Genomic DNA, 57671 nt, shown 5'->3' with positions numbered 1-57671 from the left:
GGATCTCGCCAAAGTATGGCTGATGTGATCGTTAAGATCATCGCTGATCCAGAGTACTTGAAAAACGATTCTGTTGGTATTGCCGATGCTGCTACACAAGGTGAAGACAGACCTGTATATTAAATTAAAAGGATTTTCCTAAATAGATTGGGAGAATCTTTTTTTCATAAGTACTTAAAAGTGCCTATATCACAAAAAAGTACATACTATCCAAGTGGTTTAATTCGATTTATATTAATAACACGAATTAAATAACAAGGAGATTAATATGATTAATTCATTAAATGATCGCATTGAATTAAATAATGGAACAGCAATTCCTGGACTAGGTTTAGGTGTATTCCAAATTCCCGATGAGGAAACTGCTGATGTTGTGGCTAAAGGTATCAAACAAGGTTACCGTTTGATAGATACAGCCCAAGTATATGACAACGAAAAAGGTACTGGTGAAGGTATTCGTCGTGGTCTAACAGAAAATAATTTACAACGGGAAGATTTATTTATCACTTCTAAAATTTGGAATGATCATCTAACTTATGATGAGACGATCAGTTCCGCTAATGACAGCCTTCAAAAATTAGGTCTGGATTATCTTGATCTATATTTGATTCACTGGCCTGGAGATAATTCTTACAAAGATTCATATTTAGCATTGGAACAGTTATACAAAGAGGGTAAAATCAAAGCGATTGGTGTTAGCAATTTTCAAATTCATCATTTAGAGGAATTAGCTAAATTTGCCACGGTCACACCAGTATTGGATCAAGTTGAGTCACATCCCAAGTTGATTCAAACGGAACTTCGTGATTATGTAGCCAAACACGATATAAAAATTCAAGCCTGGTCACCACTAATGCAAGGTAAAATTTTAAAGAATGCAACATTACAGAATATTGCAGAAGAACGTGGTAAATCAGTTGCACAAGTGATTTTGCGCTGGGATATCCAAAGAAATGTTTTACTAGTTGTTAAGTCGGTCCATACAGAACGGATGCAGAGTAATGCTGATGTTTTTGATTTTAAATTAGACCAAGCAGAGATGGATCAAATTAATGCCATAAATGAAAATTTGCGTGTTGGCCCCAATCCGGATGAATTTGATTTCTAATTAGGAGGTATTTTTATGGATCTTCATTTAAAGGATAAAATAGCTTTAGTTACCGGCTCAACCAAGGGTATCGGTAAGGCAATTGCGATTGAGATGGCTCGTGAGGGAACTAATGTCATTATTAATGGAAGAAAGCAATCAGAAGTCGATACGGTTGTATCAGAAATTAAGCGTGATTTTCCTAAAACAACACCATCAGGGGTTGCGGCAGATTTGGCAAATGAAGTTGACCGTCAAAAGCTATTTACTCAAGTTCCAGAGATTGATATTTTAGTCAATAATATGGGTATTTTTAAACCCATGAATTATTACGATATTGATGATGAAACTTGGGAGAGATTCTTTCACGTCAACGTTTTAGCAGGTAATACATTAGCTAAATTCTATTTACCAAAAATGCTTGCGCAAGATTTCGGTCGTATCATCTTTATTGCAAGTGAGGAGGCCATAATGCCATCCGGTGAAATGCCTCAATATAGTATGACCAAGTCGATGAATCTATCTTTGGCCAAGAGTTTATCCAAAGTGACAGTTGCTAGTCACGTAACGGTCAATACTATCATGCCAGGTTCAACTTTGACTGAAGGTGTGCAGAAGATGCTTGATGATATGTATCAGAATAGCGATTTGCCTAAGGAAGTGTGGGAGAAAGACTTTATGAAGAATCACCGCTCTCGTTCACAAATTCAACGTTTGATCCGTCCAGAAGAGATTGGTCGATTCACAGCATTCGTAGCTAGTCCTGATTCATCATCGTTTTCAGGAGAAGCTTTACGAGTTGATGGTGGATTAGTTCCAACTATTTTTTAAACAAAAAAAAGCAGGCAACGGGATTCCGGTTGCCTGCTTTTTCAGTTAGAAAAGTACCAGTATCAGTACATATCAATAATATTTTTTAATTCCTTAAGATAGGCTAGTTTTAATTCATTAGGATAGTTGATTTTAACATTACTTCCAAGTGTAATTAAGTATTCAATCATATAATTGAATTCCTCCTGGTTGTATCCGCCATAGATCAATAACTTGCCATGCTCTTTTTTGAAATGCATATTAGGATAATTGTTCTTTTGAAATAGTTCTCTACCTAAAGGCGTCAATTCACATTGAAATTGTATATTGTGATAATTGTTTTCATAATCTTGTTTGAATTTTTTTAACTCTAAATGTGTATAGGACTTTTCCCAGCTATTACTTATTGAACAAGTCTCAAAACGATCGCAACGATAAGTGGCCCATCTTTTAGTGTTAACATCCAGGGCATCACAGAACCAAATTCCGTTGCGATAAAGTAAATTGAAAGCCTGTATCTTTGAATTATTGGATTCTTGTGTTATATCGATTATTTTTTCGTTAATGATAGATTGTAAAATAGTGTTTAAAAAATTTGGGGTCGTGATGGAAGGTACACGATAATAATTTATACTATCTTGTAATTTGGTTACGTAATCTTGTTGTGGCTTGGGCAAAGTGGCAAGCAATTTATCATAGATATGTTTATATGATTTTTGAAACGGGGTAGCCGATAATAGCGTCAATGCTTTGATGGCGAAGAATATGGCACTAATTTCCTCTAAATTAAAGATAATCGGTACTAGTAAGTCTTTCTTAATCAAATGATAGCCGCCATTTCGACCATTTTCGGTATAAAATGACAGCCCCATATTTTCTAATTCACTGATGTCACGCAATGCTGTCCGTTTTGAAATTTGAAATTCTGTTGTTAAATCATTGATTTGAAAGAAATTTTTATCACTTAGAAAAATTAATTCCTGGTTTAGTCGTTCAGCTTTATTCATAGTAAGTTATCTCCAATTTCTAAATGGTGCCATAAGTTGTCACCATTAAATTGTAAAATAGATTTATTGATTAGGAAAGAGGACCTTAACTATGAAAACTTTACTTATAAACGCTCAGCCAAATTTTAAAGATGGTAATCATTATTCGATGAAACTTCAAAAACAATTCCTACAGGAATTTAAGAATAAATTTCCAGACCAAAAAGTTGATTTGATTAATTTATATGATATGGAAATACCTCAATTGACTATAGATCAACTTTTGGGTATTTGGGAAAAGCAGTCTTCTCATATTTCTTTAAGTGAAGAGGAAAATCGAATTTTCAAAATTAATCAGAAATTGATTCATCAGTTCAAAGAACATCATCGTATTGTTGTCGTATCACCACTGCATAACTTTAATGTAACTTCAAAGATGAAGGATTACATTGATAATATTTTAGTTGCCCACGAAACATTTAAATATACAGCGAATGGATCAGTTGGTTTAATGACTGATAATTATAAGGCAATGTTATTACAAGCTAGTGGTTCGATTTATACAAATAACGATCGATATACGCCACTAGAGTTTTCGAGAATGTATCTACAACGTATGTTTGAAGATTTAATGGGATTCGATCAATTTTCGATTGTACGGATTCAAGGATTACAAACTAATGGCGTCGATATAGATCAAGCGGTACAGCAGGGGATGGATGATTTAAAAGATGAATTCCAAAAATTTTATGAGTAATCCTTATCGCCCAAAACTATTTTCGGGGTCCAATACCAGTGATTCGGATAGTAGTATTTCACTATATAAATCATAAATGTATTTAGATTCAATAACGTGCTTCAAAGCGGTTTCGTATAAGTATTCAATTTCTGTATTGAATGCTCCCATTAAGGCTCGTCGTTCCTGTAATGATTGTTCATCTGTAAAAATGGCTGCTTTTGATCCGGCAAATCTCCACTGATGAACAAATGATTTAAGACCGTTATCTTTAATTTGATCTCTAAGATCGTAGATCACGCTTTGTTTAACGATATTATCAATATCCATTTTCTGAACATGATCGATTCCTAATTGAACCATCTGGTTTCTAATTCTGTTGATCTTAGTTTTGGATTCTAAATCGAACGCGTCAGCTGGTAATATAAATTTAAATAGAATAGTAGGAACTATCATACTGATAAGGATGACGGTTGATTCTACTAAAATTATAAAGCTGAATATTTTAGAACCAGTACTGATACTTGCTCCGATGACTGAAAAAGCCATTGCCAGAGTTACTGAACCGTGAATACCGCCAAATGAGAAAACAACGGCTTCTTTAGCTGAAAATTTACTGACGATCAAACTATATAAGAATCTAATTATTAGCGAAGTAATGTAGACCAGCAAAGCAGTTAAGAGCCAATTTAGCGAACTGTTGGCACTTTGGTATTGTTGTTTAATTATTCGAATCAACGTTGTACCCAGTGAAATAAATACAAAGTTATTAAGAATTTCTGTTAAAAATTGTGACATTTGAATCCCGGCATGAAATTGTCGAGGCTCAGAAAATCTGCTTCGGCTGGCTTCATTATTAAAAATCAATCCAGCACTGACCACCGCAATGATACCTGAAACTTCAATTTTTTCAGCAATCAAATAAATAATGAAAGGCGTCATTAGGTATATTAAGTTTTGTGCGGTTACAGAATTAAAATTAGTTCTAATTAGAAATTGTCTGATGAACATGAATATTAACGACATAATTAATCCCAGAATAGTTCCACCGATTGCTGAGATCAAGAATGCAGAGATGTTTTGGCCTAGTGACAAGTGACCAGTATTAAACCAGATCAAAGCCGCTTGTAAAAGTACGATCCCTGTTGCGTCGTTGAATAGTGATTCCATTTTTAGTACCACATCAACGTGCGGTGGCATTGTTAACCCATCACTGACTGATCCCATTGCCGTCGCATCAGTAGGTGTACTTATTGCGATTATTATTAGAGCCATTGATAATGTGATGCCAGTGAGTGAATGTAGAATGGCCGTTCCTATGACAGCTGAAAGGATCGCTAAAACAATAGCCGTACTGAGGATGTTTTTAAATTTTTTTCGGACAAGGTATGTTTTGGTTTCTTGACCTTCGAAAAATAGTAGTGGTGCTATAATCAGCAGCATAAATATTTCGTCATTGAATTCCAAAATAAGACCGTTGGTAATAGGGATTAAACCCAAAATTGCCCCAATGATCAAACTGATATATGTATTAGATATTTTTTTGATAATTTTCGATAGTATGATGCTGAGAGCAACTGCTAATAATAAAATAATCGAAGATTGAATAAATCCCATAATTAATACACCCCAAATGTTATTTGACATTTATATTATATGATAAAAACAGCACTGAATTATAATATTCAGTGCTGTTTAGCTTATAGAAATAATTAATCAATATTTGTTTAAACTTATTTTGATAAAACGGTTGCATTACATAAAAGAATCGTTAAACTAAAGTCAGATAACTAAAATTTGGGATAGTTATTCGTTTAAACTGAGGACATTTAAATAAATTAGAAAATCGTGAGGGAGTATTTTTGCTTAAATGCAAAAAATATTTCTTCGCGATTTTTTTTATGAAGGAGTGTTTCAAATGGTAAAGTTTGAACAAATTAAAGGATTCGTATTTGACTTAGATGGAGTTATTGCTGATACTTCAGTCTATCATGCTAAAGCATGGCGTCAGTTGGCTGAAAAGTTAGGCGTTACTTGGACCGATGATTTGGCTGATCGTTTGAAGGGAATTAGTCGGATGGATTCACTTAATATGATTTTAAATGCCGGTGGAATTGAATCCAATTACACCGAGACTGAAAAGGAGTTGTTTGCGACGGAGAAGAATGCCAATTATTTAAAACTTCTAAAAAATATGGATTCAACTGAAATTCTTCCTGGAATTGTTGATTTTATAAGAGATCTAGAAGAGCACAATTATAAATTATCATTGGCATCAGCTTCCAAAAATTCACCCTTTGTCCTGAAACGATTGGGACTAGATATGTACTTTAAGAATAAGGTCGATCCGACAACTTTAAAACACGGTAAACCAGATCCTGAGATTTTTGCTCGTGGTGCCGAAGTATTAAATTTGAAACCAAGTGAATGCATCGGAATTGAAGATGCCAAAGCAGGAGTTCAATCAATTAATAGTGCTGGTGAGTTATCTATTGGGATCGGTAACGCTGAAATTCTTAGTGAAGCAGATATAAATTTTGCCAGTACTGGTGAATTAACTTTGGAAAATATTAAAAAGGCTCTTAATAGTCAGATTAACGTCGATTGAAAATGGTAAACTAAATTCGAACGATACATTTTGACTAGGGGATAAATTTGATGAAACTAGTAATAACGGATTTAGATAGCACATTTTTGGATAAAGATAAACATTATGACGTGGACCACTTTAATAGGATAAAATATGAGTTAAAAAAACGTGGAATCGAATTTGCGGCTTGTACGGGTAAACAAGCTGAAAAGGTCGAAGAAATCATGGGAACGGATCTTTGGATCGTCGGCGATGGCGGTGCTAGGATCAAACATAATGGAAAATTCTATTATAAGAACTTGATCCCAAATAAGTTGGGTCAGGAATTTATTGTCGCTTTAAAAAATTTAAACATTGATTTCAATATTGTTGCTTCTACTGAAGAACGTAGTTATATTGCCAATAATCGTACTAAACCTGAGATTGATCGAATTAAGAAGAGCTATCATTTAGTTACTGAGATTTCAGATTTTAAACAGATCACGCAGGATTTTACTAAGATATCTGTTTATGATGCCGAGGGCCATACTTTTGACTATTATAAAAAGCTGGATTCATTCAAAGATAGATTGTTTATCGTTGCTCCAGAACCCACATGGATCGATATTTCAAATTTAGGTGCACATAAAGGAAGCGGGATCGAGAAACTTCAGGAAATTCTTGGTTGTACTAAAGATGAAACGATTTGTTTTGGTGATGGATATAATGATTTAGAAATGTTCAATCAATCGGGTGTTAAATTTGCTATGGGTAATGCCTTTGATGATGTGAAGGATAAAGCTGACTTCGTTATTAAGACTAATAATCAAGATGGTGTTTTGCGCGCCCTTGACAAATTGCTGTTGATTTAAAAAACGACCGCAAATTTTTTAAATATAGACGGTGATGCAAAGTTTAAAAAAATAGTTTTCCCAGATAAAATATTTGATGATAATAGAGAAATAAAAAATGGAACTCAATTGAGTTCCATTTTTATTTTCTATTTAATTAATTCATTGATTCGATCAATTTCATCAGTTGAAAATTCAAGGTTATCTAATGCTTTTAGATTTTCGTCTAGATGATCATTGTTAGTAGTACCAATAATAACACTGGCAACCACTGGATCGCGTAATAACCAAGCAAGTGACATTTGACTTAGTGTTTGGTCGCGGTTCTTAGCAACATCGTTTAGTTTATTCAATTTAGCAACTAAAGCATCTGGACCGTCATCTAGCAATTCAGAGTTGGTGTGATGAATATTAAATTCATCTGTAATACCGTCAAGATAACGATCTGATAATAATCCTTCGCAGAGTGGTCCATAAGCAATTACTCCGGCACCGTTGTCTTTGAGAACTTTGGCAAGGCCGCTCTTTTCAACATGATTATTTAATAAGTTCATGCTCATTTGGTCTAATACAAATGGTGTACCCAATTTCTTGAACATAGCGATGGCTTGTTTCATTTCAGGAACCTCGTAGTTAGAAACACCAACATAGAGTGCTTTACCAGAACGAACAATGTCATCTAAGGCATGAACAGTTTCTTCAATAGGCGTTTTATCATCATAACGATGTGCATAATAAATATCTACATAGTCCAAATTCATTCTTTGAAGTGAATCGTTTATGCCTTGGATCAATGATTTTCTTGAAGTACCGATACCGTAAGGACCATCATGAATCTCATATCCAACCTTAGTGGAAATAACTAGTTCGTCACGATATGGTTGTAAATCATTTTTCATAATTTGACCAAAGAGTTCCTCAGAAGTACCAAAACCAGTTTTACCATCACCATAGTGATTAGCATTATCAAAGTGAAAGACACCCTTGTCAAAAGCGTGCAAGATAAGATCACGACGTTTGCTTAATGGGTCGGCGCTACCAAAGTTACGCCAGAGTCCTAGTGATATTGGTGGTAACATCAAACCAGTTTTACCGGCGTGACGAACGGAATTATTTTCATAACGATTTTCTGATGCTGAATACATTTTATCGACCCCCAAATTATATATACTATTAATATTAGGACACTGCAAACGGTTACGCAAGAATGAAGCCAGTGACTATTTAGAATCGACTAGATGAAAGTAAGTAAAATGTGCAGCTGATAGCCAAAAAATGATCGTAAATGACCATCCAAATATGCCATGTGGGCGATTATAAACTATAACTGGACTAATTGTAGCCCAGCCATATTTTGTGCCTACTACTACAAATGAACCGATCCATAAAATCCATAGTAGTATTAACAACAATCTTAATATTTTTCGCATTCGTATTGTATTTCCTTATATAAAATATATTTATGTTTAAAAGATTATCTCTAAAAAGTGCATAATACAATGAAGAACTGTATAAAAAAAGTCGGCCATTAAGTCGACTTTTTTTATTATTCAAAATATTTATTAGCAATCTTTTTGTAAATTTCAATGTATTGTAGATAATCATCCTCAAAGACGAACTCATTAACTTGGTGAGCACTTTCATTTCCGGGCCCAGCTACAATAACGTCTATATCAGGATTTGCTTTGATAAATTGTGAAGCATCAGTACCACCGGGGGCACCAACTGATAGTGCACCTTGCTCAAATGTTTCTTCATAACTTTGATGAGCTATCTTTAAGAAATCAGAAGTCATGTCTGTTTTTACAGGCCAGTTACTGCTCTTTTCTTCAAATTCTAAAGACATTCTAGGTGATTCGTTTAGCTTGGCAATAATTTCCTTTAAATCATCGATCAATTTATCATTGTTATATTCAGGAATAGTTCTGATTTTAACGTTCATTTCAGCAAAATCAGGAATAGTATTTTCTTGATCACCAGAATTCATAATTGTTACAGATGGACTAGTTTTGCCAAGAACATCATCACTATATGCAGTCAAAGTTGCAAAATATTCCTTTTGCTTATTGTAGAAGGTTATAAGGTTGTCCAAAGCATTGATACCAGCTTCTGGCATTGAACTGTGCGCAGCTTTACCACGAGATTTGATCTTGTAGTCAATTGATCCTTTATGAGCACAGAAAAATGCGTGGCGTCCGTATTCCGTTGGGTTAGGACTAGGTATCTGGATTAATCCGCTATGAGTCAACTTATCCATAACGGGTTTTGATGAAGTATTACTTGGTTCACCAACGATCAAAGCATTTAAGTGATCTGCATAACCAGCAGCTGATAGTTGTTTAGCACCAATTTCACCAATTTCTTCACCAACAGTAGCGATGAATTGGATATTTCCTTTAAAATCTTTATCCTCATTTAACTCTATCAAAGTAATGGCTAATCCAGCCAATCCAGACTTCATGTCTGAAGTACCTCGACCAAAGATTTTACCGTCAATATGCTTAGGATTAAAAGGACCGTAGTTCCATTCGTCTTCGTTGACGGGTGCAACTACATCTTCATGTCCAGTAAATCCTAAAACCTTATCTGCACCATTGTTAATAGAAGCAATCAGATTCATACGATTTTCAGAATTTTTAACAAGTTCTGTTTTAATGTCGTGTTTATCAAATAATTCCTTCAAGTAGTTAGCAACTATTTCCTCATTGCCGTTAACTGTTTTTAATTTTATTAGGTCATCTAAAATGGATAGTTTCTCTGATTTCTCCATTATGGCTCCTCCAAATTCAAGTTTAATGTATAATAGTAAGTATCGAACATCTATATTTTAGTATTAATCAAATAAAAAAGTAATAAAAGGTGAATAAAAATTGAATTTATTGATGAAAATTGATCGCTGGTTGGGAGCAATTTTAGTAATTGTTGCCGTATTGGGATATATCTTCCATTGGTTCACAGACCAATTACTATTGAGTGCATTAGCCGCCGGAGCATTATTAGTAATAATTTCCTTTACATCAGATAGGGGACGTGCCTCTAAAAATGGTGGAAATAAAAAAGACTAGAAGTCCTCAAGAAGGATTTCTAGTTTTTAGTTTCAAGATTAATTAACCTTTTTACGTCCTTCAGGAGTATAACGGCTAGATTTGTATCGTCTGTATAGATAGTAAATTCCAAAAACTACGGCAGCCACGATCAATAGCGGAATACCGATATAGAAGAATATTGCTACTGCAACAGCAACTATTAGGAACCATTTAAAGAATCTTAAGAATAAATCGAACATTTAGTTCTCCTTTTTATAAGTTTACAGATATATAATCATTTATATTCTTAATTAAGTCAAGTAAAACGAATTAAGAAACAAAATGATTGACTATTATGTTTGACCCTAGTATAGTAACCACTATCGCTACCTCTTAGAGATATAACTTTGTAAGAAGGAGGTGTGAATAATATGAAGTATAGAATTCTATTAAATACTAATGATCAATTATTCACAGCAATTGATGTTAAAAATAGCAATCACTTTGGCAACGGTACAACCATTGAAAAAGCTATTACTGATTTAAAAACTAAAGTTGCTTAACCAAGGACATTAAGAGAGTCCAAAAGGCTACTGACAAGAAAAAAACTTGTCGGTAGCCTTTTTTAGTTTACAGATAGATTGTACTTGGTCATATGTTTTTTATTTGGTACTAGAAAGTAGAATTTGTCATTTCCGTTTTCTTTGGGCTTGTCAAAATGGACATTTGCAATAGTACTTTGTCCCATCTTAAATTTGTTCATATTTAGTGCCTGATCGTTCTGATCCTTTACGACCATATTAGAATGATTGCTGTAAGTATGATGTTGATCTGCTATCCACATATTTTCAATAAAGAAGTAACTCTTGTGCATACCGTAATATCCGGGTCCGGTCTGTTTTATCCATAAGGTAACATCAATGTTCTTTTCTCTTATTGATGTATTCAAAACTTTGAATTCAACGTTCTTAGCTTTTATCAATTGATTTTTTGAAATTGTTACTTCTTGAGGATTATCGTAATCAGCGTTTACTTTTTGATATTGTAAGGTCAAAAAAACAAATGCAATGACTGAAAAAGTGGATAGTAGAGTGAATTTGAATGCCTTATTATATTGTCTCATTGACGGCTCCATTTCTGACAACGAATCTACGAGTGGAAATTTTTCTGATGAGCTCTTTGTCATGTGAAGTTACTAGGAAAGTAATATTTTTATTTTTAAGCTCTTTTATTTTCTTTATGAGGTTATCAATGCTTGTTTCATCAAGTGCATTAGTAGGTTCGTCCAAAATAATTAAAGGATTTTCACCCAACAGTGCCTGGGCAATACCGACTTTTTGTTTCATTCCTAAAGAAAATTTCTTAACCATTTGATGTACGTTATTTGATAAGCCTAATGATTCTAGTAATTCGATAATATCGTTATTTGAGATGTTCTCTTGTAACTGCGCTAAGAGATTCAAATTTTGAAATGCTGTCATGTTATCAATCAGACTAGGATTTTCAATCAATATTCCAGCCTTTATAGGGTACTTATCTTTAGTTAAAATCAGATTGTCATTAACTTTGATAGTTCCAGTAGTTTTAATTAGACCCAAAATGGCTTTTAAGAGAATCGTCTTACCAGATCCATTGATGCCTTCAAAAGTAGCTATGTCTCCTTGATTGATGGAAAGTGTGGCATTGTCGATCAGAATTCTATTTTTAACTTTTTTGCTGACAGATTGTAATGAGATAAGAATCATGTTGAACTCCTTTAAAAATCCTTTTTTGAGATTATTTTATTTAGAGTAAAAGTAAGTAAACCAATCAAAAATAACATAATGATAAATTTTGTAGCTAGATCAATCTGACTCTTTAAATTCGTAAAATAATAGAATAAAGAATCATCTGTCGTCTTTGCCAAATAGTAGTCTAGACAATTCATTCCGAAAGCAAGTAAGAAAGCAATAGTATTATTAGTTATCATAAGCAAATTCAGCTCTAACAATGATAATGTCAGCATCGCTAAATAAATATAAACGTATAGTAGTAATATCTGAAAATGTGTTCCAATGACAAAGTAACTGAGTCCTGAAATCCAGACCGTCGCTAATGACGGTATTGTCCAAAGCAACCAAATAATGAATTGACTGGAAATTACTCTGATGATCATGGCAATAGTGATAAATTTTCTACTTTGAGTTATCAATAAATCGTTTATTCTGAATTTTTCACCAGATAAATTTGAAACTAGTGCAACAAAAATCAAGCCAAAGCAGATTATAAAAGGGTTCAAAATCTTAGTTAGTATCGTGGACGGATTTTCCTGTGGATTTAAAGTAAGAAATTCCTGTATCGGCGCTATACCAATGATAATGGACAAGAAAGATAAAATTATTATTGAGCGGTTATGAGTAATAAGGATCAGTTGCTGTTTGAACAATTTACCAGACAATTTTTTTATTCCTTCCTATTATTAGTAGTAAGAAAGTCGTAAATGAAACGATTACAGTTGTCAAAATTACTATTCGAATATCAATCGGACTTGAAGCTGTCTCTTTTAGAAAGTCAAATGGAACATAACTTATTTGGTGAGGCAGCTTAATGAATAGATTTCCAATCAATAGAAAGGTTTGAAAAATCATACTTGAAAAGAGCATTAAAAATTTACTTTTGATCCAGAGTGATATTGAAGTTGTTAAAACGGAAAACAAACCACCCCAAAGTGAAGTGAATAATATGGACAAGAGACCATGTATTAGGGGATGACTGTAAAATAGATCAACGAACATTGTATTTTCATGGATGATCATCAAGTTTTCGTTGATCAAAAAATCGGGTCTGATATTTGGTAAAAATAAGAAATATGTCAAAAAATTTGTTAATAATGGTATTGCAACTACAAGAAAACCTCCAATAAGTGCGGCAAGTCCATAGCCCAATAACAATCTATTTAGTCCGATTCGTGTTTTTATTTGTAGAAGCAGACCAGAAGTAAGATCTTCTTTCAAGATGGTCGCAGCAGGTATGCTTGCCATTAATGGTAATAGAATGAAAAACATTATTGGCCCGAAAGTGAATGGGTCAATTGAAAGCCATCTCGTATATGGAGATTCGAGAAATATATTTCCGTATTTGACAATTGGTATAAGTCCTTGAATGATTTGTAGTCCGGATAATATTGCACCGATTATTAGTGAAATAAGAACTGACCTTTTAATAATTCTATGTTTGAGGTAGTTTGTTATTTGGTAATTTAGCTCCATAATTTTAGGATTTAATTTTAAATTCAAATGCAAGTTATCTTTAACAAAATGTATCATAGGAAAGATTCAATTCATAATTTAAATGATAATAAGATCAGATAGTAAAACTATATAATCACATATGTTCATTGTTCGTATAACTTTCGATTTTTAATAATGAAAGAGCTTTAAATAATTACCAAAACTGTATTATCGCGGTTCAAACCTCAATTTTAATGGTGTACACTTAATTGGTGAGCTTTAAATAATTATTTAGGGCTACAAATTTGATTCATAATATGAAAAAAATAGTTATCCCAGTTGGAATAACTATATTTTTTTGGTCTATGGAGGGAAGAATGAATTCGAAAGGGAAAAAGAATTATTGGTTGATAACCGTAGCCACGTGGCTAATTTTATTTGTAGCTTGGCAACTTGCCACTTCATTTAAAATGGTTCCAGAGATTTTGTTACCTAGTCCTGAAAAGGTTGTCTCAACGTTCGTTAAGTTGAGTGAATATGGATATAATGGTATACCTCTTTGGCAACACTTCTTAATAACCATGGCAAGGTTATTGAGTGCGGTTGTTCTAGCAATTGTAACAGCAATTCCGCTTGGGTTGATCAGTGGTAGGATCAAAGTCATTTACTCGATTTTTGATTCTATTATTCAATTTATCAGACCAATTCCACCTTTGGCTTATTATACAATTTTGATACTTTGGGTAGGTATTGGCGAGACATCTAAGGTAGTACTACTTTATTTAGCTGCCTTTGCTCCAATCTATTTGGCATGTATTTCAGGTGTAAACCGAGTTAAAGATGATTATATCAAGAGTGCTGAATCATTGGGTGCAAGTTCTAAGCAAGTATTCTTTCATGTTATTTTTCCATCTGCTTTACCTGATATATTTACGGGTATTAGGACTGCTGTCGGTATGGCTTATACAACCGTTGTTGCCGCGGAAATGGTTGCTGCCACATACGGAATTGGGTGGATGATCATCAATGCTTCAAAATATCTTAAGAGTGATGTAATGTTTGTCGGTATTATTATCTTAGGCATAACTGGGGTTGTCTTAGATCAAATTTTGAAGTTTATTGAAAGAAAAGTAGTTTTTTGGAGTGGTCAATAATGAAAAAAATTGTAAAATTTCTAATTGCTCTATTTATGATTTTTCTTTTAACTGGATGTTCTAACAATACGGATACAAAAAAGGCTTCAGAAGTTAGAATCGGTATTTTACAAGTCCCCAATGATGTTGCTGCGGCAAGACAATTGAAATACATTAGTAGTTATTTTGATAAAGAAAATATTAAAGTGAAATATATAATCTTTGATTCTGGAGTTGATGCTAATAAAGCTTTGATTTCTGGTGACATTGATTTTGCAACAATGGGAGATACCAATGCTGTTGTAGCATTGACTTCTAAGATAGATGCAAAATTGGTCTGGGTAAATGATGTTTTGGGGAATAACGAAGGTCTGGTCGTTAGGAACGGTAGTGGAATTAAAAATTTTGACGATTTGGCTGGTCAAAAAATTGCGACACCATTTGCATCGACATCTCATTACAGTTTAATGATGACTCTAAAAAAACATCACTTATTGAATAAAGTTTCATTGTTAGATATGGATACACAGGACATTGTTGCTGCTTGGAATCGGGGAGATATCTCGGCTGCGTACACTTGGCAACCCACGTTAACACCAATGTTGAAGAATGGACATTTCTTGATCACCAGTGAGGACCTGCGTGATCAAAATAGAATTACGGCGAATGTTACTTTAGTACGCGGAGGTTTTGAAAGAAGTCATCCCAAATTGGTTGCAGGTTTATTGAAACAATTAAATAAGACTCACGCAGAAATGCAAAGTGAGCCAGAGGTAACCATAAAAGCAGCATCAAAGCAGATGGACCTTGGATATTCTGAGGCTAAATCACAAATTGGTACATCTAAATGGTTGACAGCTAAGCAAATGGTAAATCAGAGATTTCTTAGTAAAACCTTTCCTGAACAACTTTATATAACTGGAAAATTCATGTCACAACAACAGACGATCGATCACGCACCAAGTAAAAAAGAGATTAACAAATTTATTGCGGATAAATACGTAAGTGAGCTGGGGGATGATTAGATGGAAAAAATTATTGAAGTTAAGGATTTAACACTTACATACGAAAATGATGATAAGCCCACTTTGAATTCCTTGAATCTTGATATAAATCGTGGCGAGATAATTACCGTAATTGGTAAATCGGGCTGCGGTAAGAGTACCTTATTGAATACTATTGCAGGTTATTTGGAACCAACATCTGGGAAAGTTCTATTAAACGGAGAACCTGTCACTGGTCCTAATTGGAAATTAGGAGTGGTATTTCAAAATAATGCACTATATCCATGGCTAAATGTGGCCGACAATATCGGATTTGGTCTCAAGATGAGACATTTTGATAAAGAAAAAATTGATGAACGAGTTAATACTCTATTGGATCAAGTTCAATTGACAGACAAAAAGAAAGATTATGTTTTTTCTCTATCTGGTGGAATGCGTCAAAGAGTGGCAATAGCAAGAGCTTTGGCAAATCAGCCACAATTGGTTATGTTTGACGAGTCGTTTGGAGCTCTGGATGAATTTACTAGAAATGATATTCATGATGTTATCTTAGACTTGTGGAAGTCGCTACATTTAACCTTTTTTATCATTACACATGATATTGATGAGGCAATTAAACTGGGTAATCGAATCGTTATCATGACACCTGATAAAAATTCTCAATTGAAAATTGTTCAGAATCCGTATTTCAATATAGATTCTAAAGATATCGATTCAGATTATATGAAATTTAAAAATGATATTTTAACGCAAATAGTATAAAAAAAACTCTGCCACAATTGGCAGAGTTTTTCTATTCTGGTTCATCGACAGCAAAATCACCAAATTCTGCATCAACAACTTTGGCTAAATCATGTGGTTCGATCAGTAATGATTGTCCAAGTTTTCCTGCAGACACAATGATCTTCTCGGAACGTTCAGCTTCATTATCAAAATAGATCGGATAATTATGCAACGAATGTATTCCAACGGGACTATTTGCTCCATGTTCAAAGCCACTAGTTTTGATCAGATCCTTTAGTGGCACCATCCCGACTTTCTTATTTCCAGAAATTTTTGCTAATTTTTTATAGCTAAGATGCTTATCCAAAGGGATCATTCCCACAAGTGGACCGGTTTTGTTCCCAGTTAAGACTAATGTTTTATAGATTTTGTAACCATCTTGCATACTTCCATCATGAACTAATTCTTGAGTATCGCCTTCGGCTTTAGTTGGGAAAGTCATAGCTTTGTACTCAACCTTTTCTTTATCAAGAATTTTTTCAACTAATGTTTTTGAAATCTTTTTATTCTTCTTACTCATTTTCCCCACCAGACTATAAATTACTTCTTTAATAATCATAACAAACAACAAAGCTTTTGAAAGTTTTTAAGTCTTTAATTAAAATAATAAGTAATTCTTTAATAATTTGTTATATAATAACAACGTTTAATAGTTGGAGGAGCGAAAAGAATGAGTTTTTTTAGACACAATAAGAAGGATAATGATCCTATCCAAAATGATTTCAGTAAGATATCTCAAGAAATCAATAAAAGCCCAGAAAAGTTATCAGAAGCACAGAAGTTATTTAAGGATAATGAATCTTTAAGAAAAGTCGCTGCTAAAGAAAAGCTTAATGAAAAAAGTTTAGATTAGATTCATCAAGAGTGATTCGATTATGAAAATAGTCTGATTATTTTTTTTAACGTAAGTAATATGTAGGAAAACAAAAAAATACAAATATTTTTGTAATATTTATAACTTATGGTATGCATAAGTAAAAATCTATGATATATTATAAAAAACAAAGATAAGAGGTGTTTTAAATGGGAAAAGCAATGGCAAAGAATCAACTATTGGAAACTAATGTATTTGTAGAAAGATTTTTGACTTATCGCGAGGTTTTCGTGGAATATTTCAAAACTATGAGTTTAATTGAACGAGGTGAAGCTTTGACACATGAAAACTATTCTCGTTTGACACACAATTACGTGACCAATGTAAAACGATTCAGTCTGCTTTGTAATTCATATATCACAAAGTATAAATTAGAAGACTCAAAAATCGATAAGACATTAAATAGTTACTTCATCGAGCTGATCAGTGGATTAGAGTGTATGGATGAAAAACAAAATATTCTAAATAGAGATCTTTCCACTAAAGCACAGCAGAAAATTAAGAACTGTGAACTAAACTTTATGGAAACTATTGGAAAATATATTAACTAAGACGTCAGAAACGTCTTTTTTTTATGCTCAATATTTAGTAACCTTAATAGTAATTATGGAGGAATTTTTATGATTTGGAAAAAAATAAGTGTTTCAATTCCTAACAACTTTGATCAGGAGATTATTTCTGATGTATTTATGAAAATAGGTGCTAATGGAACAGAATTGGTTGATGACGATGACCAGTCCGTTTGCACTAAGATAAATTCATATTTTGATGAAGATAGTTATAAACCTGAGTTAAAGAATGATTTAATAAGTGAAATTTCAAGATTATCAGACTTTGGTTTTGATGTTTCAAATATAACTGTTTCTGAAAGTGATGTTGATGACAATACTTGGGTCAATGAATGGAAACAATATTATCATCCGGTACACATTAGTCGTTATCTGACGGTTGTTCCTAACTGGGTTGACTACCAGCCTAAATTTTCGGATGAACATTTGATTGTTATGGATCCTGGCAAATCATTTGGTACAGGTACGCATCCTACAACATATTCCTGTATGCAGGCACTGGAAATGATCCTAGGCGATGCAGATTCATTATATGATGTTGGAACTGGTTCAGGAATTCTTTCGATTCAAGCAAGACAACTGGGTGTTTCAAAAATCAAGGCTTTTGATCTCGATCCAGAGGCTGTTGAAGCCGCTAAATTAAACTTACAGTTGAATGAGGGATGTCAGGATATTGAAGTATATGAAAATTCGTTATTAGACGGTGTGACTGGCAGAGTTGATGTAATTGTAGCTAATATATTGGCTGACGTTATTATGCAATTCATCCCAGATATAGATGAACATTTAAATTCTAATGGATTTGTCGTTTTATCAGGTATAATTAATGAAAAAGAGTCTTTGATCACTGCCGAAATGAAAAAGCATGGATTTACAGTACTAGAAGCTTTCCATTTAAAGGGCTGGTCAACACTGATTTGTAAAAGAGTAAAGGACGCTGAATTACAAGATGGAGCAATACTTCGTTAATCAAACATTTTCTACCGAAACAATTACAATAGAAGATACTGAAATTTTTAAGCATGTCGTAACTGTATTAAGACATAAAGTATCTGACCAAATTTATTTAGTTGATGAATTAAGAGATCTTTATTTAGCAACGATTGAAAAAATTGATAAAGATAATAAAACAATTGAATTCAAGCTTTTGAAAAGTAACAAACCTTCGACAGAAATGCCCGTTAAAGTTACAGTCGCTTGTTCATTGTCCAAGAAAGATAAGATTGAATGGATCACTCAAAAGGCTACAGAATTGGGCGCGACTGAGATCATATTCTTTAATTCGCAATATTCGATCATGCACTGGAAATCGAACGTAATCGAAAAGAAACTTGTGAGATTACAAGAGATAGCTAAAAATGCTGCTCAACAATCTAAGCGCCGTATAATTCCTCAAGTTAGTTATTTAAATGATTTAAAAAAATTGGCTGATAATGAATCGGAATTAAAATTCGTTGCCTATGAAGAATCAGCTAAGCAAGGTGAATCGAGTCTTTTGGTGCAAAATTTAGAGAAATCATCTGCGAAATCAGTGATAGGTGTTTTCGGACCAGAAGGTGGCTTTTCACCTGAAGAAGTTGAATTCTTACAAGACAAAGATTATTTGTCAGTTGGATTAGGCCCAAGGATAATGAGAGCCGAAACAGCACCATTGTACTTCCTATCAGTGCTATCATATAATTATGAATTATCGTCAAAATGAGGAATGAAAATTGAAAAATCTTTGGAAAAAAGTTGAAGAATCAAAAACAACTTATATTGCACTTATATCTATTGTTCTAGTATTTATCATGCCAATTCTGTTTAATCTATTTCATTTAGGAAAATCTAATCGGATCATCTGGTTATTTTTTGTGATCAATATTTTCTTCTCAGGATTTCTCGGTTGGTTTTGTCGCAAATATGCATTATCGTTTTATAATTTGATCATTTTTCCAGTAATATTTGTGATCAGTGTTTTTATAAAATATGGACGATATGGATACTTTTTAGCAGGAATCTATTTAATTTTAAGTATTTTAATTTATTTCTTATTTGATAAGGAAAATTGATTGTTTTTTTTTAATAAAGAAAGCATAATAATACGTAAAGAAAAGCACTCATTGAGTGCTTTTTATTGTAGAAGGGGTGGGACAAAATTTGAAAAAGCATATAGATTATACTCCTGACGAAGTCCTAGACATTTGTCGCAAATATATGAATGAAGAACATGTTGAATTTGTTAACAAATCGTATAAATTTGCGGCCTATGTTCATAAAGAGCAAAAAAGAGCTACTGGCGAGCCTTATATCATTCATCCAACTCAAGTAGCCCAGATTCTTGCTTCTTTACACATGGATCCATATACTGTGGCTGCTGGATATCTTCATGATGTTGTTGAAGATACTAATATCACACTTGGAGATGTTAACGAGTTATTTGGGGATCAAGTTGCTACTATCGTTGATGGAGTTACCAAGATAAGTAAGTACAAGTATCGCTCTCATCAGGAATTATTGGCTGAAAATCACCGTAAGATGCTTTTAGCGACTGCTAAGGATCTACGTGTCATTATGGTAAAACTCGCTGATAGATTACATAATATGCGTACGCTTAAGGCATTACGTCCCGATAAACAACGTCGAATTGCTACAGAAACGTTGGAAATTTACGCTCCACTTGCTGATAGATTAGGTATCAGTAAGATTAAATGGGAACTAGAGGATCTATCACTTCATTACATTAATCCTCAGCAATATTACCGTATCGTTCACTTGATGAATAGTAAGCGTGATCAAAGAGAGGCTTATATTGCGGAAGCAATTGACTATATAAAAACTAGCGTCGATGCTTTAGGTATCAAATATGATATCTACGGTCGTCCTAAACATATTTATTCTATATATAAGAAGATGCGTGATAAGCATAAGCAATTTTCTGAATTGTATGATCTTTTAGCAATTAGGATCGTGGTTGATTCAGTTAAAGATTGTTATGCTGTTTTAGGTTCGATTCACTCAAAGTGGAAGCCTATTCCAGGACGCTTCAAAGATTATATTGCTGTACCAAAGGCCAATGGTTATCAATCACTTCATACAACCATTATTGGACCCGGTGGTCAGCCGCTTGAAGTCCAAATCAGAACGTACAAGATGCATGAAGTCGCTGAATATGGTGTTGCTGCACACTGGGCTTATAAAGAAGGAAACTTTGAAGGTGTCCAGATTGATGAGAATGAGCAAAAAATCGATGTCTTTAGAGAAATTCTAGAGTTACAAGAGAATTCTGATAATGCGGCTGACTTTATGAAGTCCGTTAAAGGTGAAATTTTTAATGATCGTGTCTACGTCTTTACACCTCAAGGTGAAGTTGTCGAATTGCCAAAGGGCTCAACGACACTGGACTTTGCTTATCAAGTACATACTGAAGTTGGTAATCATTCAGTTGGTTCGAAAGTCAACGCCAGAATGGTTCCTTTAAATTATCAATTAAAGAATGGTGACATTGTCGAAATTTTGACTAGTACCAGCGCTAAACCAAGTCGAGATTGGGTAAATGTTGTTTATACATCAAGATCTAGAAACAAGATCAAGCGTTACTTCCGTGTTAAAGATCGTCAAGAAAATATTGATATTGGTCGTGAATCGATCGAAGAAGAATTAAAGAATCGTTCACTATCTTCCAAAAAGTACCTTGATAAAAAGCATTTAGAAATAGCGATGGAAATCTTTAATTTTACTGATCCAGATGAATTGTTTAATGCTGTCGGTTATGGCGAATTGTCTGCTATCAATGTGGTCCATAAGTTACTCAGTGAAGATCCTGATAAGAAAAAGGAAGCTGAGAAAAAAGAACTTGAAGATTCATTGATAACTGATGATGCTGAAGAGAAAAAGCCACAGCAAAATGAAAGTACGCAAGTAAAGAAGACACAGGATAATCCTAATAACAGCATTTCAGTTCAAGGCATCGATAATCTTTTGATACGTTTAGCTAAGTGTTGCAGTCCTATTCCTGGGGATAAAATTGTTGGCTATATCACTAAGGGACGTGGATTGACAATTCATAGAGCTGATTGTCCAAATGTTCAGAGTGAAGAAGCTAAACGACGTTTCATCGAAGTCAGCTGGGATAATGTTACTCAAGATAAGCGTTATTCAGCTGAACTTGATATTTATGCTTTCAATCGTAATGGCTTGTTAAACGAAGTATTACAAGTTATCAATTCCACAACTAATTCATTGAATAATGTTAATGGACGTCTTGATAGAGAGAAAATGGCAGTTATTCATGTGAGTGTTGGAGTTAATAATAAAGAACATCTAGACAAAATAATTTCTAAACTGAATAATATTCCTGACGTTTATGAAATCAAAAGGACAATAGAATAATATGAAAGTAGTTATCCAACGAGCTTCAAAAGCAAAAGTTTCAGTTGATAATAAAGTTTTAGGTCAAATTGACCAAGGGCTTTGTTTATTGGTGGCTTTTGCGAATGAAGATACAACAGAAACATTGAATTACATGGCTCATAAAATTGCCAATATGAGAATTTTTACTGATGATGAAGGCAAAATGAACTTATCAGTTAAAGATGTCAAAGGTAGCATTTTATCGATATCACAATTTACACTCTATGCTGATACTAAGAAGGGTAATCGTCCTAGTTTCATTGGAGCGGGCGACTTTGAGTCATCTAGTCAAAAGTATGATCAGTTTAATCAAACGTTGAGAAGCTATGATTTAACTGTCGAAACTGGTGAATTTGGTGCAGATATGCAAGTTGCTCTGACTAATGACGGACCAGTAACAATAATAATGGAGCGATAAAATGACAAGTATAATTTGGGATTTTGACGGAACTTTAGCCAATAGTTATCCAGGGATGGTTGCGGCAACTCAAAAGGCCTTGGAAGAAAATTTCAAAATAAAACTTTCAAAAGATACTATTTATAGCGGGATCAAAGCAACATCTATCAGAAAATTTGTAGCAGGACTTTTGGAAAAGAATGAAGATACATCAATTGATGGTCTTGATACTTTCTATAAGACATATACATTACACGAGAATGAATTTCACGATCAGATACGATTAATGCCACATGCAAAAATAAGCTTGGATTATTGTAGGTCCCAAGGTTATCAGCAATTCATTGTTACTCATCGTGATAAGTCGATCTATGATATTGCTAAGAAATTAGAAATATCTGATTACTTTGATGAAATTGTCAGTGTTGCTGATGACCATACTAGAAAACCAGATCCTGATATGCTGAATTATTTGATGGGTAAATATAATTTGAGCGCACAGGATATGTTTGTTGTCGGTGATCGGAAAATAGATATAGATTTTGGGAAAAGTGTTTCCGCAAAAACTATTTTGTTGAGTGATGAAGAGGATAACTTTGATTCCGACTACAAAATCAGTAAATTAAATGAATTGAATGAAATTATTTAATAAGAGACGTATAAATAAGTGTGCGTCTTTTTTTGTTGAAGGGGGAATTATGAAATCTAATAGATTAATATGGACTTCTATTCCGCCTAATCGTGAGTACATTGGACATAGAGGATCAGCTCCACCTTCATATGAAATATTGTCATATTAGCTTAATTCTTAAAACGTTTTCAACTAGTCTATTTTTCAATAAGTTGTAAAATATTTAGTTGCACGTTATATATTTTATATTTCATTATCGGGGGATTTATTTATGGAGAGTTTAGAACCGAAGAAGTCCTTCATTAGTTGGCCTGTGCTGGCCCTAATGAGCTTCGTTACGGTAATTGGTTTTGATGACTTAACCTACAACTTCCAAAATCAAGGAATGGGTGTTATCACCTCATGGGTTATCATGCTATTTTTATATGTCATTCCATATTCACTTATGGTTGGACAACTAGGATCAGTCTTTAATCACGAAGGTGGTGGACTGACATCTTGGGTTCGCGGAACTAGTGGCGAATTTTTGGGATATTTTACAGCTTGGACATACTGGGCTGCATCAGTTCCTTATGTTGTTGATACAGCTAATTCAATCGTTGTTGGATTGGGTTGGGCTTGGAACGGAAATGGTAAACTCCAAGATACAATGTCTAATGGTTGGTTTGCTTTTTGGACTGTTGTAACTTTTATCGTCTTTATTTTCGTTCAATCGAGATTCAAGCATTCACTTGAGATCTTGAGTACTATCGGTGGTGTTGCAATGTTTGGGATGACAGTATTGTTTGTTATCATGACATTTGCTGCCTTGGCAATGGGCGGACATATCGCTACTCAACCAATGAATGTACATACAATCGTACCTAAGTTTGATTTACATTATTTAACTACATTAGGACTATTGATCTATGCTATGAATGGAGCTGAACTTATCGCACCATTCATTACTAAGATGCGTAAACCTAAGAGTGAATTCCCTAAAGCTATGATCATGTTAGCTGTTATGACAGCATTCTTAACTATTTTTGGATCATTTTCATTGGGTGTCTTCTTTAATGCTTATCATTTACCAAATGATTTGAAGATGAACGGTTCATACTATGCTTTCCAAGCTTTAGGTGAACAATTCCATATTGGTAATTCATTGATGTATATTTTCTCTTGGACAGAAGTATTCTATTTGGCTGCGTTATTGGCTGTCCTATTAGATGCTATGACAAGAATGTTAATTTCTGATACCGGTGCTAAATTTATGCCAAAAGTTCTTCGTAAGAAGAATAAGTCAGGTTTACCAGTAAATGGTTATCTACTAACTTGTGGTTTGAGTGCCTTTATCATGTTACTAGGTATTTTCTTACCAAGTATGAATGATATCTTTAACTGGCTATTGAATCTTAACGGAATCATTTCGCCAGGTGTTACATGTTGGATCTTCTTTGCCTTTATTAAGATCCGTATGGATAGTAAAAAATACCCATCAGATTATGTTTATATCAAAAATGATAAGATCGCCTTATCAGTTGGTTGGTGGTGCTTGATAATTACAGGTGTCGCTACAGTCTTTGGTATTGCACCTCAAGATGTGCCTTTAGCTTCAAGTACATGGTGGTATGAGTTGATCATTAACTTTGTTGCTATTATTGTTCTGATCGGCTTGGGAACGATTATGCCTTACGTAACACGTCGTGAGATGAGAAGTAAGACTGGTTCTGCATTCACACGTTTACAATGGACAGGAATTTTGGCTGCCTTGTTAGTCGTCATTGTTGGTGACTTATATCTAGGTGGTTCAAAGATGAATAATAATATCGCTATGGTCGCCGGACTAAGTATTATTGGTATTCTGATAATCGTCGCCATAGGTTGGCACGAACGTGATTTAATTTCAGAAGGTTAATCTAAAAGATTGGGAGAAATCCTGATCTTTTTTTGTTTTATTCAATCTAGTTTTAAAAACTAGATTGAACGATAATCAATATTATGATAAATTATATTAGTAATTACAAAGAGGTGCTTTTTAATGGACGAATTGCAAAAATGGTTAGATAATTTAGAAAAATTCAAATTACCTAGGTGGGCGGACCTTCCGGAACTCGATTTATATCGTGATCAGTTATTAACACTTATTGAAAAATATTTAAGTCCTATTTGGATCGAGGACGGACCAATAGTTACATCTTCGATGGTTAATAATTATGTAAAGAATGGTTTACTGCCACGTCCCATTAAAAAGAGATATACCAAAGAACATTTGGCATATCTGATTGCCATTACTTTTCTAAAACAAGTGGTTTCAATGAATGAGATCAAATCTGGTTTAGAGGTAATGACTAGTCTAAATGGTGGGATAGAGAAGGCGTTTGATTTCTTTTGTGAGAAACAAGAATTGGCATTGAGAATGCTAAATTACCGTAATGAAAAGCAGAAGATTTCTGAAGATAATTCAACATCAGCCTACTTGATGGTAGAGATGGTGACTGTGTCTTTTGCCACCAAGTGGATGACACGTAAAGTATTAATGATCGAAAATGGAGCATCAGAAGAAAAGAGTAAATAATAATGACTGAAAAAATTGCTGTTTTGGTAGATTCTTGTTGTGATATACCAGAGGAATACTTAGAAAAAAGTGGTATTTATGAAATACCCATGCAAATTATTTATAAAAATAAAACATATCTAGATCGAGTAGATATTTCAGCGGTTGAAGTTTACGATGATTTGGAATCAGAAATACCTAAGACGTCATTGCCTTCGGGTGAAGTGATTCAAAGAACATTAGATGAAATTTATAATGATGGTTATACTCATATTATTTCAATATCTATTTCATCAGGATTGAGTGGGACTTATAATTTTCTAAAAGTCCTATTAGATGATGATGGCAGGTTCACTTACACGTCATTCGACACGAAGCAAGTGGCTGTTGCAGCTGGCCTTATAGCTGTAGGAACTAAAGATGAAATTGATGCAGGATCGGATTACGAAACGGTTCTGAAAAAGACTCAAAAGATGATCGATAATACTGTAGTTTATTTTTGTATCCCAACTCTTGAGTATTTAAGAGCTGGAGGTAGAATCGGTTTAGTTACATCAGTAGTCGGAAGTATGCTTAAATTAGCACCAATAATCACTTGTAATTCTGACGGAATATATACAACCGCTGCTAAGGCACGTGGAATGAAGAAGGGTCAAAAAATGATGTTAGATATGGTTACCAAGTTTATCGGTGATCATGAAAAATATTTATTGGCCGTTGGACATGGAGCGGATGAAAAATCCGGTGGAAATATGTTGGCACTTTTAGATAGTAAGGGTATTAATGGAACTAAAAACTTCTTTGGTCAAGTTGGACCGGCACTAGGAGTACATACGGGACCAGGTCTAGTTGGAGTCGGAGTTTGTTTATTGTAATATCAAAAATGTCTGATCACAATTTGTGGTCAGACATTTTTAATTAAACAAGTAATAATAGCAAATAAATAGTACAACAAATTTGACATATGTTTAGACAAATTATAGGATACTTATGAAAATGTGTTTGAAAGAAATTGAGGAGATTACAGAATGCAGCAGTGGCAAAAGTCTACCGTGTATCAGATTTATCCTAGAAGTTTTCAAGATTCAAATGGAGATGGAATTGGCGATATCAATGGTATTATTTCTCGATTAGATTATCTACATGACTTGGGAATTGAACTTATTTGGATCACACCGATGTATGTTTCACCTGGTAATGACAATGGTTATGATATTGCTGATTATTATCAGATCGATCCAATCTTTGGGACTATGAAAGATTTTGAAAATCTTTTGAAAGAAGCTCATAAACGTAATATAAAGGTAATTATGGATATGGTTCTAAATCATACCTCAAACGAGCATGTGTGGTTTAAAGAGGCTATTAAGTCTAAGGACAATCCTTATCACGACTATTATTTATTTAAAGATCCTGTTGATGGACATGAACCCAATAATTGGGTTTCTAAATTTAGTGGCAGTGCATGGCAATATGTTCCGTCGTTAAATCAATATTATCTACATTTGTATGATGTAACGATGCCTGACTTAAATTGGCGTAATCCTAAATTACGTCAAGAGATTTTTAAGATGATGACATTCTGGGCTAATAAGGGTATTGATGGTTTTAGACTGGATGTTATCAATAATATTTCTAAAGCTGAGAAGATGCCGAATGATACGTTTGAAACACCAACAGATGATGGAAGAAATTTCTATACTAATGGTCCGCATGTGCATGAATATATTCATGAAATGTATCGTAAGGTATTCGGCCCTAACAATTTTGTAACCGTAGGTGAGTTGTCGTCGACCCCCGTTAGCGAAGCAGTCAAATATACGAATCCTAACCGTGAAGAACTTTCAATGGCTTTTACATTCCATCACGTCAAGGTTGACTATACCAATGGTAAAAAATGGACTTTAGGCAAGTATAAGTTAACTGATCTGAAGAGTATTATCAGTGATTGGCAAGTTAAGATGCATCAAAATCACGGCTGGAATGCTCTGTTCTGGAATAATCATGATCAGCCGCGAGCAATATCGAGATTTTTAAACGATAATAAGTACCGTGACCAGTCAGCTAAACTATTGGCATTAGTACAATTTGGTCTTCAAGGTACGCCTTATATCTATCAGGGTGAAGAAATAGCTATGAAGAATTCATACTTTACGGATATTAAGCAGTATAAGGATCATGAATCAATCAATGCCTATCATATGATGGTTGATAATGGAACTGATAAAAATACGGCAATTAAAGTGTTACAACAAAAATCACGCGAGAATGCACGTATACCAATGCAATGGAATACAAGTAAAAATTATGGTTTTACGACGGGTATACCGTGGTTAAAACCAATTAAAAAGGACAATTACTCAGTAGAAACAGTTAGAAATTCACCGAATAATGTCTTTAATTTCTATCAACGTTTGATCAAAATGCGTAAGAAAAATGACACCTTGATCGAAGGTAATTATAAATTGCTTGATCACAATGATAATTCGGTCTACTCATACGTTAGAAGTAAGGACGATACTAAAATTTTGGTCATGGCAAACTTTACCGAAAAGGTACAGTTAAGAACAGTTAAGAGCGATTACAATTTAATTTTAGGTAATTATGGCGATTTTCGTAAGAAAGATAAAGTAGTTAAATTACGTCCATATGAAGCTTTGATGTTAGAGAAAAAAGATGTTTAATAAATAGGATTCAGTAATTAAATTTGATCGATAAAAATAACCGTCTTGAGAAATTATTAATTTCTCAGGACGGTTATTTTATTTGAAGTATTCTTTTAAACCATTTGTAACATCTTTAGCAACTTCTTCTTTATAACTGTCAGAGTTAATATGTTTATAATCTGCTGAAGAGTTGATGTAACCAAGCTCGATCAATACTGAAGGCTGACTATTGTAATGTAATACATATAGGTCTTTTTGTTGAGTTCCACGATTATCAATCGCTAAATTCTTTAATTGACTATTTATATCAGTAGCTAATTGACCATCTTTATCTTTATCATAGTAATAAGTCGTTACACCAGAACCGGAGTCAGATTGATCACTAGAATCAAAGTGGAGACTGATATAGGCGTCGGCTTCAATTTTACTTGAGAGGCGGGCACGATCGCCAAGTGATTTGGTATCATCACCTGAACGCGTTAGAACGACTCTTGCACCTGTCTTTTCAAGGTCAGATTTAATTGCTTTAGCATATTTTAAAGTGAAATTCTTTTCGTAAGTTTTCTTTGAGGATTCGGCTCCAACGTCAGTACCACCATGGCCGGGATCAATTACGATCGTGGCTTCGGAGATGTTAGTGGCGGCTGATTTAACAGCACTCTTTGAACCTGATATGGTTACTAACCAACTAGCGATATAACCGACTGATCCGTCACTATCACGAACTTTATACCAATTACCGGATTTACTTAGATAGTCGAACTTCTTACCAACATTAATACTCTTGATAACACGACCATTGTCATTTGGCTCAATACGTAACTTTGTATTAGCTTGTGTGACTGTGACAGTTTTAATGTCATCACTAGAAGTATTGGAAGAACTAGAAGTCTCTTGAGTCCCCTGAATAAATTGACTCTTTACCCAAGCAGCTGTTCCCTTATAGAGAATCTGTGACCAGTTCTGTTCTTGATACATGACGGTGACTTTTTGTGACTGTTCGATAGTTCCAAGAACTTCACTATCAGAGTTATTTTTCTGAAATACGGTAGTGTTAGGGACCTTTACGATTCCAACTTTATTAGTTGCTGAGCTGACTTCAGTATTATCGATCAGCCAACTTGCAACCCAACCAATTTTGTCTCCAGAAAGGCGGACTTGGTACCATTTGTTTTTTTCAGCTAAGATGGCTAATTTATCGCCTTTTTTAACTTGTCCCATATTGGAGTAAGACAACCCTGGACCAACTCGGACATTTACCGAATCGGATTCAACAACAATTGAATTGGCATTTGCCAAAGCTACAGTCGACCAACTCGATATGGAGATTAAAAAAACAATGGCAACAAATAGCTTGTTTTTAATTAAAAAAGTTATTATCTTTTTCATTTAAAGGATTCCTTTGTTGTCGCTATAATGATTTCATGTATATATCTATCTTACTGAAAAAAACTGAAACTTGAAAGATAGAAAGCTAAAAATTCATAGAAATTTGACATTTTTATCGAAAAAATATTAATTAAATTGCCATATAAGCGATTTATTGATCAGAAAAACGAATAAGTAACCGCTTACTATTATATAATGATACAAAAGCAACTTGACAATTAGGCCCATTTTGATTAGTTTATATTTATATTCTTAATCAGATCAGAAATTGCTGTACAGAGAACCTGCAGGCTGAGAACAGGTGAGTAATCAGATTGTGACGTTTTATAATCGTTTGACAGGCGTTAACTGTAGCAAAAATACTAGGTGGTACCGTGCATGAGCACCCTTGTCTTCATTGGCAGGAGTGCTTTTTTTGTGCGGTGATCCATAAAAGGAGAATTTTATGCGTTACCAAAAGCCAAAGGGTACGATGGATATTTTACCCGGTGAATCAGCAAAGTGGCAGTATGTAGAATCTGTCGCACAAAGAGTTTTTAGTCATTATCGTTTTTCAGAAATAAGAACACCAATTTTTGAATCATACGAAGTTTTTGAACGTTCTTCTGGTGATACATCAGATATCGTTTCAAAAGAAATGTACGATTTTAAAGATAAAGGTGACCGTCGTTTGGCACTTCGTCCAGAAGGTACAGCGGGTGTTGTAAGAGCTTATGTTGAGAATAAACTCTACGGACCAGAACATATCAAGCCTTACAAAGTTTGGTATAAGGGACCAATGTTCAGATATGAACGTCCTCAATCGGGCCGCCAAAGACAATTTCATCAAATCGGAGTTGAAGCTTTTGGTTCTGATTCTCCAGAATTAGATGTTGAAGTTATTACTATGGGTCTAAATTTCCTAAATGAGTTGGGGATTAAGAATCTCAAAGTGGCCATCAATACTTTGGGTGATCCAGAGTCACGTGAAAACTATCACCGTGCATTGGTTGATTACTTTACTCCATTTAAGGATCAATTGAGTGATGATTCTAAGATCAGATTAGAGAAGAATCCATTGAGGATCTTAGATAGTAAAGATGCGGGTGATAAGAAAATCGTTGCTAACGCACCATCTATTTTGGATTATCTAAATGATGCTTCTAGAGAACGTTTTGAATATTTAAAACAACTACTTGATGAACTGGATGTTAATTACGAAGTCGATTCAACAATGGTCCGTGGACTTGACTACTACAACCATACTATTTTTGAATTTATGGTAACTGACCCGGCATTTGATAACAAAGAAATCACTGTTTTAGCCGGTGGTCGTTACAATGGATTGGTTGAAGAATTAGGTGGACCACAGACACCAGGAATTGGTTTTGGATTAGGTGTTGAACGTCTGATGCTTTTGTTGAAGGATGAGGATCTAGTTATTAATAATGACTTGGATGTTTATCTTGTTACTATTGGTCAAAAGGCAGAGCAAGCTTCTGTAAAGATTTTGTCTAAATTGAGAAGTACTGGATTTGCAGCTGATAAAGATTACTTGCAAAGAAAGATCAAAGCTCAATTTAAGACTGCAGATCATTTACAAGCTAAATATACAGTTACTATCGGTGACAATGAGATCGAAAACAATACGGCCAGTGTTAAGAATATGGCAACTGGTGATCAGGTCAGCGTATCATTGGATAATTTAACTGATGAATTAAAGAAAATCGAGGGATAATAATGGAAAAGAGAACAGACTACTGCGGTAGCATTACCGAAAAATATGTTGGTCAACGAGTATCTCTAGACGGTTGGGTACAAAAACGTCGTGATCTCGGTGGATTGATTTTTATCGATCTTCGTGATTACAAAGGTATCGTACAATTAGTTTTTAATACTGACCATAAAGAAGCATTGGAAATTGCTGAGTCATTGCGTTCAGAATATGTTATCAATGTTTTGGGTACAGTAAGATTACGTGACGACAGTGCGATCAATGATAGAATGACGACTGGTAAGGTTGAAGTTGTTGTTGATACTGTTGAACTATTGAATAAATCAGTTACACCACCATTTGAAATCACTGATGATGTCGATGCCTCTGAAGAAACTAAGTTAAAGTATCGTTATCTTGATTTACGTAGACCTGAAATGCAAAAGGCTATTAGAACCAGAGCACAAATCAAGCATTCAGTTCACGAATACTTACATGACAACGGTTTTATCGATATTGAAACACCTAACTTGACCCCATCAACACCAGAAGGTGCTCGTGATTACCTTGTTCCTTCACGTGTTTATCCAGGACAATTCTATGCATTGCCACAATCACCACAATTATTTAAACAATTATTGATGGTAGGTGGATTCGATCGTTACTATCAATTAGCACATTGTTTCCGTGATGAGGATCTTCGTGGAGATCGTCAGCCAGAATTTACTCAAATTGACCTTGAAATGAGTTTTATGTCAGCTGAAGAAATTCAAGAAGTTACTGAAGGTCTAATTGCTCGTGTTATGAAAGACGAAAAGGGTATTGATGTTAAATTGCCATTCCCAAGAATTGATTGGGATGACGCTATGGCTCGCTATGGTTCAGATAAACCTGACATTCGTTTTGGTATGGAACTACAAGACTTGAACGAAGTATTTGCCGAGAGTGAGTTTAAAGTATTTAAAGGTACTATTGATAATGGTGGTCAAGTTAAAGCTATCGTTGTCAAAAATAATGCCGATAAATATTCAAGAAAGAATATTGAATCTTATCAAGAATATATCAAACGATTCGGTGCTAAAGGTTTAGCTTGGATCAAGTATAATGACGATAAAGTTACTGGACCAATTGCCAAGTTTATTACTGATCAAGAAGGTTCTTTGGTAGAACGATTGGGACTCGAAAACAACGACTTAGTTCTTTTCGTTGCTGACAAGAAGAAAATTGTTGCTGATGCTCTTGGTTATTTACGTGTTGCCATTGCAAAAGAATTAAACTTATTTGATCCTAATGAATTTGCCTTTACATGGGTTGTTAACTGGCCATTATTTGAATATGATGAAGGTATTCAAAGATGGACTGCAGCACACCATCCATTTACGATGCCAAATGAAGAGGATGTTCACTACTTAGATGAAGATCCACATAAGGCATATGCTCAAAGTTATGATATCGTCTTGAATGGTTATGAATTGGGTGGCGGTTCTATCCGTATTCATAATGCAAAAATTCAAGAAAAGATGCTTAAGGCTCTAGATTTTACTAAAGAAAAGGCCTACGCACAATTTGGCTTCCTATTGGATGCCTTGCAATACGGTTGTCCACCACATGGTGGTTTGGCTATTGGTTTGGATAGATTTGCTATGCTTCTATCCGGCAAGGATAATATTCGTGACGTTATTGCCTTCCCTAAGAATTCAAATGCTACTGAACCAATGACACATGCTCCTAGACCAGTCGATCCTAATCAATTAGTTGATTTAGGTATTGAAGTTTCAAAGACAGATAAATAATATTAACCTTAAATTAGAGATGCCGTGGGGATACAGTCCTTATGGTATCTTTTTTTTAATAGTAATTTAATAAATCTGAGCAAAATCATAGAAATGCTTTCATACTTGGTTATACTAAATAGTACAGATAATAAGGAGTGATTTCGTTGACTAAATATGAGAAAAACTTAAAGAATTTAGACGATATTCAATATAGAGTTACTCAAAATTCCGACACTGAAAGACCTTTTAGTGGCAAATATGATGATTTTTATCAAAAAGGTATCTATGTGGATGTTGCCAGTGGTGAGCCATTATTTTCATCTTCCAAAAAGTTTGATGCAGGTTGTGGTTGGCCTTCATTTAGTCAACCGATTGCCAAGTTAACTGAAAACAAGGATAGGTCACTGTTGGTTGAGAGGACTGAAGTTAGAAGCAGTATTGCAAACTCACATTTAGGGCATGTTTTTGAGGATGGTCCTAAAGAATTGGGTGGCCTGAGGTATTGTATCAACTCAGCGTCTTTGAAATTTATCCCTTATGATGAGATGGATGAAGACTACAGTGATTACAAGAAATATGTCGATGAGGGTGACAAATAATGAAAAAAGAAACAGCTATTTTTGCAGGCGGATGTTTTTGGTGCATGGTAAAGCCATTTGATACTCAACCAGGAATAATTTCAGTTATTTCAGGTTATACGGGCGGGCATGTTGCCAATCCAACATATGAACAAGTATGTACTGGTACTACTGGACATACTGAGGCAGTTAAAATTACTTATGATGCCGATATTTTTTCATACAAACAGTTAGTTGAAATCTATTGGCAAGTTGCTGATCCAACTGATGCTACTGGTCAATTTCAAGATCGTGGCGACAGCTATCGTCCTGTAATTTATTATGCGAATGAGGAACAAAAAGAGATTGCAGAGTCAGAAAAAAAGACTTTAGCAGAATCAGGTCAATTTGATGAACCGATCGTTACACAGATCCTGCCAGCTAAAGAATTTTATGTTGCTGAAGATTATCATCAAGACTTTTATAAAAAGAATCCAGAACGCTTTGAAATGGAAGAAAAAGGCGGAAGAGGAAGTTTTATTGAAAAACATCGGAAATAGGCTGAAAAATACTGTATCTGTGCTAAGATTACATTGGTGAAAATGAATTTATTATAGGAGTAATCTCGATATGGATGAAATAGATAAGTTAATTGAGAGGCATCAAAACTTATCAAAACTTTCAGTAGCTTTCTTATATTCAATCACAGTTTCAATTGCTGTTAATATGTTTTGGACACCCGGTGGAATTTATGGTTCTGGTGTAACTGGTGCCGCTCAGTTAGTCTCTACGGTAACGGCACGTTGGTTCCCATTTCATATCTCCACAGCTGTAATGTATTTTGCATTAAATGCTCCATTATTTGTTTTGTCTTGGCGCAAGATCGACCATAAATTCACCTTGTTTACCGTGGTTGCAGTCGCTTTAGCCAGTACAATGATGCATTTATTGCCAGGTACTAAGATCACAGCTGATCCACTTATCTGCGCTATTTTTGGTGGTGTAGTAAATGGGTTTGGTACAGGGATGTCATTGAGAAATGGTATCTCTACCGGTGGTATTGATATTTTAGGAATTATTTTACGGAAGAAAACCGGGAAAAGTGTAGGGACGATAAATATCATCTTTAATGTATTTATCATAACCTGCGCCGGTCTGATATTCGGATGGGTTCACGCTTTATATAGCGCGGTAAGTATCTTTATCAATGGTCAAGTTATAGATATGGTCTATAATAAGGATCAAAAGCTGCAAGTAATGATCGTTACGTCAAAACCTAAGAACGTGATCACAGAGATTCAAAGTGAGATGCGTCGAGGTATCACTATCGTTCATGATGCGGAAGGTGCTTATAAACACGAAGAAAAGACGATTCTCTTCACAATTATCTCTAGAGCTGAATTACATGATCTAGAAACCGCTATGGAGGCCTCTGATCAACATGCGTTTGTCAGTGTTACCGATACGGTCAAAATAATGGGAAGGTTCTATCAAAAACATATTTACTAGATAAATAAAAGAGAAAAGCTGTCGGCTTTTCTCTTTTTGTTTTAAAATGAAATTACTACTTTAAAAGGAGATCACTTATGATAATTGGATCACATGTTGCAATGAAGGCACCTAAAATGTTAGCTGGATCAGCAAAAGAAGCACACAGTTATGATGCCAATGCGATGATGATTTTTACTGGTGCACCTCAAAATACGCGCCGTAAAGATGTTTCAGAGATGAATATTGAAGAAGGTCAAAGGCTTTTAAAATTGTATGGTATCGACCATATTATTGGTCATGCACCATATATCGTTAATTTGGGGAATACTGTTAAACCTGAAAATCTTCCTTTTGGGATCTCATTTATGCATGATGAAATTCAACGTGCCGATGCATTAGGTATTGAAGCCCTCAGCTTTCATCCTGGTGCACATTTAAAACAAGGACCTGAAGTCGCGTTAAAACAAATTGCTGAAGCTTTAGATGAAGCCATCGATGAGAACCAAAAAGTAAGTATCGCCATAGAAACAATGGCTGGTAAGGGTACTGAAGTCGGCATTAATTTTGAACAGTTAGCGATGATCTTTGATCACTGTCAGCATAATGATAAACTGTCGGTTACTATGGATACCTGCCATATGAGTGACGCTGGCTACAATGTTAAAGATGATTTTGATGGTGTTTTGAATGAGTTTGACCACATTTTAGGCATTGATAAGATATCTGTGATCCATTTAAATGATTCTAAAAATAATCAAGGTTCACATAAAGATCGCCATGAGAATATTGGCTTTGGAACGATTGGATTTGATACATTGAATTATGTGGCACATCATCCCCAGTTAGAACAAGTTCCCAAGATAATGGAAACTCCTTACGTTAAAAAAGATGAGAATGACAAAAAAGGTGTAGCACCTTATAAATTTGAAATTGAAATGTTACGAAACCAAAAGTTTGATCCAGAAATGCAGAATAAATTAAAAAAGAGCTAGCCTCAGGCTAGCTCTTTGTATATCCATTGATATTTAATTGTTCCATGATCAGCGCAGCTGTTTCTTCAATTGAACGATCGGCCACATTGATGACTGGACAACCTAATTCTTTGTAAATCTTGTTTGAGTAATCCAGTTCGCGTTGAATTTCATCTTCTTCTGAGTATGCTGTATCTGGATCAAGTCCATAAGCAATCATTCTTTGACTTCTAATTTTTGTCAAAACATTCATGTCGTTAGTCAAACCAACGATTTTTTTTGGATTAACACGCCATAATTCGTCAGGAATGGCTGCCTTAGGTACTAATGGCAAGTTAGCAACCTTTATATTCTTGTTAGCTAAGTAGAGTGATAAGGGCGTTTTTGACGTTCTGGAGATACCTAGTAGGACAAGATCGGCTTCAAGTAGTCCTTTGGCATTTTTACCATCATCATTGTTGACAGTGAATTCCATTGCTGAGATCATATCAAAGTAGTTTTGGTTTAGTTCATGAATCAGACCTTTTCTTCTTAATGGTTCTTCATGAGTTATTTGACCGAATGTTCCAATAATAGGATTGAGAATATCGTAATAGGTTATTCCATGTTGTTGACAGTAAGTATTGATGATCTCACTGATTTCCTTGGAGACGATAGTGTGTAAAATGACCGCTTTTTTCTCATTTGCAAGGTTTAGGACTTTTTTTAATTGATCGTCATCCTTTACAAAGGGATATTTTGTGTAAACTATATCTAACTGTGGGAACTGTGCAAACGCCGCTTTAGCAACGCGGACAGCCGTTTCACCGGCCGCATCTGATAGCGCAAAGACATCAACTCGTTGGGACATAACAAATTCCTCCTAAAAAATTTAAAAAATTGTTTGAACATTACCTTCTTTTTGTTATAATAACATATGAACTGTGAAAGAAATAGACAGTTACGCTTTAAATCGGAAGGAGGGATATCATATATGTCAAAAACAGTCGTTCGTGAAAATGAATCGCTAGATGATGCTCTTCGTCGTTTTAAACGCTCTGTCTCTAAAAGTGGTACACTTCAAGAATATCGTAAGAGAGAGTTTTACGAAAAGCCAAGTGTAAAGAAAAAGCTTAAGTCAGAAGCTGCACGTAAACGTAACAAGAAACGTCGTTAATATATAGAAAGGTTAAAACATTATATGTTTTAACCTTTTTTTTATAAGTTTTTTACATTCTTGTGCTATCATTCAAGATAATAGGAGGGTGTGTGTTTATTGACAGAAAATAGCGAACAAGTTAAGCAGAGTATTACTATTAAGAACCAGCAGGATGCCGCAAATATCTTCGGTATCAATGATAGCAATTTAACACTTATTGAAGAAGGTATGGACGTCAAAATACATGCCTTCGGCGATCAGCTAGATGTTACTGGTGATGAGAGTAATGTAGCCAAGACCATTACCTTTTTGCAAAAATTGATCAAACTATCAAGTAACAAGATCAGTATTGGGGCTCCTGATGTTGTCAGTGGTCTTAAGATGATCGAACGAGGGACGTTAGATTACTTCGAGGAACTGTATAAGGATGAATTGATCAAAGATTATGGTGGTAAGCCTGTAAGGGTCAGAAACTTTGGTCAAAGACAATACATCAATGCTATCAAACACAATGATATAACCTTTGGTATTGGACCAGCCGGTACCGGTAAAACTTATTTGGCTGTTGTTATGGCTGTTGCAGCTTTAAAGAAGGGAACTGTTAAACGTATCGTTTTGACACGTCCTGCTGTTGAAGCCGGAGAAAGCTTAGGATTCTTACCAGGTGATCTAAAAGAAAAAGTTGATCCATATATGCGTCCTATCTATGATGCGTTGTATGCAATTTTGGGAACAGAGCATACTGGACGTTTGTTGGAGCGTGGTGTTATCGAAGTTGCGCCTTTAGCTTATATGAGAGGTCGTACTTTAGACGAATCATTTGTAATTTTAGATGAGGCTCAAAATACAACTCAAGAACAAATGAAAATGTTTCTTACTAGACTAGGTTTTGGATCAACTATGATCGTCAATGGTGACATCTCACAGATCGATTTACCACATAATGCCAAGAGTGGCCTAGTTCAAGCAAAGAAAATCTTAAATAATCTACCACATATTGAATTCGTCAACTTTACATCTGCTGATGTTGTTAGACATCCAGTTGTGGCAGAAATTATCGATGCATATGATGTAACAGATAAAACTGAATAATGATACGGGGATAAAAATGGATTTAGAAATTTTTAACGATGATAAATTAATTGATCAAAAACGCGAAGATTGGGTCGAAGACCTAGTTAAATTTACTTTTAACGATTTAGAATTGAAGGATAATACGCAGCTTTCCATTCACTTTGTAACAAAAGATAAGATCCATAAAATCAATAAGGAATATCGTGATGTTGATCGTGCAACTGATGTTATCAGTTTTGCAATTAATGATGGTGAAGAGTCATTAGATTATCTTGAGAGTCAAATCCCGGATTTGCCAGTTGATTTGGGTGACTTGTTTATCAGTGTAGAAATTGTTGATGAACATGCGAAGGACTATGAGCACTCATTTGATCGCGAACTTGGCTATACGATCGTTCACGGTATCCTACATCTAAATGGTTATGATCACATTAAGCCAGAAGATGAAAAGGTTATGATCGGTCTACAAGAAAAAATTCTTAGTGCCTATGGCCTAGAAAAATAAGGAGTCTACCCAGTGGAAATTAACGAAAAAGAGTTATTCGATGTTGCAATAAAAGCTATGGAAAATGCTTATACACCTTATTCTCACTATACAGTTGGGGCCGCATTGGTTGCCGATAATGGTAAGATCTATTCTGGTGTTAATATTGAAAATGCTTCTTATGGACTTACAAATTGTGCTGAAAGGACGGCTATTTTCAAAGCTGTCTCTGAAGGAGTTCGTAAAATAGAAGCACTCATTGTTGTTAATGGAACTTCTGAGATGTCAAAACCTTGTGGTGCTTGTCGTCAAGTTATGAGTGAATTCATGGGTGGATCAGCACCAGTTTTCTTGTCTAACAATAGTAATGATTTTAAGGAATACAAATTTAAAGAAATTTTGCCGCTAGCTTTTAGCGATAAGGATATGGATTAATATGGATAAAAATTTTCGTTCAGGTTTTGTAGCGATCGTTGGTCGACCAAATGTTGGTAAATCGACTTTTATGAATCGTATTATTAAAGAGCAGGTAGCTATTACTTCACCAAAAGCTCAAACAACTAGAAATAAGATTCAAGGTATCTATACTGATGATGAGCGTCAAATCATCTTTTTGGATACACCCGGTATTCACAAACCTCATAATGGTTTGGATCAATACATGGATAAGGCTGCTATTTCAGCATTACGTGAAGTAGATGCGGTATTATTTATGACTGAAGCCGGACAAAGTGCTGGACCTGGTGATAAATTTATCATTGATGAACTAAAAAAAGTTAAGGCTCCAGTTTTCTTGATCCTTAATAAGATTGATTTGATCAATCCAGATGAAATGGCACCACAAATTAATGAATACAAGGATTTAATGGATTTCTCTGAGGTTATTCCGATCTCCGCCACTAATGGAAATAATGTTGAAGATTTAATTGATTCATTAACTAAAGCGTTACCATTAGGACCACAATATTATGATGATGATCAAATCACTGATCACCCTGAATATTTTATTGTTGGTGAGTTGATCCGTGAAAAGATCCTTCAAGATACACATGACGAGATTCCTCATTCAGTTGCCGTTATTGTTGATTCCATGAACCAACGTAGTGAAAGAGGTAAGTTGCAAGTTGAGGCAACTATCTATGTTGAACGTGATACACAAAAGAAAATCGTTATCGGTAAAGGTGCCAGCATGTTGAAAAATATCGGTATCGGTTCAAGAATTAAGATTGAACACTTACTAGGTGAGAAAATCAATTTGAAGTTGTGGGTCAAAGTTAAGAAAAATTGGCGTGATGATGCATTGTTCTTGTCTCGTGCTGGTTATGCGGTAAAGGATATTAACTAATGAAGGTACCATCCAACTTTTTTGGGATCGTTGTTAAAAGACAGCGTTATCGAGAAAAAGATGCTTTGGTGACTATTCTAACTAAAGAGTATGGTTTCAAAACATTCTTAGTTCGTGGTACTCAAGGTCCTAAGTCGAAGATATCTGGTTCAGTGATCCCATTTTCTTATGGTGACTATTCTGGATTAGTTAAAGATGAGGGGTTATCGTATTTGAACTCTGCAAGTAATGTGAAGCAGTTTGACGAAATAATCCAAGATATTGAATTGAATGCTTATGCAACATTTTTATTTGATTTGATGTCTAATGCTTTTTTGAATGAAGTTATTCCTGATGAATGGTACAAAGAACTGTTTAAGGCGCTGTTATATATTGACAATGGATACGATGCACAAATTGTTGTAAATATTTTGCAAATGCATCTCTTAAAGGTCTTTGGTGTTGAACCAAATATGGATTCATGTGTTGTTGGCGGAGAGAAAAATGCGCGCTTTGACTTTTCAGTGATCTTAGGTGGTTTGCTGTGTTCAAAACACTTTAATCAAGATGTCCATCGATTGCATTTGTCAGAAAGAACGATTTATTTTCTAAGATTATTCAGTAAAATATCGTTAGATCAAATCAGTAGTATCAATTTAAAGGACAGTAATAAGGACTTGATTCAGCATGCAATTGATTCAATTTATATCGGTTCAGTGGGATCATATCCAAAAAGTAAAACTTTTATTGATAATATGCATACTTGGCACATTTAGTTAATTGACAATTTATGTAATAATAGTTATTATCTAATGTGTATAGACAGAGATGCGGGATGGTGAAATCCGCAATAGTTTCATGGCTGAACAACTTAATTTTTATATATAAAAGTGCAGGACTTTGGTCCTGAATAAGGGTGGAACCGCGATTAATCGTCCCTTGCATGTATTTAGTATACCTGCAAGGGTCTTTTTTGTGTCCATCTGAGAGGAGAAAGTAATGGATAAAAAGTTAGATGTACAAAATATGATTTTGACATTGCAAAGATTTTGGAGTGAAAAGGGTTGTATGTTAATGCAAGCCTATGATACCGAAAAGGGTGCCGGAACAATGAGTCCGTATACCTTCTTACGTGCTATCGGTCCTGAACCTTGGAATGCTGCATATGTTGAACCATCAAGACGTCCAGCTGATGGTCGTTATGGTGAAAATCCTAACCGTTTGTATCAACATCATCAATTTCAAGTAGTAATGAAACCTGCTCCAAAAGATATTCAAGAATATTATTTGGATTCATTACGTGCCTTGGGCATTGAACCTTTGGAACATGATATTCGTTTCGTTGAAGATAACTGGGAAAACCCATCAATGGGTTGTGCCGGTGTTGGTTGGGAAGTATGGCTTGATGGTATGGAAGTTACACAATTTACATACTTCCAACAAGTCGGTGGACTTCAAGTTCATCCTGTAACAAGCGAAATCACATATGGTGTTGAACGTTTAGCTTCATATATTCAAGATGTTAATTCTGTTTACGATCTAGAATGGGGCGACGGAGTATTATATGGTGATATCTTCAAGGAACCTGAATATGAACATTCAAAATATTCATTTGAAGAAAGTAACCAAGATATGTTGTTCAAATTCTTTAATGCATATGAAAAAGAAGCTAATCGTTTGATGGATCTAGGATTAGTTCATCCAGCTTATGATTATATTTTGAAGTGTAGCCACACATTTAACTTGCTAGATGCCAGAGGTGCTGTTTCTGTTACTGAAAGAGCCGCTTTCTTGTCAAGAATCAGAAAAATGGCCCACAAGGTTGCCAAAGCTTTCGTTGAAGAACGTAAGAAGTTAGGTTTCCCATTATTGGCTAACAGTGAAGCAAAGGAGAAAGAAAATGACTAAAAATTACTTATTAGAAATTGGGCTAGAAGAAATGCCCGCTCATGTTGTTACAAAGAGTGAGAATCAACTAGCACAAAAGACAGCTAAGTTTTTAAAAGATAATCGTCTATCTTTCTCTACTATTGAAAAGTATTCAACTCCAAGACGTTTAGCTATCCTCATTAAAGATGTTGCTGATAAGCAAGAAGATATTGATGTTAAAGCTAAGGGACCTGCAAAGAAAATCGCTAAAGATGCTGATGGCAATTGGACAAAAGCTGCTCAAGGATTTGCTCGTGGTCAAAAGATGACTGTTGATGACATTTTCTTTGAAGAATTAAAAGGCGTTGAATATGTTTATATTCAAAAACATGAGGCTGGTAAATCAGCTAGTGAAATTTTGGGAAATATGGTTGATGTGATCGAATCAATTACTTTCCCAACAAGAATGCGCTGGGGTTCATATGACTTTGAATATATCCGTCCAATTCATTGGTTAGTTTCATTACTTGGTGATGAAGAAGTTCCATTAAAGATCTTGGATGTTGAATCAGGTCGTATCAGTCGCGGACATCGTTTCTTAGGAAAAGATGTAGAAATCGATAATGCTGACAATTATGTTGAAAAATTACGCTCACAATTTGTTTTAGTGGATGCTAAAGAACGTAAGAATATCATCAGTGATCAAATCAAAAAAATTGCTGACGACAATAATTGGGTAATTGATGTAGATAGTGATCTTCTTGAAGAAGTTAATAATCTAGTTGAATATCCAACAACATTCTATGGTTCATTTGATAAAAAATACTTAGAGATCCCCGAAGAAGTTTTAATTACTTCAATGAAGGATAATCAAAGATATTTCTACGTTAGAAATCAAAAAGGCTCTTTGGAACCATACTTTATCGGTGTTAGAAATGGTAATACTGAGCATATCGAAAATGTTATCCAAGGTAACGAAAAGGTCTTGGTTGCTCGTCTTGAAGATGCTGACTTCTTCTTTAAAGAAGATCAAAAGAAGACGATTGCTGATTACGTTGAAAAACTTAAATCAGTTAACTTCCACGTTAAGATCGGTACAATGTTTGAAAAGATGCAACGTGTTCATGCTATTTCAGAACATCTAGCTAAATTATTCAATCTAAATGATCAAGAGACAAAAGACTTATTACGTGCCAGTGATATTTATAAATTTGACTTGGTTACAAATATGGTTGATGAATTCCCAGAACTTCAAGGTGTTATGGGTGAAAAGTATGCCAGCATAATGGGTGAAACTGATGGTGTTGCTAAGGCTGTCAGTGAACACTACATGCCAATCTCTGCTGAAGGCGATTTGCCTAAGACAAAGGTCGGAGCTACATTAGCTATTGCTGATAAGATCGATTCACTAAAGACATTTTATGCAGTTGACCTTATTCCAAGTGGTTCAAATGATCCATACGCTTTGAGAAGACAAGCCTATGGTATCGTAAGAATTCTTGACCAAAATCAATGGTCATTAAATATCAACGATCTTCAAGCCTTTCTTGCAGATATCAAGGTTAAAGAAGGACTTGACCTATCTAATAATCAAACTGAATTTACTGACTTCATGATCGATCGTGTTCGTCAATTGCTTAATACAGTTGATCTTAGAAATGATATTATTGATGCAGTTAGTGAAACTTCAATTGTTGATCCAATTGCTATGATCAATACAGCTAAGGTTCTGCAAAAGCATGTTGAAGATGACGACTTTAAACAAGTTATTGAAGCTTTGAGTAGAATTGTAAACTTATCTCAAAAAGCTGATTTCAAATTCAGTAGTGAGTTAAGTGTCAATACTGAATTGTTTGAAAATCCATCAGAAAACAAATTAAAAGAAGCAGTTGAAGCTATAAGCGTCTCTGATACTAAAGATGCTGAAAAGTTGTATACTGCATTAGCTAGTCTAAAACCAGTAATCGACAGTTACTTTGATGAAAATATGATCATGGCCAAAGATGAAGCCGTTAAAACAAATCGTCTTACTCAATTAGTTATTGCAAACAATTTAATTGCAAAATTAGGAAACTTATCTAAAATTGTAGTTAAGTAAAGTTAATTATTTGTATTTTATAAATCCGTGTGTTAACCTTTAGTTCACTGTTTTTATAAACATTTTGAGGAGGTGACAGCCATGGCAACTCGAATTCCACAGGAATTTATAGATGAAGTTACCTCGAAGACAAACATCGTTGATGTTTTAAGTAAGTATGTTCAACTCAGGAAAGCCGGTAAGAACTTTGTTGGTTTATGCCCTTTCCATGAGGAAAGAACACCATCTTTTACCGTTACCGAAGAAAAACAATTTTTTCACTGTTTCAGTTGTGGTCGTGGAGGAAATGTTTATAAATTCATTATGGAAATGGAGAGTAAGACTTTCCCAGAAGCCGTAGTTGAAGTGGCTAAGATGGGGAATATTCCTATTCCCGATAGTTACCAAACCGAAAATACTAATTATCAGAATTCAGATAGTAGAACTTTACTGAAAATGTATGAGGAAACAGCGAAGCTATATAATCATATTTTGCTAAAAACAGAAAATGGTAGTCAAGCTTTGAAATACCTCAATAAACGTGATATTGATAATGATTTGATCAGCACCTTCAGTCTTGGTTATGCACCAAATAATTCAGACTTGCTCTTACAATTCTTTAAAGATCGTTCGATCAGTGAAGATATTTTAAGAAAATCTGGTTTGTTTGCAGAAAACCAAGATGGTGAACTATTCGATCGTTTTAGAGATCGAGTAATGGTTCCCATAACTGATGAGGCCGGGAATATCGTGGCATTTTCCGGTAGAATTTTAGATAAAACTGCTAGCACCGCAAAGTATATGAATAGTCCAGAAACTGAGATTTTCAGTAAAAGTAAAGTCCTGTTTAATTTAAGCAATGCTAAAAAAAGTATTCGCTATAATCAGAATGTTATTTTATTTGAAGGTTTTATGGATGTTTTGAGTGCTTATAAGTCTGGTGTTACCAATGGTGTTGCATCAATGGGTACTAGTTTGACTGATCAGCAGCTCTATACATTGAGTAGACTGACTAATCAAATTAATATTTGTTACGATGGAGATGATCCTGGTGTTGAGGCAACATATCGAGCGTTAACACAGCTTAATGATGAACGTTTCACCTATGGAGTTATCAGTGTTCCCGATCAAAAGGATCCTGATGAATTCATTAGAAGTGAAGGTTCGGATAAGTTTAATAGTTTAGTCAAAAATGGTGTGCAGACACCTATTTCATTCATTCTTAATTATTTCCGCCGACACTATAATCTTAATAATGAACATGATCAGTTGAAGTTCTTGAATCAATCACTCCAAGAAATCGTCAAATTAAGTTCACCAGTTGAGATCGATATGTATGTCGGACGTGTTGCTGATGAAATGAACGTTTCTAAAGAGTCCATCAATAAAGAGCTGGATACTTTGAGACGTAGTAATGCTATTAAGCAACCAGCTAATAATTATCAAAATGTGCAAGTGACGACACTTGAAAGAGAAACTGCGACTGTCGCTCCAAACAAAATTGATCGTATTGAGAAATCAGAGCGATGTCTTTTGTATTGGACACTCAGTTTTCCGGAATTGAAGGCCAGACTGAAGGGAAATAATTTTCAGTTTGTTCATGAAAAGTATCAGCGACTCTATGAGTCTTTGCTGGCCTTTGGTGATATTAGTGATAATACGCAAATGTCTGACTTTATGAATGGATTGGATAATGACGGCAAGAACCTTTTGGCTGAATTAGTGATGATGAAGATGCCTGATGAATACACTGAACAAGAGATTGATGATTATATTTCCAATATCAACAATTCAGGTTTGGAAACTCAGGTATCAGATATCAATCAACAACTTAAGCAAGCGGCAATGGTAGGTGACAATAAATTACAATTAGAGCTAACAATGAAATTAATTAAATTAAGAAAATTGTTAACCGGTAATTAAAAGCATACTGGAGGAAAATATATGGCAACTAAAAAAACAACAGTATCAAAAGAACTTAAAAGTGCTACAAAGAAGCTTGTTAAAGATTTAAAGAAAACTGGTAAGATCACTGAAACTGATCTAACAGAAAAAATTATTACACCATATAAATTAAAGGGTGATGCACTAAATACTTTTATTGAGGAATTAGAAGACCAAGGTATCGGTGTTGTTGACGAAAAGGGTAACCCAAGTAAACTTTCACTTCTAAAAGAAGAGAAGAGTGCTAAGAGTGCCAAGAAAGCAAAGAAAGATACAGCAGCTGCAACTGATATCAAGGTTAACGATCCAGTTCGTATGTACTTAAAGGAAATTGGTCGTGTTCCTCTACTTAATGCTCAACAAGAAGTTGATTTGGCTTTGAAGATCGAACAAGGTGATGAAGAAGCTAAACAAAGACTTGCTGAAGCTAACTTGCGTTTGGTTGTTTCAATCGCTAAACGTTATGTCGGACGTGGTATGCAATTCCTTGATTTGATCCAAGAAGGAAACATGGGTCTGATGAAGGCCGTTGAGAAATTTGATTATCGTTTAGGATTTAAATTCTCAACATATGCAACTTGGTGGATCAGACAGGCTATTACGCGTGCCATTGCTGACCAAGCTAGAACCATTCGTATCCCTGTTCATATGGTTGAAACTATCAACAAATTGATCAGAATTCAACGTCAATTACTTCAAGATCTTGGCCGTGAGCCATTACCAGAAGAAATTGGTGCCGAAATGGATATGGCAACTGGCAAGGTTCGTGATATTCTAAAGATTGCTCAAGAACCAGTTTCATTGGAAACACCTATCGGTGAAGAGGACGACTCCCATCTTGGTGACTTCATTGAAGATTCTGATGCAACAAGTCCTGAGGATCATGCATCTTACGAACTATTAAAGGAACAACTCGAAAACGTCTTGGATACTTTGACAGATCGTGAAGAAAATGTACTTCGTTTACGTTTTGGTTTGGATGATGGTAGAACAAGAACTCTAGAAGAAGTTGGTAAAGTATTTGGTGTTACTCGTGAGAGAATTCGTCAAATTGAAGCCAAAGCTCTTAGAAAATTGCGTCACCCATCAAGATCAAAACAATTAAAAGACTTTTTAGAATAAGTATTAGAGAAGAACAGTATAAAATTGCTGTTCTTTTTGTTTTTTCTGAAATAATCAAATTAAATAGTTATGTTTTTTCACAAGTTGCGTTAACATTAATATATCTACTTTTTGGAGGGTTTATATGCTAGATAAAAAGATTTATGACGAGATTTTTTCACATTCGTTCACAATTCCAATCAAGGTTATTTTTTGGGATGAAAAAGAAAAAAACTATGGACCAGAAGGAAAGTCTGACATAACAATTAAGTTCAATAATAAAGTTGCAATTTCCGAAGTTGTTAAACATGCCACACTTACTTTAGGTGAAGCCTATATGGATAAGGATATTGAGATCGAAGGTTCGATTCAAAAACTTATCACATCTGCTTACACACAATCGGATAGTTTTATGTCGAGTCTAAAATTAAAGAAATTTGTTCCTAAGTTCAGTCACAGTGAAGAGAACAATAAAAAAGAAGTTCAAGAACATTATGACATCGGTAATGACTTTTATAAGTTATGGCTTGATGACACAATGACATATTCATGTGCTTATTTCCGTACACCAGAAGATACTTTGGAACAAGCACAAATGAACAAAGTTCATCATATTTTGAATAAGCTAAATACTAAACCAGGTGAAAGCATTATCGATATCGGTTGCGGTTGGGGAACAATGATGTTCACTGCCGCTAAAGAATACGGTCTAAAAGCTAAGGGTGTTACTCTTAGTCAAGAACAATACGACTATGTTAATAATAAGATCGAAGAAGAAAACTTAACTGATCAAATGGAAGTTATTCTTGAAGACTATCGTGAAATCAATGAAAAATTTGATCATGTTGTTTCTGTTGGTATGTTTGAACACGTTGGTGAGACTCATTTGGAAGGATACTTCAAGACTGTTAAGAAGATGCTCAAGCCAAATGGTACTGCTTTGATCCACGGTATTACTGGTCAACACGAAGGTCTAGGTGTCGATCCATGGCTTGTTAAGTATATTTTCCCAGGTGGTTATATCCCTGATATTAAAGAAAATATTGGCCATATTATGGATGCTAAATTGCAGATTGACGATATTGAACCATTACGTCGTCACTATCAAAAGACTGTTGAGATTTGGCGTCATAATTTCTTGAAAGTTGAAGATAAAGTTAAGGACATGTACGGTGAAAGATTTGTCCGTATGTGGGATCTATATCTTCAAGGTTGTGCTGCTTCGTTCCAAAGTGGTAATATCGATGTAATCCAATACTTATTGACAAATGGACCAAGTGGTTCTTCATTGCCAATGACACGTGAATATATGACAGACTTAGATCGTAAGACTGCGGAATAGAGGTTAATGTGACTTTACTATCAAACAGACTACGAGCTGTGGCCAAAATGGTCGACACAAATGCTCGAGTGGCAGATATTGGTTCTGATCACGCTTATTTACCAGTAGAATTGATTGAAAATAATACGATTGATTACGCAATTGCTGGGGAAGTGGCTCCAGGTCCAATGTCACGTTCGAAAGCAGATATCGACAAGTTTGGGCTGAGTAAAAAAATTGATGTCCGTTTAGGTGATGGTTTAGCCGTTATTGAAGCAGCGGATAAAATAGATACAGTTGTTATTGCAGGTATGGGTGGCATCTTGATCTGTGATATTTTGACACGAGCTACAAAGGACCAATTGTCGAATGTTAAGACGCTGGTCTTACAGCCTAATATTGGAGAACCTTTGGTTAGACATTGGCTGATTGAAAATGGGTTTGCCATAGTTGATGAAGATCTTTTAGAAGATGAGCATCATGATTATGAGATCATAAAAGCTCAAAGAAGTACTAATACTTCAGAGTTGAATGAAGCTCAGTATTTAATGGGTCCTATTTTGATGAAGAAAAAATCAACTGATTTCATCAATAAGTGGCAACGCAAACTAAATGGTTATCAAAAAGCTGTTGTTAATATGAAACATGCCAAAAAAATTGATACAGAAAAAATTCACAAAATGCAGCAATATATTAAATATGTTGAGGAGATTTTGTAATGGTCAAAGTAAAAGTACAAGATATTATTAATCATGTAGAAGAATTTGCACCATTATCAATCAAAGAAGACGGAGATCCAACTGGTTTTCAAATTGGAGATCGTAGTCAAGATGTGCATAAAATCATGACTACTTTGGATGTTCGTCCTCGAGTGGTTGAAGAAGCTATCGATAAAAATGTCGATATGATCATGGCACATCATCCGATAATGTTTCATTCTGCGAGAAATCTTGATCTCTCATCACCTCAAAATAAGATGTATCAAGATCTTTTGTCACATAACATTGCTGTTCATTCTGCACATACGAATCTGGATAAGGCTCATGGCGGGATGAATGACTGGCTAATGGAGAAACTTGAGTTGCAAAATACTCGCTATCTGGATCCTGACGATGATTATTCAATTGGACGTATGGGTGACCTTGCTGAACCAATGGATCTGTTGGACTTTGCTAAAAAGGTTCGTGATGTTTATAACTTACCTAATTTGCGCTATGTGAAGTCAGAACTTGGACAACCAGTTAAGAAAGTTGCTATTATTGGTGGAGATGCTGGTAAATTCTATCCAGAAGTTTTGAAAGCTGGAGCAGATACCTTTATTACTGGGGATGTTTATTACCATACTGCACATGACATGATGTCAAATGGTTTAAATGTAGTTGATCCTGGTCATCATATTGAAGTTATCTTTATTGAGAAGATGGCCCGTTTGTTAAATGACTGGAAAAAGGCCTATAAATGGGACATTGAAGTTATTCAGTCTGAAGTGAACACAGAACCATATAATTTTATATAGGAAGTGGACAAATTGGCAATTAAATACGAAAAGTTAATCCCTCGTTTTTTGGGATATGTTAAGCAAAATACTCGTTCTGATGAGAATTCAACAACTATTCCATCAACAGAAAGACAAACCGTTTTCCTTAATAAATTGGCAGAAGAATTAAAATCTGTTGGATTAAGTGATGTTAAGATTAGCTCAGTAAATTCTTATTTAACAGCAGAACTACCATCAAACTTAGATTATGATGTTCCCGTTTTGGGATTAATTTCTCATATTGATACTGCTGATTTTAATTCAGAAAATATCAAACCTAAAATCGTTGAAAATTATGATGGCAAAAGTGTAATCAAATTAGATGACGAAGGTAAGTACACACTTGATCCTAAAGTTTTTCCTTCATTAAATAGTTATGCAGGTCAAACATTGATCACAACTAGCGGTGATACGTTACTTGGTTCTGATGACAAATCAGGAGTCAGTGAAATTATTACTGCTATGGAATATTTGATTGGTCATCCTGAAATCAAACATGGTAAAGTTAAGATCGGTCTTGGTCCTGATGAAGAGATCGGTACTGGTGCTGATAAGTTTGATGTTAAAGATTTTGGTGCTGACTTTGCTTATACTGTTGATGGTGGTCCAGTGGGTCAACTAGAGTACGAAACTTTCAGTGCTGCTGGATTGAAGGTCCACATTACCGGTAAGGATGTGCACCCAGGTTCTGCTAAAGGAATCATGATCAATTCCATGAGTATTGCTAATGAATTCCAAAATGCTTTGCCTAGTGATGAAGTTCCTGAAAAGACTGATGGACGTGAAGGATTCTTCCATTTGATTTCAATCAATGGGACAGTTGATGCAACTGACTTATCATATATTATTCGTGATTTTGAACGTACAGGTTTAGAGGATCGTAAGAATAAGGTCAATCAAATCGTTTCTGATCTGAATAAGAAATATAGTGAAGAGACTGTTAAGATTGATATGAAGGATCAATACTACAATATGATCGATATTATAAAGGATCATATGGATGTAGTTAAGATTGCTGAACATGCTATGAAGAATCTCGATATTGAACCAGATGAAGCTGCTGTTCGTGGTGGCACTGATGGATCAAAGATCTCCTTTATGGGATTACCAACTCCTAACTTGTTTGCTGGTGGTGAGAACATGCATGGACGCTTTGAGTACGTGGCTGAAGAGTCAATGGAAAAAGCCGTTGATGTTGTTTTGGAAATCATCAAACTAAATAATGACAATAAAAAATAGATTTTTAATCAAGACTGCATCTTTTAAAGATGCGGTCTTTTTTTGTTAGCTTTGGATTTAAACTCTATTATTTGATATAATAAGTTAACTAATTTGACTATTTTAATTAATGGGGATAGCTATATATGGATACTAGTAAAATAAAATCTAAATTATTGTTTATATTATTATCATTATTTGCCTTGATAACTTTAATTGTCTCTTTGAATAATTACATAAATGTAAATGCAGAAGTTACTGATATATTACCTTCAGAAACTAAGCCTGATGATCCAGAGGATTTACAAAAGGCATTAGATAGCGCACCTAGAGGGATGGATATTTCTGATCCAACTTTTCAACAGGGAATATTTTCAAAGCCTAATTCATCAGATAATATGAACGCATCTAAAGTTATTAAAAGAAGTGAAAATGACCCAGATGATCATACTAGAATACTTCGAGTTACTCATGGGTATTATCAGTTGGGATCTATTTGGAGTAATATTGATAAATCAAATTATTTAGATATAACTAAGGATCAGACTATGTCCATGTGGCTTTATTTTGGTCATCCCAAAGATACCTCAAAACCACTAGAAGTAGGAGATGGTATGGCATTCGTTTTACAAAATGCTCAAGATGATCCTAAAAATATAAATAATCCATACGGTGGTATTAGGGCTATATCTAGATTTAAAGGTGTACCTGCGCCCGGTCAGACTCTAGGTGTATGGGGTGCTGATATGGACAATGATAATCCCAACAACGATCCTTCAACTCAAATTTTACCGACAGCGATTCAAAACAGTTTTGCAATTGAGTTTGATACTTTTCTTAATAAATTAAACCGTTATGAAGATATCAGTGGGGAAGGTGTTTCTTTTGATTATGTGTTTAGAGGTGATCAAATATCAGGCCAGCATATTAATATGGATTATCCAGATGTTAGTGCAACATACTTCCCATTTTTATCAGGTTCTGATCAAGGAACTAAATATTACTACATGATGAAGCATAATAATTTATACCAAAAACCAAGTATTGATCCATCTTCAGGACCACTTCTTACAGATGCTAAATGGCATCATATGACAATAAAGTTTGACCATGCAACTAGCACGCTGACTTACTTTTTTAATGATAAAAATGTTGACGGAACGGCCAATAATAAGCCAATCACTAAGTCGCAGAAATTAGATATGGATCATTTTAAATTGAATGGTAGTAATAAACTAAGATGGGGTTTCACCGGATCGACGGGTAAATTTATGGAAAATAATCTGATTGTTTTTGAAAGTATTCCTTCATTTGTTAGTGCTGATTCAACTGCCAGTATCAAAGATAATACGAAAAATAAAGTTCTTACGGCGACTGACAATCATGTCAATGCAGGTGATGATCTTAGCTTTATTTATAATTTAACTTATATAAATGGGTCGAAAGATTGGGATCAGATCTTAGCTAAAATGAATTTACCTGAACAGGTTACTTATACTTCTGGAACCGTTACTTATGCTGATGGTAGCCATGAGGATATCCCGCTAACGCAATATAATAAAAGTCAAATTTTACATGTACTATCAAAAGCGTTGTCTAATAATATGCAAACCGCCAAAATTGAATTGCACGCAACGGCCAATATGGTTGACAAAGCTACAAATGTTCCTTCGACCCATGTTAAATTTGAGAGTGATAATTTTATTATTGATGATGATAATCAGGCTTTTGTTATTGATGTGCCTAAAATGATGATCAATTCAGATCCATCGGGAGTAGTTGAATATTCTTCAATGGACCAAGTTCCAGATCAAATACCGATCAAGGGTGAAATTTGGTATTCAAACGGTGATTGGATCACTCCTAGTAATGTGGAATTACACTCCGAAATCAATACGTATACAAATAATTTTCATCTATCTGGTTATAACGGATCAAAAGCATCGTATTCGTTCTACGTACCAAAGAGTCAATTGATCAAAGGTCAGAACATATTGACTCTTTACGCAACCGACAACAATGGTTATCGAACTAGTAATATTAAGATAATATTTAAGGTTGCTGGTAATTTAGAATTTGGTCAGGTTGGTAAGAATGTTTATTTCGAGAATATCAAGAAAAGTTATCCTGGTGAAATAGTTCCAAGGCAATCGGGATGGCAGGTCGAGGTGATCGATGGGCGTGATCCGGGCCTAGGGTGGACTTTACAGGCACATGCAACAGTACTTAAGGATAATGTAAATAATCAGATATTAAATGGCAATATGGTCTATCGAAGTACTGAAGGAAAGATTTTTCCATTGACCGGTTTACAAGAAGTTTATCGTAATATTAAGAATCAAGATGATGTTCAAACAATTGATGTTGCTAGCCAGTGGACTAAGGATAGTGGAATACTTTTAAAATTGGACAAAGACAATCCAGCTGGAATTTATTCCGGGACGATTTCTTGGTCATTAGTTGATGGAATACCTAATATTTAATCCTAACTTCCTAAATTAATAATATTGATATATACTTATTTGTATAGAAAAAGACGAATGTAATCGACATATTAAAAATACAGTCAGATACATTCGTCTTTTTGTGTTTGTTATAGAGGGGGAAATATGAAACAAAAAAATTACATTCTAGTAATTATAAGCATTTTATTTTTACTAGTGATATCTGGCTGCAGTAGTAAAAAAGCCGATTTGAGTGATGTAAAAGAATCAAGTGGCAATATTGTCATCAAAGGCCACAATTTTAGAGGATTGCATCAAGGAAACGGGACTGCCAAAGATCCAGATTATAAGTATTCCATGTATTTTGGAAAAGATGGTAATTTTGTGCAAGATATTATTAGTTCCAAGGGATTTGCGGGAAGATTCACGGAAAGAGGAACATATAATATTGCTAAAAATGGTGATATAACAATGAATATTGCCAGTGTCACTAAGGAACGATTCACTAGCGACTCTTCTTTATCAAGAGGGATCGCGCCAAAGAGCATTGTTCAAAGGGAAGGCAGTACTTTGAATGCTGCTGAAGATCATCCGATTAAAATCAATAATAAGAAGACTTATTTGTTGGGGACAGTTAACAACGTCAAATTATATCCAACCGATGCTAAGACGGTTAATTATAAAAAGCATTATCAAAGTGAAATGAAAAAGTATGATAATACGTATAATAAATTCTCAGGTCATGGATTTACTTCAAACGGGATGGATACGCCAATGAATGGTATTGCCTTTAAGGGTAATAAGTTTATCTGGAGATACGGTTATCTTGGCAGAAATACCGATAAGGATAATGCCGTCATGGCAGTGTTTGAGGGAACTTATTCATATAGTTCTAGTGATCATATCTTGACACTGAACGTATCTGATCAATCAAAATCTTATTATGGTAATTTAATGAGTCTCAATGGATTTAAATATAAAAAATCTGGTAGTTCATTAGCTGGAAATAATTTGAAATTGAGATATAGAAACAATGCTCTTAATTTAGTTAATAGTTCATTTAAGAGCTGGGGAATGAAAGATGAGTATCCAGAGGATGCTTCACAGAGTCAACCGAAATATGATGACTATCTAAATAGTTATTCTGTTGCTACGTTTGATTCACAAATGGAAAAGGATGACGAGAATAATTCACCAGTTAAGAAAGCCTTTCCTACAAAGGAAGATTTTGCCGATTGGGTAACTGATTATTATTTGTCTGATGATAAAGAGCCAGATTTTAAAGTGTTATCCGTAAGTGAAGGTGGTAAAGTATCCGTCAGAGATTCTTTGGATGATGAACAAACTGAAACGCCAGTAGTATATAGTCTCGATTATTCAATAACATCAGATGACAGTGTGCCTGACGTCAGCAGAACAATCTGTATTACGTCTGATGGAAGTATTTACAGTGGTCATTTCAATACCTTGGATGAGGATTTGATCCAAGCCTATGCTGATTACAACGGATAAGTTATAGTGGGGGAAATTATGAAATATAAAAAATATTTACTAGTTATGATAAGTGCTTTATTTTTGCTAGTTCTAGCTGGATGCAGTAATAATTCAACAACCAGTACGAAAAGTAATAATAAATCTAATAAAGAAATCGTGATCAAGGGCCATAATTTTAAGGGCATTCATCATGGAAATGGCACTGCCAAAGATCCAGATTACAAATACTCAATGTATTTTGGAAAAGATGGTAGTTTTGTTCAGGATATTATCAGTTCCAAAGGGTTTGCGGGACGATTTACCGAAAAGGGAACCTATACTATTGCTACAAACGGTAATATTACTATGAATATTGATAATGTTACTGAAGAACGTTTCAATAATGATTCTGACCTGTCAGAGGGGATGGCACCGATCAGTATTGTTCAAAGGGAAGGTGGCACTTTGAATGCTGCGGAGAACCATCCAATTAAGATCGAGAATAAGAAGACCTACTTGTTGGGAACAGTAAATAACGTCAAACTATATCCGACAGATAGACAAACTGTCAAATATAATAAGCATTATCAGAATGAAAAGAATAAATACGATAATGCCTATAGTAAGTTTTCAAATCATGGATTTACTTCTAATGGTATGGATACACCAATGAATGCGATTGCTTTTAAGGGTAGCAAATATATTTGGCGTTACGGATATCAGGATGCTAAAAATACAAATAAAAATTCTGCTGTAATGGCAGTATTTGAAGGAACATACTCGTATAATTCAAATAGTCACATCATGACTTTGAAAGTATCCGAGCAATCCAATGCTTATTATGGTAACTTGATGAGTTTGGGAGGATTTGAGTATCAAAAATCTGGTAGTCCATTAGCCGGAACAACATTGAGATTGAAATATAATCATAATGTCTTAACATTGTTAAGCAGTGTATTTTCAAGTTGGAAAATGGAAGATAACTATCCCGATGATGCTTCGCAAAGTCTGCCTAAGTACGATGACTATTTGAATAGCTATTCCGTATCAAGTTTCAATTCTCAGATGCATAAAGAATCAAGTTCTGATAGTGAAGGCAGATCAGTTAAAGAAGTTTTCCCAACCAAAGAAGATTTTGCTGATTGGGTGACTGAATACTATCAACAAGATGAAGAAATGCATAATTTCCATGTTTTGGAAGCTGGGGATGGTGCAACATTACCAGTTGCCGAAGAAGCTGGTGGAGAAAAAACTGCTACACCGATGGTCTATAGATTGTATTATTCAGTAGCTGAAGAAGGTAATGAAGAATCTGATGTTGGTAGAAATGTCGGAATTGCTCTGGATGGAACTATTTATAATGGTCATATAATTATGAAAGATCCTGATTTAACACAAGCATATAAAGATTACGCAAATAATTAATAAAAAAATGATTTAGTCCTTTTAACGGGATTAAATCATTTTTTTATTAATTTTAGTTAAGAAAATACGTTAAAAAGATAGATATATGTAAAATAATACGTATTTTTGGTGAAAAGGCCTTCAATTTTTAATAATGATGTTATATACTTCGAATATAAGAAAGGCAAGAAACAGAAGTTTTAATATATTAAATCAATGTTTCAACCTTTAAAAATATATATTCGAGGGGACGAGTGAAGAATGGATTTTAAGAGAAAACGTTTAGAAAAAGCTTTAGAGGAGAAAACTTATCGAGTTAAGTTGGTACACGGTAAAAAAGGATGGATCGCTGTTGGATTGACTTTTGTGACATTATTTGGAGTATCGATTTTAGGACAACAAACAGCAGATGCTTCTGCCGTTAATAATGTTGCCGTCGTTAATGCTCAAAAAGGTAGCTCAATTCCATTGTGGAATAGTGTAACTACAAAGAATATTCACAGATCAAACAGAGGTCTTCAAAGCGGAACTGCTTGGAAGACAGATAAGGCCGTTGTCGGTGTTGATGGTCAAACATACGTTAAAGTAAGTACAAATGAATATGCTAATATCAAACAAATGGACCTCCAAGATGAAACCTCCAAACAAGATTTAACTGGAGTTATTCACGTTGGTAACAATACTCGATTATTTAGTAATCCATTAGATGGAGCTAAGCCGATTTCGAACCGTGCTTTAGCAGCCAATACTGATTGGAAGACGGATACTAAAGTAACTGTTGATGGTGTCACCTATTATCGTGTTTCAACAGACGAATGGGTAAAAGCAGCCGATTCAAACTTGATTTCCGAAACTTCACGTTCAGATAAGACATATATTGCAAATGATCCAGACGCTGAACCACTACCAGATACTGATACAGATGTTGATAATAACAACAATGGATCAAGTGATAATAATGGTGGCGGTACTACTACACCTACTGAACAAAATGCAGATGTAACAATTAAATATGTAGATGCATCTGATAATACAAAAGAGTTAGCACCATCTAAGACAGTTAGTGCTCAAAAAGTTGGAGATACATACACAGCAAACGGTGATGATTTAACACCAAAAGGATCAGAA

60 protein-coding genes (1 of these 60 running past the window's edge) are annotated in these 57671 nt (G+C 34.7%); 47 read left to right on the top strand and 13 right to left on the bottom strand.

The annotated features are described in order from the left end of the window. From EKM60_RS07910 to EKM60_RS07900, 3 genes are all read left to right on the top strand, one after another. A protein-coding gene (locus EKM60_RS07910; protein WP_125714213.1) for an NAD(P)H-binding protein crosses the window boundary here: on the top strand, window positions 1-123 show its final stretch. The gene continues 525 nt to the left of window position 1, outside the view; 123 of the gene's 648 nt are visible here — the last part of the coding sequence; its start codon lies beyond the left edge, outside the window; the stop codon is at window positions 121-123. A 145-nt stretch (window positions 124-268) separates the two neighbouring features. Next, the gene (locus EKM60_RS07905; RefSeq protein ID WP_125714211.1) at window positions 269-1108 is read left to right on the top strand and encodes an aldo/keto reductase; all 840 of its coding nucleotides are present in this window, start codon (window positions 269-271) and stop codon (window positions 1106-1108) included. Window positions 1109-1123: 15 nt separating this feature from the next. Next, window positions 1124-1918 carry an SDR family NAD(P)-dependent oxidoreductase gene (locus tag EKM60_RS07900; protein ID WP_125714209.1) on the top strand — a complete coding sequence of 265 codons (795 nt, stop codon included), beginning with the start codon at window positions 1124-1126 and terminating at the stop codon, window positions 1916-1918. A 62-nt stretch (window positions 1919-1980) separates the two neighbouring features. On the opposite strand, the gene EKM60_RS07895 is transcribed toward EKM60_RS07900, so the two are convergent. Then, window positions 1981-2904: a helix-turn-helix transcriptional regulator gene (locus tag EKM60_RS07895; RefSeq protein ID WP_125714207.1), complete on the bottom strand. Its 924-nt coding sequence runs from the start codon at window positions 2902-2904 to the stop codon at window positions 1981-1983. A 91-nt stretch (window positions 2905-2995) separates the two neighbouring features. Here EKM60_RS07895 and EKM60_RS07890 point away from each other — a divergent pair, with 91 nt between their 5' ends. After that, the gene (locus tag EKM60_RS07890) at window positions 2996-3640 is read left to right on the top strand and encodes an FMN-dependent NADH-azoreductase (protein ID WP_125714204.1); all 645 of its coding nucleotides are present in this window, start codon (window positions 2996-2998) and stop codon (window positions 3638-3640) included. A gap of 3 nt (window positions 3641-3643) precedes the next feature. Here the strand turns inward: EKM60_RS07890 and EKM60_RS07885 are convergent, their stop codons facing one another. Continuing rightward, entirely contained in the window at window positions 3644-5266 is a 1623-nt protein-coding gene (locus EKM60_RS07885; RefSeq protein ID WP_225427028.1) for a cation:proton antiporter, read from the bottom strand. Between the two features lie 271 nt (window positions 5267-5537). Here EKM60_RS07885 and pgmB point away from each other — a divergent pair, with 271 nt between their 5' ends. Both pgmB and EKM60_RS07875 read left to right on the top strand, forming a co-directional pair. Continuing rightward, on the top strand, window positions 5538-6227 hold the full coding sequence (pgmB, locus tag EKM60_RS07880; RefSeq protein ID WP_125714202.1) for a beta-phosphoglucomutase: 690 nt from the start codon (window positions 5538-5540) through the stop codon (window positions 6225-6227). Window positions 6228-6277: 50 nt separating this feature from the next. Beyond that, complete coding sequence (locus tag EKM60_RS07875; protein ID WP_125714200.1) at window positions 6278-7060, top strand: HAD family hydrolase; 783 nt, start codon at window positions 6278-6280, stop codon at window positions 7058-7060. Between the two features lie 128 nt (window positions 7061-7188). Here the strand turns inward: EKM60_RS07875 and EKM60_RS07870 are convergent, their stop codons facing one another. From EKM60_RS07870 to EKM60_RS07860, 3 genes are all read right to left on the bottom strand, one after another. Next, window positions 7189-8184, bottom strand: a complete 996-nt coding sequence (locus EKM60_RS07870) for an aldo/keto reductase (protein ID WP_125714198.1) — start codon at window positions 8182-8184, stop codon at window positions 7189-7191. 75 nt (window positions 8185-8259) lie between these two features. Continuing rightward, on the bottom strand, window positions 8260-8469 hold the full coding sequence (locus tag EKM60_RS07865) for a hypothetical protein (protein ID WP_125714195.1): 210 nt from the start codon (window positions 8467-8469) through the stop codon (window positions 8260-8262). Between the two features lie 116 nt (window positions 8470-8585). Further along, window positions 8586-9809, bottom strand: coding sequence for a M20/M25/M40 family metallo-hydrolase (locus EKM60_RS07860; protein ID WP_125714193.1), 1224 nt, complete (start codon window positions 9807-9809; stop codon window positions 8586-8588). Window positions 9810-9921: 112 nt separating this feature from the next. On the opposite strand from EKM60_RS07860, the gene EKM60_RS07855 reads away from it, so the two are divergent. Continuing rightward, window positions 9922-10104 carry a hypothetical protein gene (locus tag EKM60_RS07855; protein ID WP_125714191.1) on the top strand — a complete coding sequence of 61 codons (183 nt, stop codon included), beginning with the start codon at window positions 9922-9924 and terminating at the stop codon, window positions 10102-10104. 38 nt (window positions 10105-10142) lie between these two features. On the opposite strand, the gene EKM60_RS07850 is transcribed toward EKM60_RS07855, so the two are convergent. Next, the gene (locus EKM60_RS07850; RefSeq protein WP_125714189.1) at window positions 10143-10325 is read right to left on the bottom strand and encodes a hypothetical protein; all 183 of its coding nucleotides are present in this window, start codon (window positions 10323-10325) and stop codon (window positions 10143-10145) included. Window positions 10326-10496: 171 nt separating this feature from the next. Between EKM60_RS07850 and EKM60_RS11295 the strand changes: the two genes are divergently transcribed. Further along, window positions 10497-10628 (top strand): hypothetical protein, encoded by a 132-nt coding sequence (locus tag EKM60_RS11295; RefSeq protein ID WP_263852837.1) that lies wholly within the window; start codon window positions 10497-10499, stop codon window positions 10626-10628. 62 nt (window positions 10629-10690) lie between these two features. Here the strand turns inward: EKM60_RS11295 and EKM60_RS07845 are convergent, their stop codons facing one another. The 4 genes from EKM60_RS07845 to EKM60_RS07830 form a co-directional block, all read right to left on the bottom strand. Continuing rightward, window positions 10691-11188 carry a hypothetical protein gene (locus EKM60_RS07845; protein WP_125714187.1) on the bottom strand — a complete coding sequence of 166 codons (498 nt, stop codon included), beginning with the start codon at window positions 11186-11188 and terminating at the stop codon, window positions 10691-10693. Continuing rightward, on the bottom strand, window positions 11175-11810 hold the full coding sequence (locus tag EKM60_RS07840; RefSeq protein WP_125714185.1) for an ATP-binding cassette domain-containing protein: 636 nt from the start codon (window positions 11808-11810) through the stop codon (window positions 11175-11177). Before EKM60_RS07840 ends, EKM60_RS07845 begins: the two co-directional genes overlap by 14 nt. An 11-nt stretch (window positions 11811-11821) precedes the next feature. Then, window positions 11822-12343, bottom strand: coding sequence for a hypothetical protein (locus tag EKM60_RS07835; RefSeq protein ID WP_164508362.1), 522 nt, complete (start codon window positions 12341-12343; stop codon window positions 11822-11824). 148 nt (window positions 12344-12491) lie between these two features. Further along, the gene (locus tag EKM60_RS07830; protein WP_125714181.1) at window positions 12492-13085 is read right to left on the bottom strand and encodes a hypothetical protein; all 594 of its coding nucleotides are present in this window, start codon (window positions 13083-13085) and stop codon (window positions 12492-12494) included. A gap of 566 nt (window positions 13086-13651) precedes the next feature. Here EKM60_RS07830 and EKM60_RS07825 point away from each other — a divergent pair. Genes EKM60_RS07825 through EKM60_RS07815 form a run of 3 tightly spaced genes read left to right on the top strand, consistent with a single transcriptional unit; the run spans window position 13652 to window position 16173 of the window. Continuing rightward, window positions 13652-14428 carry an ABC transporter permease gene (locus EKM60_RS07825; RefSeq protein ID WP_125714179.1) on the top strand — a complete coding sequence of 259 codons (777 nt, stop codon included), beginning with the start codon at window positions 13652-13654 and terminating at the stop codon, window positions 14426-14428. Next, complete coding sequence (locus EKM60_RS07820) at window positions 14428-15432, top strand: taurine ABC transporter substrate-binding protein (protein WP_125714177.1); 1005 nt, start codon at window positions 14428-14430, stop codon at window positions 15430-15432. The genes EKM60_RS07825 and EKM60_RS07820 overlap by 1 nt, the downstream gene beginning before the upstream one ends. Then, window positions 15433-16173, top strand: coding sequence for an ABC transporter ATP-binding protein (locus EKM60_RS07815; RefSeq protein ID WP_125714175.1), 741 nt, complete (start codon window positions 15433-15435; stop codon window positions 16171-16173). A gap of 31 nt (window positions 16174-16204) precedes the next feature. Here EKM60_RS07815 and EKM60_RS07810 read toward each other — a convergent pair whose 3' ends face one another. Then, a complete protein-coding gene (locus EKM60_RS07810) occupies window positions 16205-16714 on the bottom strand; it encodes an aminoacyl-tRNA deacylase (protein WP_125714173.1) in 510 nt (169 codons plus the stop codon). A 150-nt stretch (window positions 16715-16864) separates the two neighbouring features. Here EKM60_RS07810 and EKM60_RS07805 point away from each other — a divergent pair, with 150 nt between their 5' ends. The 12 genes from EKM60_RS07805 (at window position 16865) to EKM60_RS07750 (ending at window position 28277) form a co-directional block, all read left to right on the top strand. Next, window positions 16865-17047, top strand: coding sequence for a hypothetical protein (locus EKM60_RS07805; RefSeq protein ID WP_125714171.1), 183 nt, complete (start codon window positions 16865-16867; stop codon window positions 17045-17047). 170 nt (window positions 17048-17217) lie between these two features. Beyond that, entirely contained in the window at window positions 17218-17619 is a 402-nt protein-coding gene (locus EKM60_RS07800; RefSeq protein WP_125714169.1) for a hypothetical protein, read from the top strand. Window positions 17620-17688: 69 nt separating this feature from the next. Continuing rightward, a complete protein-coding gene (gene prmA / locus EKM60_RS07795; RefSeq protein ID WP_125714167.1) occupies window positions 17689-18606 on the top strand; it encodes a 50S ribosomal protein L11 methyltransferase in 918 nt (305 codons plus the stop codon). Continuing rightward, the gene (locus EKM60_RS07790) at window positions 18587-19339 is read left to right on the top strand and encodes an RsmE family RNA methyltransferase (protein ID WP_125714165.1); all 753 of its coding nucleotides are present in this window, start codon (window positions 18587-18589) and stop codon (window positions 19337-19339) included. Before prmA ends, EKM60_RS07790 begins: the two co-directional genes overlap by 20 nt. A 10-nt stretch (window positions 19340-19349) precedes the next feature. Beyond that, window positions 19350-19688 carry a hypothetical protein gene (locus tag EKM60_RS07785; protein ID WP_125714163.1) on the top strand — a complete coding sequence of 113 codons (339 nt, stop codon included), beginning with the start codon at window positions 19350-19352 and terminating at the stop codon, window positions 19686-19688. Window positions 19689-19776: 88 nt separating this feature from the next. Further along, on the top strand, window positions 19777-22008 hold the full coding sequence (locus EKM60_RS07780) for a RelA/SpoT family protein (protein WP_318530693.1): 2232 nt from the start codon (window positions 19777-19779) through the stop codon (window positions 22006-22008). Between the two features lies 1 nt (window position 22009). Continuing rightward, on the top strand, window positions 22010-22447 hold the full coding sequence (gene dtd, locus EKM60_RS07775) for a D-aminoacyl-tRNA deacylase (RefSeq protein WP_125714161.1): 438 nt from the start codon (window positions 22010-22012) through the stop codon (window positions 22445-22447). A gap of 1 nt (window position 22448) precedes the next feature. Continuing rightward, complete coding sequence (locus tag EKM60_RS07770; RefSeq protein WP_125714159.1) at window positions 22449-23075, top strand: HAD-IA family hydrolase; 627 nt, start codon at window positions 22449-22451, stop codon at window positions 23073-23075. A gap of 253 nt (window positions 23076-23328) precedes the next feature. Beyond that, a complete protein-coding gene (locus tag EKM60_RS07765) occupies window positions 23329-24954 on the top strand; it encodes an APC family permease (RefSeq protein ID WP_125714157.1) in 1626 nt (541 codons plus the stop codon). A 123-nt stretch (window positions 24955-25077) separates the two neighbouring features. Then, entirely contained in the window at window positions 25078-25614 is a 537-nt protein-coding gene (locus EKM60_RS07760) for a DUF1836 domain-containing protein (protein ID WP_125714155.1), read from the top strand. 2 nt (window positions 25615-25616) lie between these two features. Further along, complete coding sequence (locus EKM60_RS07755; protein WP_125714153.1) at window positions 25617-26468, top strand: DegV family protein; 852 nt, start codon at window positions 25617-25619, stop codon at window positions 26466-26468. Between the two features lie 153 nt (window positions 26469-26621). Then, on the top strand, window positions 26622-28277 hold the full coding sequence (locus tag EKM60_RS07750; protein WP_125714150.1) for an alpha,alpha-phosphotrehalase: 1656 nt from the start codon (window positions 26622-26624) through the stop codon (window positions 28275-28277). Between the two features lie 78 nt (window positions 28278-28355). Here the strand turns inward: EKM60_RS07750 and EKM60_RS07745 are convergent, their stop codons facing one another. Then, window positions 28356-29648 (bottom strand): N-acetylmuramoyl-L-alanine amidase, encoded by a 1293-nt coding sequence (locus tag EKM60_RS07745; RefSeq protein WP_125714148.1) that lies wholly within the window; start codon window positions 29646-29648, stop codon window positions 28356-28358. Window positions 29649-30093: 445 nt separating this feature from the next. Between EKM60_RS07745 and hisS the strand changes: the two genes are divergently transcribed. The 6 genes from hisS (at window position 30094) to EKM60_RS07715 (ending at window position 36156) form a co-directional block, all read left to right on the top strand. After that, entirely contained in the window at window positions 30094-31365 is a 1272-nt protein-coding gene (hisS, locus tag EKM60_RS07740; RefSeq protein ID WP_125714146.1) for a histidine--tRNA ligase, read from the top strand. Between the two features lie 2 nt (window positions 31366-31367). Beyond that, the gene (aspS, locus tag EKM60_RS07735) at window positions 31368-33134 is read left to right on the top strand and encodes an aspartate--tRNA ligase (RefSeq protein WP_125714145.1); all 1767 of its coding nucleotides are present in this window, start codon (window positions 31368-31370) and stop codon (window positions 33132-33134) included. 146 nt (window positions 33135-33280) lie between these two features. Continuing rightward, complete coding sequence (gene msrB / locus EKM60_RS07730; protein WP_125714142.1) at window positions 33281-33715, top strand: peptide-methionine (R)-S-oxide reductase MsrB; 435 nt, start codon at window positions 33281-33283, stop codon at window positions 33713-33715. Next, window positions 33715-34233 (top strand): peptide-methionine (S)-S-oxide reductase MsrA, encoded by a 519-nt coding sequence (msrA, locus tag EKM60_RS07725; protein WP_125714140.1) that lies wholly within the window; start codon window positions 33715-33717, stop codon window positions 34231-34233. The genes msrB and msrA overlap by 1 nt, the downstream gene beginning before the upstream one ends. A 70-nt stretch (window positions 34234-34303) precedes the next feature. After that, window positions 34304-35182: a YitT family protein gene (locus EKM60_RS07720; RefSeq protein WP_125714139.1), complete on the top strand. Its 879-nt coding sequence runs from the start codon at window positions 34304-34306 to the stop codon at window positions 35180-35182. Between the two features lie 77 nt (window positions 35183-35259). Beyond that, complete coding sequence (locus EKM60_RS07715; protein ID WP_125714137.1) at window positions 35260-36156, top strand: deoxyribonuclease IV; 897 nt, start codon at window positions 35260-35262, stop codon at window positions 36154-36156. A 7-nt stretch (window positions 36157-36163) separates the two neighbouring features. Here the strand turns inward: EKM60_RS07715 and EKM60_RS07710 are convergent, their stop codons facing one another. Beyond that, entirely contained in the window at window positions 36164-36985 is an 822-nt protein-coding gene (locus tag EKM60_RS07710; RefSeq protein WP_125714134.1) for a pyruvate, water dikinase regulatory protein, read from the bottom strand. A gap of 123 nt (window positions 36986-37108) precedes the next feature. Here EKM60_RS07710 and rpsU point away from each other — a divergent pair, with 123 nt between their 5' ends. From rpsU to EKM60_RS07620, 18 genes are all read left to right on the top strand, one after another. Further along, window positions 37109-37291 (top strand): 30S ribosomal protein S21, encoded by a 183-nt coding sequence (gene rpsU, locus EKM60_RS07705; RefSeq protein WP_057765315.1) that lies wholly within the window; start codon window positions 37109-37111, stop codon window positions 37289-37291. A gap of 99 nt (window positions 37292-37390) precedes the next feature. Beyond that, entirely contained in the window at window positions 37391-38365 is a 975-nt protein-coding gene (locus EKM60_RS07700; RefSeq protein WP_125714132.1) for a PhoH family protein, read from the top strand. 16 nt (window positions 38366-38381) lie between these two features. Next, window positions 38382-38852 (top strand): rRNA maturation RNase YbeY, encoded by a 471-nt coding sequence (ybeY, locus tag EKM60_RS07695; RefSeq protein WP_125714130.1) that lies wholly within the window; start codon window positions 38382-38384, stop codon window positions 38850-38852. A 12-nt stretch (window positions 38853-38864) separates the two neighbouring features. Next, window positions 38865-39266 (top strand): cytidine deaminase, encoded by a 402-nt coding sequence (locus EKM60_RS07690; RefSeq protein WP_125714128.1) that lies wholly within the window; start codon window positions 38865-38867, stop codon window positions 39264-39266. A gap of 1 nt (window position 39267) precedes the next feature. Beyond that, window positions 39268-40176 (top strand): GTPase Era, encoded by a 909-nt coding sequence (gene era, locus EKM60_RS07685; protein ID WP_125714126.1) that lies wholly within the window; start codon window positions 39268-39270, stop codon window positions 40174-40176. Next, window positions 40176-40931: a DNA repair protein RecO gene (recO, locus tag EKM60_RS07680; RefSeq protein WP_125714124.1), complete on the top strand. Its 756-nt coding sequence runs from the start codon at window positions 40176-40178 to the stop codon at window positions 40929-40931. The genes era and recO overlap by 1 nt, the downstream gene beginning before the upstream one ends. A gap of 223 nt (window positions 40932-41154) precedes the next feature. Beyond that, complete coding sequence (gene glyQ / locus EKM60_RS07675) at window positions 41155-42063, top strand: glycine--tRNA ligase subunit alpha (protein ID WP_125714122.1); 909 nt, start codon at window positions 41155-41157, stop codon at window positions 42061-42063. Then, on the top strand, window positions 42056-44122 hold the full coding sequence (gene glyS, locus EKM60_RS07670) for a glycine--tRNA ligase subunit beta (protein ID WP_125714120.1): 2067 nt from the start codon (window positions 42056-42058) through the stop codon (window positions 44120-44122). Before glyQ ends, glyS begins: the two co-directional genes overlap by 8 nt. A gap of 81 nt (window positions 44123-44203) precedes the next feature. Beyond that, window positions 44204-46024, top strand: a complete 1821-nt coding sequence (dnaG, locus tag EKM60_RS07665; protein WP_125714118.1) for a DNA primase — start codon at window positions 44204-44206, stop codon at window positions 46022-46024. A gap of 21 nt (window positions 46025-46045) precedes the next feature. Beyond that, window positions 46046-47167 carry an RNA polymerase sigma factor RpoD gene (rpoD, locus tag EKM60_RS07660; protein ID WP_125714115.1) on the top strand — a complete coding sequence of 374 codons (1122 nt, stop codon included), beginning with the start codon at window positions 46046-46048 and terminating at the stop codon, window positions 47165-47167. A gap of 124 nt (window positions 47168-47291) precedes the next feature. After that, on the top strand, window positions 47292-48488 hold the full coding sequence (locus EKM60_RS07655) for an SAM-dependent methyltransferase (RefSeq protein ID WP_125714113.1): 1197 nt from the start codon (window positions 47292-47294) through the stop codon (window positions 48486-48488). 8 nt (window positions 48489-48496) lie between these two features. Further along, window positions 48497-49186, top strand: a complete 690-nt coding sequence (locus tag EKM60_RS07650; protein WP_125714112.1) for a tRNA (adenine(22)-N(1))-methyltransferase — start codon at window positions 48497-48499, stop codon at window positions 49184-49186. Continuing rightward, on the top strand, window positions 49186-49983 hold the full coding sequence (locus EKM60_RS07645; protein WP_125714110.1) for a Nif3-like dinuclear metal center hexameric protein: 798 nt from the start codon (window positions 49186-49188) through the stop codon (window positions 49981-49983). Before EKM60_RS07650 ends, EKM60_RS07645 begins: the two co-directional genes overlap by 1 nt. 12 nt (window positions 49984-49995) lie before the next feature. Then, entirely contained in the window at window positions 49996-51243 is a 1248-nt protein-coding gene (gene pepT / locus EKM60_RS07640) for a peptidase T (RefSeq protein ID WP_125714107.1), read from the top strand. Between the two features lie 125 nt (window positions 51244-51368). Continuing rightward, complete coding sequence (locus tag EKM60_RS07635) at window positions 51369-53705, top strand: L-type lectin family protein (RefSeq protein WP_125714105.1); 2337 nt, start codon at window positions 51369-51371, stop codon at window positions 53703-53705. Between the two features lie 126 nt (window positions 53706-53831). Continuing rightward, window positions 53832-55178, top strand: a complete 1347-nt coding sequence (locus tag EKM60_RS07630; protein WP_125714103.1) for a hypothetical protein — start codon at window positions 53832-53834, stop codon at window positions 55176-55178. A gap of 18 nt (window positions 55179-55196) precedes the next feature. Next, window positions 55197-56564 carry a YgdI/YgdR family lipoprotein gene (locus EKM60_RS07625; protein ID WP_125714101.1) on the top strand — a complete coding sequence of 456 codons (1368 nt, stop codon included), beginning with the start codon at window positions 55197-55199 and terminating at the stop codon, window positions 56562-56564. A 240-nt stretch (window positions 56565-56804) separates the two neighbouring features. Continuing rightward, window positions 56805-57671 (top strand): SLAP domain-containing protein (locus EKM60_RS07620; protein ID WP_191988847.1); only part of this gene is annotated, 867 nt, incomplete at its 3' end.

The organism is Companilactobacillus kedongensis (assembly GCF_003946625.1).
Lineage (GTDB): Bacteria > Bacillota > Bacilli > Lactobacillales > Lactobacillaceae > Companilactobacillus > Companilactobacillus kedongensis.
This window is presented reverse-complemented; position numbering and strand designations above follow the sequence as displayed.

Excerpts from the sequence above, each read along its gene's own strand:
- EKM60_RS07905 (WP_125714211.1), top strand. The coding sequence starts at position 269 with ATGATTAATTCATTAAATGATCGCATTGAATTAAATAATGGAACAGCA.
- EKM60_RS07900 (WP_125714209.1), top strand. The coding sequence starts at position 1,124 with ATGGATCTTCATTTAAAGGATAAAATAGCTTTAGTTACCGGCTCAACC.
- EKM60_RS07895 (WP_125714207.1), bottom strand. The coding sequence starts at position 2,904 with ATGAATAAAGCTGAACGACTAAACCAGGAATTAATTTTTCTAAGTGAT.
- EKM60_RS07890 (WP_125714204.1), top strand. The coding sequence starts at position 2,996 with ATGAAAACTTTACTTATAAACGCTCAGCCAAATTTTAAAGATGGTAAT.
- EKM60_RS07885 (WP_225427028.1), bottom strand. The coding sequence starts at position 5,266 with ATGTCAAATAACATTTGGGGTGTATTAATTATGGGATTTATTCAATCT.
- pgmB (WP_125714202.1), top strand. The coding sequence starts at position 5,538 with ATGGTAAAGTTTGAACAAATTAAAGGATTCGTATTTGACTTAGATGGA.
- EKM60_RS07875 (WP_125714200.1), top strand. The coding sequence starts at position 6,278 with ATGAAACTAGTAATAACGGATTTAGATAGCACATTTTTGGATAAAGAT.
- EKM60_RS07870 (WP_125714198.1), bottom strand. The coding sequence starts at position 8,184 with ATGTATTCAGCATCAGAAAATCGTTATGAAAATAATTCCGTTCGTCAC.
- EKM60_RS07865 (WP_125714195.1), bottom strand. The coding sequence starts at position 8,469 with ATGCGAAAAATATTAAGATTGTTGTTAATACTACTATGGATTTTATGG.
- EKM60_RS07860 (WP_125714193.1), bottom strand. The coding sequence starts at position 9,809 with ATGGAGAAATCAGAGAAACTATCCATTTTAGATGACCTAATAAAATTA.
- EKM60_RS07855 (WP_125714191.1), top strand. The coding sequence starts at position 9,922 with ATGAAAATTGATCGCTGGTTGGGAGCAATTTTAGTAATTGTTGCCGTA.
- EKM60_RS07850 (WP_125714189.1), bottom strand. The coding sequence starts at position 10,325 with ATGTTCGATTTATTCTTAAGATTCTTTAAATGGTTCCTAATAGTTGCT.
- EKM60_RS11295 (WP_263852837.1), top strand. The coding sequence starts at position 10,497 with ATGAAGTATAGAATTCTATTAAATACTAATGATCAATTATTCACAGCA.
- EKM60_RS07845 (WP_125714187.1), bottom strand. The coding sequence starts at position 11,188 with ATGAGACAATATAATAAGGCATTCAAATTCACTCTACTATCCACTTTT.
- EKM60_RS07840 (WP_125714185.1), bottom strand. The coding sequence starts at position 11,810 with ATGATTCTTATCTCATTACAATCTGTCAGCAAAAAAGTTAAAAATAGA.
- EKM60_RS07830 (WP_125714181.1), bottom strand. The coding sequence starts at position 13,085 with ATGGCAAGCATACCTGCTGCGACCATCTTGAAAGAAGATCTTACTTCT.
- EKM60_RS07825 (WP_125714179.1), top strand. The coding sequence starts at position 13,652 with ATGAATTCGAAAGGGAAAAAGAATTATTGGTTGATAACCGTAGCCACG.
- EKM60_RS07820 (WP_125714177.1), top strand. The coding sequence starts at position 14,428 with ATGAAAAAAATTGTAAAATTTCTAATTGCTCTATTTATGATTTTTCTT.
- EKM60_RS07815 (WP_125714175.1), top strand. The coding sequence starts at position 15,433 with ATGGAAAAAATTATTGAAGTTAAGGATTTAACACTTACATACGAAAAT.
- EKM60_RS07810 (WP_125714173.1), bottom strand. The coding sequence starts at position 16,714 with ATGAGTAAGAAGAATAAAAAGATTTCAAAAACATTAGTTGAAAAAATT.
- EKM60_RS07805 (WP_125714171.1), top strand. The coding sequence starts at position 16,865 with ATGAGTTTTTTTAGACACAATAAGAAGGATAATGATCCTATCCAAAAT.
- EKM60_RS07800 (WP_125714169.1), top strand. The coding sequence starts at position 17,218 with ATGGGAAAAGCAATGGCAAAGAATCAACTATTGGAAACTAATGTATTT.
- prmA (WP_125714167.1), top strand. The coding sequence starts at position 17,689 with ATGATTTGGAAAAAAATAAGTGTTTCAATTCCTAACAACTTTGATCAG.
- EKM60_RS07790 (WP_125714165.1), top strand. The coding sequence starts at position 18,587 with ATGGAGCAATACTTCGTTAATCAAACATTTTCTACCGAAACAATTACA.
- dtd (WP_125714161.1), top strand. The coding sequence starts at position 22,010 with ATGAAAGTAGTTATCCAACGAGCTTCAAAAGCAAAAGTTTCAGTTGAT.
- EKM60_RS07770 (WP_125714159.1), top strand. The coding sequence starts at position 22,449 with ATGACAAGTATAATTTGGGATTTTGACGGAACTTTAGCCAATAGTTAT.
- EKM60_RS07765 (WP_125714157.1), top strand. The coding sequence starts at position 23,329 with ATGGAGAGTTTAGAACCGAAGAAGTCCTTCATTAGTTGGCCTGTGCTG.
- EKM60_RS07760 (WP_125714155.1), top strand. The coding sequence starts at position 25,078 with ATGGACGAATTGCAAAAATGGTTAGATAATTTAGAAAAATTCAAATTA.
- EKM60_RS07755 (WP_125714153.1), top strand. The coding sequence starts at position 25,617 with ATGACTGAAAAAATTGCTGTTTTGGTAGATTCTTGTTGTGATATACCA.
- EKM60_RS07750 (WP_125714150.1), top strand. The coding sequence starts at position 26,622 with ATGCAGCAGTGGCAAAAGTCTACCGTGTATCAGATTTATCCTAGAAGT.
- EKM60_RS07745 (WP_125714148.1), bottom strand. The coding sequence starts at position 29,648 with ATGAAAAAGATAATAACTTTTTTAATTAAAAACAAGCTATTTGTTGCC.
- hisS (WP_125714146.1), top strand. The coding sequence starts at position 30,094 with ATGCGTTACCAAAAGCCAAAGGGTACGATGGATATTTTACCCGGTGAA.
- aspS (WP_125714145.1), top strand. The coding sequence starts at position 31,368 with ATGGAAAAGAGAACAGACTACTGCGGTAGCATTACCGAAAAATATGTT.
- msrA (WP_125714140.1), top strand. The coding sequence starts at position 33,715 with ATGAAAAAAGAAACAGCTATTTTTGCAGGCGGATGTTTTTGGTGCATG.
- EKM60_RS07720 (WP_125714139.1), top strand. The coding sequence starts at position 34,304 with ATGGATGAAATAGATAAGTTAATTGAGAGGCATCAAAACTTATCAAAA.
- EKM60_RS07715 (WP_125714137.1), top strand. The coding sequence starts at position 35,260 with ATGATAATTGGATCACATGTTGCAATGAAGGCACCTAAAATGTTAGCT.
- EKM60_RS07710 (WP_125714134.1), bottom strand. The coding sequence starts at position 36,985 with ATGTCCCAACGAGTTGATGTCTTTGCGCTATCAGATGCGGCCGGTGAA.
- rpsU (WP_057765315.1), top strand. The coding sequence starts at position 37,109 with ATGTCAAAAACAGTCGTTCGTGAAAATGAATCGCTAGATGATGCTCTT.
- ybeY (WP_125714130.1), top strand. The coding sequence starts at position 38,382 with ATGGATTTAGAAATTTTTAACGATGATAAATTAATTGATCAAAAACGC.
- era (WP_125714126.1), top strand. The coding sequence starts at position 39,268 with ATGGATAAAAATTTTCGTTCAGGTTTTGTAGCGATCGTTGGTCGACCA.
- recO (WP_125714124.1), top strand. The coding sequence starts at position 40,176 with ATGAAGGTACCATCCAACTTTTTTGGGATCGTTGTTAAAAGACAGCGT.
- glyQ (WP_125714122.1), top strand. The coding sequence starts at position 41,155 with ATGGATAAAAAGTTAGATGTACAAAATATGATTTTGACATTGCAAAGA.
- glyS (WP_125714120.1), top strand. The coding sequence starts at position 42,056 with ATGACTAAAAATTACTTATTAGAAATTGGGCTAGAAGAAATGCCCGCT.
- dnaG (WP_125714118.1), top strand. The coding sequence starts at position 44,204 with ATGGCAACTCGAATTCCACAGGAATTTATAGATGAAGTTACCTCGAAG.
- rpoD (WP_125714115.1), top strand. The coding sequence starts at position 46,046 with ATGGCAACTAAAAAAACAACAGTATCAAAAGAACTTAAAAGTGCTACA.
- EKM60_RS07655 (WP_125714113.1), top strand. The coding sequence starts at position 47,292 with ATGCTAGATAAAAAGATTTATGACGAGATTTTTTCACATTCGTTCACA.
- EKM60_RS07645 (WP_125714110.1), top strand. The coding sequence starts at position 49,186 with ATGGTCAAAGTAAAAGTACAAGATATTATTAATCATGTAGAAGAATTT.
- EKM60_RS07635 (WP_125714105.1), top strand. The coding sequence starts at position 51,369 with ATGGATACTAGTAAAATAAAATCTAAATTATTGTTTATATTATTATCA.
- EKM60_RS07630 (WP_125714103.1), top strand. The coding sequence starts at position 53,832 with ATGAAACAAAAAAATTACATTCTAGTAATTATAAGCATTTTATTTTTA.
- EKM60_RS07625 (WP_125714101.1), top strand. The coding sequence starts at position 55,197 with ATGAAATATAAAAAATATTTACTAGTTATGATAAGTGCTTTATTTTTG.